This is a genomic window from Desulfosarcina cetonica JCM 12296, from assembly GCF_001311845.1.
In the GTDB taxonomy this organism is placed as follows: domain Bacteria; phylum Desulfobacterota; class Desulfobacteria; order Desulfobacterales; family Desulfosarcinaceae; genus Desulfosarcina; species Desulfosarcina cetonica.
In genome coordinates, this window is sequence record NZ_BBCC01000017.1 from 1 (window position 1) to 56,762 (window position 56,762).

Consider the following 56,762-nt stretch of genomic DNA (forward strand, 5'->3'; position numbering starts at 1 on the left):
GGGCTTTTTACGAATCCGTCGGAAATGCGACTTCTTACGAGTTCATCAAGAATAGAAGAATAGGGCAGCCAGGGCCGGATGGCGCTGTCTGCCCTGGCCGATTTCATGGGGGGCTTCCTTACTCTTCCAACAAGCGTTTGACATCCCGACACGCTCGCTCAAACGGATCTTCTTGGGCCGTTGCCGATGAGTCCCGGCGGCTGGATGGAACGATGAAAAAATAAAGCGCCTGCATCAGGAAGAACAACCAGATGGCGATGGCCCAGGAGATGGCCGTTGTCGGATGGAAAAAGACCGTCAGGGCGATGCCGCCACCAATGGCGATCGTTTCCGCCAATAATGCCCGCAAGGGGGTGGTGGTGAAGCAGATGCCGCTGCGAATCCAGGCCAGCATTCCCAGCCCCAGGCAAAAAAATCCGGTGTAGACGCCCGGCCACAATGCCGCTCCCAAAAGCAGGCCCATGGGAAAGAGGATCGTGGCCGGATGCCGCCTTCCCCAACGGGCCAGCAGCAGGGCATAGATGAGAAGATCCAGCCACAGGGTCAATTTGAAGGCCATGGACCCACCGATGGGACCGGCCAGCCAGCCGGCCACCGGCATCACGACCAGGGCACTGATCAGTCCATAGATCAGTGTCGTTCGAATCGATGGGGTCATAGCTGGTCTCCTTTCTGTAGTGCTTCCTTACGCTGTAAAAGCTCCAGTTCGACGGCCTCGTCGCCGTTTTCCAGGGGGTCGGTATTCATTGGAAACGCGTGTGCGGCCTGGCTGAAGCAGTCATCCGCTACCGGCTGGCAATACCGGTCGGCCCTGGCCTTGAGCGATTCGAATTGCAGCCGCTGTCGCGAGAGAACTTCCGCCAAACGCGCCTTGTCCGTCGACAGGGCGTCTTGTTGTTCCTTGAGATGGCGGATGGTGGCATCCAGGCTGCGACGACGGCGGATCAACATTCTGGCGATGTCATCCTTTTCTTTGGCAAGGGCCAGATTGAGATCCGGTTCCAACTGCTGCATTTCTTCACTACGATGCGCCACTTGGGCGGCAAGCCGGTCCAACCGTTCGGTCAGAGCGACCATCTGACGCGTTTTTTGATCCAGGCTTTCCTCCATTTCCCTTAAGTATTGCTTGAGCAGCAGCCCTCTGTCTTCAAGCTGGTCCATCACGCCGTGGGCATCGGCCTTGCAAAGTCTCAACAAACGGCTCATCAGTGACATATTTGGCTCCTTTATTATGGGGATTGGCAACAAGATATCTGCGGAAAGGCTGAGGGGTAAGCATCCGGTCCCGTCAGCCTTTCGCTGATCGTGTTATTTCTGGTGTTTGTCTCTTCTTTTCTGGTAGCTGTCATACTGCAGGGATTTGGCGGCCTGTTTCTTTTTCGCGGCCACGGCGGCCGGCGGGCCGGCGAACGTGTCGTCAACACTTTCCCGCAACGCCTGGACATCCGTGTCGAGGTTTTGGGTCACCTTGCTTGAGCCGACCACGGCATTGATGGCCGCCTGTTTGGTTTTGTAGGCTTCGATGCGCTGCTGGGCGCGCTCTTTTTCCCCGTCACGGATATCGGCGGCCACGGACTCCTTCAGTTGGCTGAACTCCTCCTGAACCACCTGATCGGCCCAGGTTTCCTTTTTAATGCTGGCCATGACCGCTGCCGGGTCGGGAACACAAGCCACTGTCAAAGGCTGGGCAAGGGCCGAAGTTTGCGGCTTGCCGTCCATGATAGAGTCGGCTTGCACCTGGCCCAGAAGGATTTCTCGTTCGGTTGCCGTGGGAACCTGGAAGGTCAGGTACAAAGTGCGCTGCTGGCCGGACAACAGGTTGCCGGGTGCGATGACGGCTGCTTCGCTCTCGTGATGAATGGGATAGCCGCCGGCACTGATCAGCCGAACCCCGGCTCCCAAGGGAATGCGGATTTTCACATCGGTGGCGGCCACCCGGCGGCTGGCGGACAGCTCGTCTTCGAAAACATGGGCAAAGGCCTGTGGGTTTTCCAGAAAGTGGTAGCTGCCGGCCCCATGATCGGCGATGGTGGTCATGAGCATTTCATTGAAATCCAGACCGACGCCCACCGTGCTGATGGAAAAGCGATGTTCCACCGCGGCCGTCGCCATGATACCCAGAGCCGCTGGATCCGTGATTCCCTGGTTGGCCAGGCCATCGGAAATGAGAATGACTTTGCGCTGCCGCTCGGCGCCGGGCGCTGGGTCATGAGGTCGATGCCTTGCTTGAGACCACCTCCCAGGTTGGTGCCGCCGCCCGAGGTCACCCGCTGGACCAGCGCGCTCAGCCGCCGATGGTTGTTTGCCGTGATGGGAACCAGGGCGGAAGGGGTTTGGACGCCGTCGGAATAGGTGACCAAGGCCAAACGATCATCCGGGCCGAGTTGATCCAAAAGCCGGATCACGGCCTGGCGGGCATCCTGGAGTTTTTGTCCCTCCATGGATCCGCTACGGTCCAGGACGATCACCAGATCGGCCGCCGGAATGGGCAGCGAAGCGTCCTCTATCAAGTGGGGGGCCGTCAGGCTCAGGGCCACGGTGACACGGCCGTCACCGTCCTTGAGCACTTTTTCCTGGACCACCTCACCGGAAATCGTGAGGCCGGTGTCGTTCACCGGAATAGAATCCGTCGGAACCGGTGTAGACGCTGCCGGGTTGCCCCGATCGGCCATGGCGGCCAGGGCCGCTGTGGTACCGATGATCAGGGCGATGATGGCGAACAAGCTTTTTCTGGATGGGGTCATTGGAATGCCTCCTTTGGGAATGAAGTGAAGATAAATGCTGTCAGCGATGGTTCATGATGGGATTGTACGTGGCCTGGCTTGAAATACAATTCAAACAAATGCAAAAGGTTAGCCTGCTTTTTTTTGCATAACTTTTACTTTGCCGAAGGCTTTGATCGTGTAATAGAAAGGAATCGTAGCGGACGTTTTTTTAAATTCAAGGAGACCGTATGGTTCAGCCCAAGGCCAGCATTCTGGTGGTGGAGGACGACCCGGCCATTTCAGGGGGACTCTGCGACGTATTGGTGTTCAACGGCTATGCGGCCCATGCCGTTGCCGATGGCAGCAAGGGGTGTGAGGCGATCCTGAGCGGACAGTATGACCTGGTCCTGCTCGATGTGATGCTGCCCGGTATGGACGGATTTACCATTTGCCGGGAAGTGCGCCGCAAGCGTCCCGCCCAACCGGTGGTCATGCTGACGGCCAAGGGTTCTGAAGATGACGTTGTCACGGGATTCAGCGCTGGGGCCGATGATTACGTGAGCAAACCCTTTTCCCTGCGTGAATTGATGGTGCGCGTGGAGGCGGTGCTGCGGCGCAGCGGCAGACCGGTGGGGGATGAGAAAATTCGTTTCGGCGGAATCCTCTTCGACGGCGCCAATCTTCAGGCAAGTGCCAATGATCGCGTGGAACCGTTGACCCGACGGGAGATGGACATCATGGGGTATCTTTTCCGGCACCAGGATCGCATCGTCTCCAAGGGCGAACTGCTCACTGAGGTCTGGCATTACACCGATCCCGGAGTGGAAACACGCACGGTCGATATTCACATGCTAAAGCTGAGAAAAAAGCTGACGGCCCTGACCGGCGGCCATGGACTGATCCGGACCGTGCGTGGTGAGGGCTATCGCTTGGAGACGGCGCGGTGAAACGCCTGCGCGTTTATATGATCCTTTTTGGCGTGCTGCTCAGCCTGCCATTGCTCTTCGTGGGGTGGCGTACCTACGGCGCCCTGGACCGCGAAGCCGAAGCTCAGGTACGCTTTTTTGCCGAACGGCTCTTCGACGATATGGAAACCGAAATGGCCGAACTGGTCCAGCGCGAGGAGCGGCGCGGTGTGGACGCGTATCGCCATACGCTGGTTCAGGATGGCCACCCGGTGGTGTCCCCCCTGGCCCATGGAAGCAGTGATGATTTCATCCTGGGCTATTTTCAGAACAACCCGGACGGTTCCTTTCAGACGCCGCTGGCTGCGGATGCGACCCGGGCTCCCGTTTCCGTTGCCGGCCAGGTACGCCAGCTCGAAGCGATCAACATGATCTTCAATCAGCGCAAGGCAGGGGCTACCGGGACGGTCAACGATGCCACCAAAGCCCCGATCAAGGCTGAAAAAACGCCGATCATGGCCCAAAATACCCAGGCGGCCTTTGCCGATCGTTACCTCAACACCTTTGACCGCAAAAAGAGTAAAAGCGTCCTTGGGCAGCAGAAAACGCGTGTCGAAGAGATTACCGCCGGTCAGGCCATGCAGTTGGCCCGATCGGAAGTCCCCGCGGCCGCGCCTAAAACGGCAGAGTCCATCATCGCGGGCGCTGTCCGCCCACGACCAAATGCCACGATCCCGGCATCCGAGCGAATGGCCGAGGACGCCTTGGAATCGGAGCCGTCCGTGTCGGCACCTCCAGCGATGCGCCGGTCACCAGCCGTACCGGCAGCGGTGAAGCCTGACGACGATCGCTTTCGCGTGGAAGTGGCGCCCTTGCAGGCAGTCACCATCGATTCGGGGCGCGTTTTTATTTTCCGACGCATCGGCATTGGCGGACAGATTTATCGCCAGGGATTCGTGTTGGAAGTTCAGCCATTTCTGGAGCATTTGCTCAAGGTCCATTATGATCCCCAACCCATCGCCCGCTATACCCGCTTGAGTCTGCAGGCCGCCGGGGTCAGGGCCGTCCGTTCATCCGGAAGCACGGGCGCGACACCGGGAACGGGTGATCGGCTGGCCGCAAGAACCTTTCCGGCACCCTTCGGGTTCGTGACGGCCGAAATGCGCGCCGTGGCCTTGCCGCCGTCTCCCGCCCGACAAACTCTCACCCTGGCCCTGGCCATTCTCGGGGTGGTCATGGTAGCCGGCCTGGTGAGCATATACCACGGTGCCCGTTCGGTCCTGGATCTTTCCGAGCGTCGTTCGCGTTTCGTTTCAGCCGTGACCCACGAACTCAAAACCCCGCTCACCAACATCCGTATGTATGTGGAGATGCTCGAGCAGGGAATTGCCGCCACGCCTGAACGGGAGCAGGCTTACCTGGGCATCCTGGCATCGGAAAGCGCGCGTCTGTCCGGATTGATCAACAATGTGCTGGAACTCTCCCGATTGGAGAAGCGCACACGTCAGTTCACCTTGACCAAAGGGGATCTCAGTGATGTCCTCACCGATGTCCAAGCTGTCATGGCCGAAAGCCTGGCTCGCGAAGGCTTTACCCTGACCGTCAAGGCCGATGATCTGCCGCACTTCGCCTATGACCGCGAGGTGCTGGTGCAGGTGCTGATCAACCTCATGGAAAACAGCATCAAATTCGGCCGCCACCTGACGGATAGGCACATTACCATCACGGTTCGGCCGAAGGATGGGTGGGTCGAACTGACGGTCGGCGATACCGGCCCGGGCATTCCCCGGCGAGCGCTGATGCGGGTATTTGAGGATTTCTATCGCGTGGATAACAACCTGACGCGCAGTACCGGCGGAACCGGGATCGGTCTGGCCTGGTGAAAAAATTCGTCCTGGCCATGGGCGGGCGGGTACGGGCGGACAACAACGCCGGCCCCGGTTGTGCGATCACCATCAGCCTGCCGACCAAACGGCAACCTTCTCCGCATAAGGTGTCATGAAAACCAAAATCGACCAACTGCAACCGATCTACGACAACTTCGAAGCCGCGGCGCAATCTTATAAGGCGGATGCCGCCTGCGCCAAGGGCTGCGCCTTCTGCTGCAGCGATGCCGGCAGCATCGATATCACCACGCTGGAGGGCCTGGCGATCCGGGATGTCATTGCCGCCATGCCCCGGCCCCGGCAGACAACGCTAAAAAAAATGCTGTCGGCCGACATGCGGCGACGGGAGCAAAAAAAAGTCTCGGCCTGCCCGTTTCTCATGAAAAACCGGTCCTGCATGATTTACGCGGTTCGCCCCTTTGCCTGTCGACGCATATACTCGCTCAAGATTTGCGGCCCGGATCAGCATCCCCTGCTCAGCCGCCAGGTGATGGACTTGGGCGATGCGGCCATCCGGGCGCTCCAGTCACTGGACGATACGGGGTATAGTGGCCACCTGTCCTACATTTTGCACATGCTCGACACCCCGGCTTTTCTCAATGTCTACCTGGCCGGTGAGCACAAGCCTGAAGCAGTGATGGTTTTCGGAAAAACCCACGGCATTGGAATCAATCGCATGCTGGCGGCTGGCGGACCACGGACCGGTGCATGACGCCCTGGCCGGCGCGGTTTCCATCTTTGGGCAAGCGGGCTTTGAAAAATGAGATTGCATCCGCAAAGAGTTTGGTGTAATCAACGAACCTTTTTGGGTTAATGGAAACGCGCCATTGGCCTAATCTGTATTTTTGATTCTTGTCCCATGCGACAATGTTATTTAAAAAGGTGGATCGAAGGTCCCATGACACTGAGCAAACTGGAAATTCAGCAAATGCTGCGGGAAATGAACGTCAAGTTCGATGCCGACGAAACTTATGACGAACTAAAGCAGCGATTGCAGAAGGAGAACCACAGTTTGTGGCTGAAATCCGTGTCGGGTGACCGCGGTGCCACCCGTCCGGAAAGCAAGGTCCGGTACGCAAGCGTAAAAAGGCCGATGTTTCACCCGTATCAACGGATAGCCAGGGCCTATCCCCTGGAAAAGCCGAGACGCCTGAAAAATACAAATCCCTACATGCCCATGCCCGGAAAGTCGGACCCGTTTTCCGCTCGCCGGTGATTGAAAAACCAGCTCCCGGCAAGCCATGGAAAGCCGTGGCCGACGGAACGGAACCGTTCAACCGAAAAAAGAACGTCTTCGACTCGGTGCTGCGTCGCTGCGGCATGTGCTGTGAGCACTGCGGCCAGCCGGCTGCCGCCGATGCCGATCCGGAAACCGCGCTCAAGCCGTTTTATATCCAGCCGCTATCCGATGGCGGCGAACACTCCATCAAAAACATGGTGGCGCTTTGCCCGGCCTGCTTTGAAGCCGTGCAAAGCGATCCTTCCCCCAAAGTCATCAAGGATCTCAAACGTAAGACCCGCTCCAAGCTTTACGATTCCCTCCAGGTGATCCGCAAAAAAACGGTCCGTAAACGGCGCCCCCTGTCAGGCCGACGACAATAGGATCCGCCTATTCCTGATGAATTCGTCAGAATTGGATGGGCACCAACTTTTATCGGGTGCGTTTGCGGATGGTCCGTTGTTATCGGTCGATCAGATTCTGGTAGCGGGCCAGAGTGGCCTCCCAAATCCGGATGGTTTCCTCGTCCTCGGATCCTTTGATTCCGATTTTGTTGAAAAAATTGGCTGCGTTGGCGTAGATCGCCTTGGAGACCGACTCCTGTAGACGAATTTCACCCTGGCGGAGCATCCGGTTGCCGATGGCCAGCATGCGTTTCAACATTTTGCCGTGATCATGGTGATTGCGCCGGTTTTTGGCAAAGTAGACCAGTGCCGTCTGGTAGGCGGCGATGAACGGCTCGACATATCCGGCGAAAAAAATCAGTTTGCGATATCCCTCGGAAGAGAGATAGTAGGTGTCCGGCATACTCGGGTGGGGAACCAGGATGGCCATGTCGATGAAGGCCTTGACGGTCTTGCGCACAATGAAGGCCGGTGGATGTTGGGGATCCGGGTTGAATTCTTCGGAAAAGAGTTCCTGCAATTGCCGATAGGTGTCGTGCAGATCCGTGGCCGAGAATTGAAAGGCATCCTTTTCCAGAATCGCAAGGGCTGTGAAGGCCGCCGGAATAAAATGACAAATACTGATATTCTTGTAATAATCCAGTGCGTTGCGTCTATTTTCGACAACTCGCCAATTCTCTCCGGAACTTCCTCCCTTGGCGGAATCGTCGATGCTTTGGATGAATTTACGGCCATGATAATGGGCCAGGGTATTTTCCATGGCACTCTTGAGATCCTGAGCCAGGGAGTCGGCCATGGGGGTTCCCTGGGCTTCGAGCAAATGCATGGCCGCCTCTGACCGAAATTCCAATTCCCTGCGGGAGAGCATCTCTCTTCCGCCCGAGAGAAGCACGCCGGCAATCATGGATTGGGGCGTCACCACGGTCTGCCGGTCGATGGCGTTCATGATTTGGGCCCCGATCTCCCGGCATATCATGTTCTGTTGTTTGGACGACAGGGGGGAGGCGTTCAGGGCCTGCTCGGCAAGGGCGTCGTTCAGGACACGGGGTTGCCGAAATTGAGGTAGACGCTGCCATAGCGGGTCTTCAACATGGACTTGGCCTTGAGCATCTGGCGGAAGTTTTCCGGTGGTTTTTTTCCGCCGCTGATCTCATTCAGGTACGATCCCTCATCGGGAATACGGTCGTAGGCGATGAAGACCGGAATAAAGATCAGATCCTTGCAAGCCCCTTCGAAATAAGCGTGCAACAGGATGGAGAGCATGCCCAACTGGGGTCGCAGGAGCTTTCCGCTACGGCTGCGAGTGCCTTCGATATAGACGGCGATGTTGAAGCCTTCCTTGAGCAATTCAAAAATGTAAGCCGAGAAAACCTTGGCGTAGAAGACCGCCCCCTTGAAGCTGCGGCGAACGAAAAAAGCGCCGACCCGTCTGAAGATCGACGCCATGGGCCAGAAGGCCAGATTTTTGCCGGCAAAGATGTGCGGGCAGGGCATGTGGTTGTCATAGAGCGTATAGGAGAGCAGGATCGAGTCCATATGGCTCTTGTGGGCGGGAACGAAAATCACCGGTCCCTTGCGTGAAACCCGTTTGATTTCAGCCAACGCATCGGGACTGGCTGTCACCGATTCGAAGACCACGCGGAGAAAGCGCCCGAGGAGGCGATGCGCCAGATTGATGAACGACGGGCTGTAATTGGCGGCGATCTCATCGATATAGCCCAGGGCTTCGTGGTGGGCTTCGAATATCGTGGTGTTTCGGCGCTTGGCATAGGCGACCATGAACTGACGCAGTTCCGCGCTGGTGAGAATTTCCTGTTTGATCTCTTCCGGCATCTTGATCGTCGGACCGGTGATGCTGCGTCGATGGGCATTGATCTGCCTGAGCAAATCCCGACGCAACTTCATGGCCAGGTAAGCGGGGCTGTGTCCCTGGTTTTCCGGCAGGTCGAGAAAATGCTGGAGATTGACGGGGTCGGAAACCTCGATGAAGATCCGCTCGGGTTTGTTGAAAAGGATGGCCAGGCGCCGCAGCTTGCGCGGTTTCTGGGGGGAACCGAAAACGATGTCGGTCAGCGTGGGGTAGGTCGATGCCGGTCGTTTGCTGAATAACATCAACTGGGGAACCAGGCAGATGGGGCGCTTCAGATTCTGTTGGATCTGGATCAAATGGCGGATGGGGTCGGTCTTGGACTTGATGAAACTGCGATAGAAGTCGCGTTTGCCCACCAGTGGCAGATAGGCGGTCGTCCCGCTTTCGATCTCCTCACGGATGAAACCCGCCTGGTAAGGATCGCGCAAGGCGAAGTGCCGAAAAAAGTGACGGATCTGAGCATACGTGATGAGCAACAGCCTTCCCACCGGCTGCAGAATACGAATTTTACCCTCGAAACAGAGTTGGGGGAAGGGCAGGCGGGCTTGCATATAACGCGTAAAATAACATAGGAATTCGAAATAACTTTTATTTTTGGACACATAAACAATGACCGCATTATTGGGCAGATCATCGATCGTGCGCTGGAGTTGCGGATTGATCGACACGCCGGAAAACAGCCGGCGTAGGATGAACAGGGTAAAAAAGCCGATTCTGGCGGGCAGCCAACAGGCAAACAACTTCTCTGCCGGCCCGGTCATGCGCAGAAGCAGGTCTTTGATCATGGATGCAGTTTTCTTCATGGCGCGGTTATACCAGATCTGTGCAAAAAGGCCACAGACGATCAATGTGTGGCCTATGGTTGTTGTTGTGAACGCAGATTATTCCGTGTGGATTTGAAAGATCACATTTAGCGCTCGGGATCGGTGGGTTCGGATTCGTTGGATGATGCCAGCGGCAGCCCCAAGGGAGCCTGGAGTGGCGCCTCGCTCTCCAGACGATCCACATTTTGAAAGCCACGGGGCAATTTTTTGCCGCGACGACCGCGTTCGCCCATATATTGGGCCAGATTGCCGGCGGTCAGTTTGAAAAACCGTTTGCCGGCGTGGATCGTCAGCGTTCCTTCTGATGGTACGAGGGTGAGATGGACCAGTCGGTCGGTGCCTTCGCGGGCCTGCTTGGCCGAGATTTGGATAATTTTGTTGCCTTTGCCTTTGGCGATGGCGGGCAGCCGGTCCAGGGGAAAGACCAGCATGCGCCCCTCGTTGGTCACCGCGGCCAGGAGGTGGCCGGTGATATTGTCGACCAAAAGGGGCGGCAGCGGCTGGGCCCCCTTGGGCAGACTCAATAGGGCCTTGCCCTTGGTGTTGCGGGTGATCAGTTCCTCGAAACTGGTGATGAACCCGTAACCGGCGTCACTGGCCATGAGGAGTTGCTGATCGGGCGGGGCCATGATCACGCTGGTGAAGATCGCCCCGGCCGGTAGAACGAAACGCCCGGTAAGCGGCTCACCATAGCCTCTAGCCGATGGCAGCGTATGCGCCGACAGGCTGTAGGAGCGACCCGTGGAGTCCAGAAAGACCACGGGCTGGTTGCTTCGGCCGCGTGCGGCGTCCAGGAAGCGATCCCCAGGCCGGTAGGTCGTTTCGCCAGGATCGATCTCATGGCCCTTGGCCGCCCGCACCCAGCCGTTGGCCGACAGGATCACGGTCACCGGCTCGACCGGCGCCAATTGCTCCTCGGTGATGGCCTGGGCCTCTCTACGCTCCACGATGGCCGTGCGTCGATCGTCGCCGTAGGCTTTGGCGTCTGCGCGCAACTCCTTTTTAATCAGGGTTTTGAGCCGCGCCGGCGAACCCAGGGTTTTCTCCAGAAACTGACGCTCCTTATCGAGGGCCTCTTGTTCGGCGCGAATTTTCATCTCCTCCAATCGGGCCAGATGGCGCAGGCGCAATTGCAGGATGGCCTCGGCTTGGATTTCCGATAAACCGAAACGTGCCATCAAGACCGGTTTGGGCTCGTCTTCACTACGAATGATGCGGATCACTTCGTCGATGTTCAGATAGGCGATCTGCAAGCCCTCCAGGATGTGCAGCCGCTCCAAGACCTTATCAAGGCGGTATTGCAAGCGATCCCGGACGGTTGTTTCGCGAAAGGCAATCCACTCGTTGAGAAGTTGGCAAAGGGTTTTGACACCTGGTTTGCGGTCCAGCCCGATGACGTTCAGGTTGGCCCGAAAAGTTTTTTCCAACTCGGTGGTGGCGAACAGGTGGGCCATGAGCGCCTCTTTGTCCACCCGATTGGACCGTGGCACGATGACCAGCCGAATGGGATCGTCATGATCGGACTCGTCCCGCAAGTCGGCCACCATGGGCAGCTTTTTTTTGTTCATCTGGGCCGCGATCTGCTCCAACACCTTGGCCGGTGAAACTTGGTGGGGCAGGGCGGTGATGATGATGTCGCCGTTTTCCTGCTCAAAGGTGGCGCGCATGCGGATCATCCCCCGACCGGTCCGGTACATCTCGACAATATCCGCTTTTGGGGTGATGATTTCGGCTCCGCAGGGATAGTCCGGTCCCAGGATGATTTCACACAGGCTTCGACGCTGGCGTCGGGATGGTCGATCAGATGGATGCAGGCTTCGACCACTTCGCCGATGTTATGGGGCGGGATGTCCGTGGCCATGCCCACGGCGATGCCGGTGGTGCCGTTGAGCAGAATATTGGGCAATCGCGCCGGCAGCACGCGGGGCTCTTTCAGCGTGCCGTCGAAATTGGGCACCCACTGAACCGTACCCATGGCGATTTCGGCAAGCAGCACCTCGGCGTAGGCCGAAAGGCGTGCTTCGGTATAGCGCATGGCGGCAAAGGACTTGGGATCGTCCGGAGCGCCCCAGTTTCCCTGACCATCGACCAGCGGATAGCGGTAGGAGAAGGGCTGCGCCATGAGCACCATGGCCTCGTAGCAAGCCGTGTCGCCATGGGGATGGAATTTGCCCAGAACGTCGCCCACGGTGCGGGCCGACTTCTTATATTTGGCGGCGGCTTTCAGCCCCAGCTCACTCATGGCGTAAACGATGCGCCGCTGGACCGGCTTGAGGCCGTCGCCGATATGGGGCAGGGCACGATCCATGATCACATACATGGCATAGTCGAGATAGGCCTGCCGGGTGAACTGCTGCAGGGGCATGCGTTCGGTATTGATGGATGTTGCGGTGGGCATAGAAAAGGGGTTCCTGCTTCTTTCTACTTTTTATAAATCCGTCTTATTCCACTTCGGCCAGGTCGCCGCTCTCCTCGATCCACTGGCGTCGATCGGCGGCCCGTTTTTTCCCCAGCAGCATATCCAGGGTGGCGAATGTCGCGTCGGTTTCATCCACGGTCAATTGGACCAACCGGCGCGTATCCGGAGCCATGGTGGTTTCACGCAACTGGAGCGGGTTCATTTCGCCCAGCCCCTTGAACCGTTGGACATTGATTTTAGCGTTGGACTTCTGGCGCTGGATACGCCGGACAATGGCGGTTTTTTCGGCCTCATCCAACGCATAATAAACCGCCTTGGCCACGTCGATGCGATAGAGGGGGGGCATGGCCACAAAAACATGGCCGGCTTTCACCAGCGGGGTAAAATGTTGCAGGAAAAGCGCGCAGAGCAGGGTGGCGATGTGCAGGCCATCGGAATCGGCATCGGCGAGAATGCAAATCCTGGCGTAGCGCAGACCGTTCAGCTGCTGGGCGCCGGGATCGACGCCAATGGCCACGGCAATGTCGTGAACCTCCTTGGAGCCGAGGATCTGGGTCGCATCCACCTCCCAGGTGTTGAGAATCTTGCCGCGCAAGGGCATCACCGCCTGGGTCTGGCGGTCCCGGGCCTGCTTGGCCGATCCGCCGGCCGAATCCCCCTCCACCAGAAAGAGTTCGGTTTGATCCGGGTTTTGGCTGATACAGTCGGCCAGTTTGCCGGGTAGGGCAGGTCCGGCGGTGACCTTTTTGCGCTCGATGCGTTTGCCGGCCCTGAGGCGATTGCGGGCACTCTCGATAGCCATCTCCGCCAAACGCTCGCCGGCCTCGGTGTGGTGGTTGAGCCACAGGCTAAAGGCATCCTTGACCACGCCGTTCACGAAAGCGGCACATTGCCGCGAGGAGAGCCGCTCCTTGGTTTGGCCGGAAAACTGCGGATCGGTCATTTTGGCCGACAACACGTAGGCGCAGCGCTCCCAGATATCGTCCGGCGCCAGTTTGATCCCGCGTGGAATCAGTTTGCGGAAGTCACAGAATTCGCGGATGGCGGCTAAAAGCCCGGACCGAAAGCCGTTGACATGGGTGCCGCCCTGGGGCGTGGGGATCAGGTTGACATAGCTTTCGGTGACTGTTTCGCCGCCTTCGGGCAGCCACACCACCGCCCAGGTCACGGCTTCGCCCTCCCCGTCCAGCCGTCCGACAAAGGGCTCCTCCGGAATCAATTCGCATTCTGCGAGGCTGCCGGCCAGGTATTCCTTGAGACCGTCTTCGTAGTACCAAGTCTCTTTTTCACCGGTGTTTTCGTCGCTGAAGGTGACGGTCAGCCCCGGGCAGAGCACGGCCTTGGCCCGCAGGGTGTGCCGCAGGCGGCGGGCGGAAAAGCGAACCGAATCAAAATAGGTGGCGTCGGGCCAGAAGCGGATAGAGGTGCCGGTGTTGCGCTGGCCCACCGTGCCGGTAACGACCAGGTCCTGCTGCTTGCGTCCGCCGGCAAACCAGATAAAGTGTTTTTTACCGTCGCGCTTGATCTCGACTTCCAGACGCGTGGAAAGGGCGTTGACCACGGATACGCCCACGCCGTGCAGACCGCCGGAAAACTGGTAGTCTTTGTTGGAAAATTTAGCTCCGGCATGCAGTTTCAAGAGGATCACCTCCACGCCGGTGATGCCTTCCTCGGGGTGAATGTCCGTGGGCATCCCACGGCCGTCATCGGCCACACTGAGGGAGCCGTCCGCATGCAGAATGACGTCGATGCGTTTGGCAAAGCCGGCAATGGCCTCGTCCACGCTGTTGTCAATCACCTCCTGGGCCAGGTGGTTGGGCCGTTGGGTATCGGTATACATGCCCGGCCGGCGGCGCACCGGGTCCAGCCCTTTGAGCACCTCCAAGGATGCGGCGTTGTAGTCGTGTTGGGTTGAACCGTTGGCGTTGAAAAGTTGATCGGATTTGATGGTACTACCTCCAAATAAATCATACCAAAGCGGGCTACACCCATGGAAGAGTTGCCGATCGGTTGTGTTGGTTTGATCTGCTTGCGGTCTCTTTATGATGGATATCGGTTAAAAAATCAATATGGTGTCAGGGCGATAGAAAAAAACACAGGCAGAACGGAATACCGTCCTGCCTGTGGGAAAAATTAGCTAATTGTGGGGGAGGGGATTGGCTATTTCCTAAACTTCTTTCGGCTAAATCCGGCCAAGCCGACCAAACCAGTTCCCAGTAAAAGCATGGTTGCGGGTTCAGGGACGGGTGTACCACCGTCTGAAAAAAAAGCACTGTCAATACCGTCAAATGGGCCGATATCGCCTACATGAACGGCCATTGTATAACCATCTGCGTTGGTTATATAAAAAGGTCAATAAGATCTTCTTCCGCATAACCTGTTAGCCTTGAAATTGTAAAGTATAAGGGGTCATACCTTTCACCACCAGTCCCTTCAGCATCTACATCAAACTCGCCAAAAATGGACACATTGTATTTTATGATATAGGGCTTGGCTTAGGACACCAGGATGGTGTCGAGACTGCGGCTTGGCTTATTCACTGGAGCCATGAAATCATACTATCGCGCCAAGCCGGAAAGCGCATTGTGAGCAACACCCTATAAAAATAAAAAAGGGGTGGCGGTTGACAAACCGCACACCCCTCAAAAAATCAGGTTGGTTTTTCGATTAATCTCGATTGCCACCAAAAATCATCAAAAGGTATTGAAACATCAGGATGAAATCCAGGTACAGGGTCAATGCACCGATGATGGCACCTTTCCGGACCACGGCGGCATCAAGCCCAGCCGGCTGGCCCATGGCCATGGCCTTTAGCTTCTGGGTATCGTAGGCGGTCAATCCGGTGAAAACGATCACGCCGATGTAGCTGATGATCATCTGCATGCCCGCACTTTTCAGAAAAATATTGACCACTGAGGCGATCAAAATGCCAATCAACCCCATGAACATGAAATTCCCCAAACCGGTCAAATCCCGTTTGGTGGCCCATCCGAAAACGCTACAGGCGGCGAATGTTCCGGCGCAGATAAAGAATGTCGAGGCAATCGACGACATCGTGTACACGAGAAAAATAAACGATAGGGTCGCCCCGTTCAGGGCCGCATAAAACATGAACATGCCCGTCGCCGTGGATGCCTTCATCTTGTGAACCCGGCCGGCCAGCATAAAAACCAACGCAATCTCACCGATGAAAAAAAGCCACCGCGCTTGGTAGACGAATCGCAGCAACGGCTCGTTGTTGGCGACAAACCAAGCCACGCCGCCGGTCAGGGCCAGGCCGATGGCCATCCAGTTGTAGACACTTTGAACGAAAGTATTGACTCTAACTTGTGCTTGCGTTCTTTCCATTGGAATCGACTGCATTAAATTCCTCCATATCATTTTTGATTTTAAAGGGTTCCGTTCTCATTCAAGGCATTCTGAATATAACACAGGCTTCTTTATTTTCAAGTTTAAAGCTGGTAAGAACAGATCCGCAGCAATGATATTATCCGTCGTAAGATTCGAGTGTTGCCATGCAGTCTGAACAGATTTATCAGGAGCTCAAGGACCTGGCTGAAAAACTGGGTGTACGGGTTTCGGAACAAAATTTCCGCAACAGCGGGATTTCCGTAAAAAGTGGGTTTTGCATCATCAAGGGAAAAATGAACTGCATCATCGATAAAAGTATCTCCACGCGCAAAAAGATAAAGGTGTTGGCCCAGGCAATTTCCCATCTGCCACACGAAGGGCTTTATGTGGTGCCGGCCGTTCGGGAAGTGCTTCGAAAATACACGAGACCGAACGTGACAGAAAGTAATGTCACGTCGGATCGTTAATTTGACATAATATATCTTATCAGACGTTAATGATGGAAATAAAATCCAGCTCGCATCTTCCTGCACAGTCCAGTCAACACATATTTGGTGTTTCCGAGCTCAATCAAAAAATTAAATCGATACTGGAGGAAAAGTTTCCTTTCATTTGGATATCCGGAGAAATATCGAATTTCCGCATTCCGTCCTCGGGTCACGCTTATTTCACCTTAAAGGATGCCCGCTCGCAAATCAGTGCGGTCATCTTCCGCAACCAGATCGCGAACCTGAAGTTCAAGCCCGAAGATGGCCTGTCCATTATCGGCATCGGTCGGGTCAGCGTCTATGAACCCCGGGGGGGCTATCAGATTATTTTTGAATACATAGAGCCCAAGGGAATCGGCGGTTTGCAGATTGCGTTTGAAAAATTAAAACAAAAGCTGGCGGATGAGGGGTTGTTCGATGCCAAACACAAGCAACCGCTACCCCTTCTACCTGAAAAGATCAGTATCGTAACCTCACCGACCGGTGCGGCGGTTCGTGATTTCATCCATGTTTCCCAGAGGCGATTCATTAATTTGCCGCTGGCGGTCGTCCCGGTAAGCGTCCAGGGCGCACATGCGCCAGGGGAACTGGTCCATGCCATCGAATGGCTCAACCGCTTGGGACGCACGGATATCATCGTTTTGGCTCGAGGCGGCGGTTCCATTGAAGATCTATGGGCATTTAATGATGAAAGCGTCGCGCGGGCGATATATGCCTCCCGTATTCCGGTGGTTTCCGCTGTGGGACATGAAACCGATTATACCATTGCCGATTTTGTTGCCGACCTGCGGGCGCCGACCCCATCAGCGGCCGCCGAAATGATTGTGCCTGCCAAAAACGAATTGACCCGTCAATTATCGACATTTAAATATAAACTTTACAAATCGATATCCAATGATTTGAAAATATATGAAAAACAATTTGATTCACTAAAAAACCGAATCGTCCATCCCAAACGCCATTTGCAAGATATGCGATTGCGACTCGACGATCACCTGTCACGACTTTTGGGATCCATGGCCGATGGAATCAAACACAGGAGAGAGCGGACACAGTACCGTCAAGAGCTGCTTTCATCCCTATCCCCATTGAAAACCGTCTCTGCCTTGCGCTCGCAAACCCATCGCGTGAAACAAACCCTGACTGACCGGATGGAAATGATTTTGACGGAATATCGGAACACCTTGTTGCTCAATACTGGCAAGCTGGACGCACTGAACCCCATGGCCATCCTTCAGCGGGGCTACAGTATCACACGCACCCTGCCCGGCAAATCCATTGTAAGCAATTCCCAATCGGTGGAAAAAGACCAGTTGCTGGAAATCCTCCTGGGCAGCGGAAGCCTGACGGCCCGTGTTGAAAAAACGACCCCCTCAAACATTCATCCAACCGCGTCACCTTCAACGACAAAGGATTGATCAAACCCATGGCAGCCAAAGCGAAACCGACTTTTGAAAAAGCCCTAAGTGAATTGGAGGCGATTGTTAAAGCCCTTGAAGCCGGCGATCTACCACTGGAAAAAGCTTTGGAAAAATTCGAGGCCGGCATCCGTCTCTCCCGTTATTGCGGTGAAAAGCTCGACGAAGCGGAACGGCGGGTGACCTTGTTGATGGCCAATGAAAAAGATGAAGTGACAGAAATGCCGTTTGATCCGGAAAGTTGATCGGGAATCCGTACATGTTCAATTTGAAACCCTATATGGCATCCGTCCGAGAACTGGTAGACGCGCGATTAGAGGGCTATTTAAGCGGAACATCGCGCATTGTCCAAGCCATGCGCTATTCCGTATTGGCGGGTGGCAAGCGTCTGCGCCCTATCCTTTGCATTGCTGCAGCGGAAAGTTTAGGCGGAGCGCGTAAAGCCGTGTTGCCCATGGCCTGTGCCCTGGAATGCGTGCATACCTATTCCTTGATCCATGATGATTTACCGGCAATGGACGATGATGACCTGCGGCGTGGCAAACCCACCTGCCATGTTCAATTTGGCGAAGCGACCGCCATTCTGGCGGGTGATGCCCTTTTGACACTGGCTTTCGAAATTTTATCCGATGCGGGCCGACAGTCCGATGCAACACAATCGCCACGATGGCTCATGGCCATTGGCCAATTGGCTGGGGCAGCCGGATGGAACGGCATGATTTTGGGTCAAATGCGCGATGTGGAAAACGAGGGCAACGTTCTCCCGCTAAACGATCTCGAAACCCTGCATCGTCTGAAAACCGGCCGGATGATCGAGGCGTCGGTCACTTCCGCGGGATTGTTGTGCGGCGCGGCACCAGAAGCGCAAGGCGCCCTTCTGGCTTACGGTCAGAACATCGGATTGGCCTTTCAGGTGGCCGATGACATCCTTAATATCAAGGGCGACCCAAAGAAGTTGGGCAAAGCCGTTGGAACCGACCAAATACGTGGCAAAAATACCTACCCAGCCCACATGGGGCTCCAAAATGCCGAGGCTTATGCCTGCCAATTGATCAACAATGCCTTGAAGGCACTCGACCTTTTTGATAAAAAGGCTGATTCCCTTCGTGCCATTGCACGCTACGTTATTGAACGTAAAAGATGAACAGCAAAGATTATTAGACAGGATAGATCAAACAAGGATAGACCAAACAAGGAGCCGCAACCTTGTCCCAATCCGCGTCACTGCTCGAAGCCATCAATTCGAGCGACGATCTGAAAAAGCTGAAACGCTCAGAGCTTGCCGACCTAGCGACGGAAATTCGCGAGGCGATCGTTCATGTTGTCTCCAATTCCGGAGGGCATCTGGCATCCAGTCTGGGTGCCGTCGAACTGGGGATTGCTCTTCACTATGTCTTCGACACCCCGCGTGATAAAATCATCTGGGATGTCGGCCATCAGGCATACGCTCATAAATTATTGACCGGTCGCCGGAACCAATTCGAAACCCTGCGCCGTCATGGCGGGCTTTCCGGATTCACCCGACGTAGCGAAAGCGACTATGATCCCTTTACCACCGGCCACAGCAGCACCTCGATTTCCGTCGGCCTGGGCATTGCCTGTGCGAAACGGCTGAAAAAGGACCCGTCCAAGGTGGTGGCGGTCATCGGTGATGGTTCCATGACAGCCGGTCTGGCCTATGAAGGGATGAACCAGACCGGTGATACGCACAAGGACAAGGATCTGATCGTCATCCTTAACGACAACGAGATGTCCATTTCCCCCAATGTGGGTGCGATCTCTTCCCTGCTCAGCCGGACCTTTTCCGCCGCCAAGCTTCAGATGATGCGCAAGGAATTCGGGGAGTTCCTGAAGTCCCTGCCCCGCATCGGTGAGAATGTGTACCAGTTTGCCAAACGTAGCGAAGAATCCTTCAAGACCTTTGTTACACCGGGCATGCTTTTTGAGGCCTTCAATTTTGAATATTTTGGTCCCATCGATGGCCACAATCTGGATCACCTGATCGATATCCTCAAAAACATCAAAACCATGGATGAGCCGGTACTCCTGCATGTGATCACCAAAAAAGGCAAAGGCTATCAACAGGCAGAAAAGAACCCGGTCTATTTCCATGGTGTAAGTTCCTTTGACATTGATACGGGCATCTGCCGGAAGAAGGCGACCAATGTGCCGACCTACACCGAGGTTTTTGGGAAAACCATGGTTGAGTTGGCCAAAACCGATCCTCGGATCATTGCCGTTACCGCAGCCATGCCGGAAGGGACCGGATTGGTGCCCTTTTCCCAAGCCTATCCGGAACGGTTTTTCGATGTCGGCATTGCCGAACAACATGGTGTCACCTTTGCGGCCGGTATGGCGACCGAAGGTTTTCGGCCGGTGGTGGCCATTTATTCCACTTTTTTACAGCGCGCCTACGATCAGATCCTGCACGACGTCTGCATCGAAAACCTCCCGGTCGTCTTTGCATTGGACCGTGGCGGCATCGTCGGCGAAGATGGCCCCACCCATCATGGACTATTCGACCTCTCTTTTTTGCGAAGCATTCCCAACATGGTCATGATGGCGCCCAAAGATGAAAACGAATTGCGCCATATGTTAGCCACGGCGGTTGCCCACGATGGCCCCATTGCGTTGCGTTATCCGCGTGGCCGGGGATCTGGCGTGGACTTGGACGACACGTTCGAAATGCTTCCCATCGGCAAGGGCGAAGTCCTTGAACGGGGCGAGGATTTGGTGATGATCGCCGTGGGCAGTGCTGTCAATGAGGCTATCTGCGCTGCGGCACTTTTAAAGGAAAACCACCATATCCGAGCAACGGTGGTGAATGCCCGGTTTGTCAAACCGCTCGATCATGAACTTATTCTCTCTCTGGTTCGATCCATCCCCACTGTGCTGACGATCGAAGAGAACACCCTTGCCGGGGGATTTGGCAGCGCGGTGCTCGAATTGCTCAGCGATAAGGGCATGGCCCATGTCAGTGTAAAAAGACTGGGGGTACCAGATTGTTTTGTCGAGCATGGTCCCCAGGACGTGCTGCGACGCAAATATAAGGTGGATGCCGCTGCCATTGTCCGTGCCGCCATCGAATTAAAGGAATCCACAACGACAATTTATCAAAATGGCCATCAAGAAGCGACTCGATACGCTACTGGTCGATAAAAAGCTTTGCCAAAGCCGGGAGCGGGCCAAAGCCTTGGTCATGGCCGGCCGGGTAATGGTGAATGGCCGTTTGTGCGATAAACCCGGAGCTCAATATCCCTCCGAGAGCGAGATTGTTCTCAAGGGAGAAGACCTGCCCTATGTGAGCCGGGGTGGCTTGAAGCTGGAAGCGGCTCTGCGGGCCACCGGCATGGATTGTAATGGATTGATCTGCCTTGATGTCGGGGCATCCACCGGCGGATTCACCGACTGCCTGCTGCAGCATGGCGCGGTCTGCGTTTTTGCCGTGGATGTGGGGTATGGGCAACTGGCCTGGACCATCAGGAATGACCCGCGGGTCGTTGTCATCGAAAGAACCAATATCCGTACCATCGACCCGTCGCGGATTACCTCACCGGTCGATCTGGTAACCATCGATACTTCTTTTATCTCACTCAAAATCGTTGTCCCAACGACGCTGCAGTTTCTAAAGCCAAACGGTATTGTTCTGGCTTTGATCAAACCGCAGTTTGAGGCCGGTCGCGGCAGGGTCGGCAAAGGCGGGGTTGTCCGGGATCCAGTTTTGCACCAAAAATCATCGACGATTTACGCCAATTCTTCACCGATCAGGGCTGGGTCTGCGGCCCGGTAATCCCCTCCCCCATTCTCGGTCCCAAGGGAAATCAAGAGTTCATCATCCTATTGAAACAACGGGTGGATTCTGATTTTAAGTCAGGTTTTTGAACTTGATTTTTTCGCCTCATCGATCTAATAATAACTGTTTTATAACGTCATTTCTGCCCGATGGGCAGAAAATTCCAAGCAGAGAGGAGCTTTAGTGGGTCATATGAATGAAACCTTAAGAAATGTCGCACTGGTTGCCCATGGAGGGGCGGGTAAAACCTCCCTCGCAGAAATTATGATCAATAAGGCCGGTATGACGACTCGCATTGGCCGTGTGGAAGATGGCAATACGGTGATGGATTTTGAGCCGGAAGAACTCAAGCGGCAGGCGAGCCTTTCCACCGGTTTTTTTCAATTGCCCTGGAAAAAGCATACCATCAGCTTGATCGACACCCCCGGCGATCAAAACTTCATCTCCGATGCCAAACTCTGCATGCAGGCGGCGGAGACCGCCATGATTGTCGTGGATGCGGTTGACGGGGTTAAGGTGCAGACAGAACAAGTGGCTGAGTTTGCGTCAGAATATGGACTCCCCTGTGCGATTTTCATCAATAAATTGGACCGTGAACGCGCCGACTTCACCCGCGCAGTCGATGATGCGGTTCAGTGTCTTTCTCCCAAACCGATTATTCTCCAGTTGCCCATCGGTGCCGAAGCCGATTTCAACGGCATCGTTGATCTGATCGGCATGAAAGCCTACCAGTATGATGATAGTGGGAATGCTTCGGAAATCGACATTCCCGCCGACATGCAGGACACTGTCGAGACCGAACGGGAAACCCTTATCGAGAATGTCGCCGAAGCGGACGACGCCCTCATCGAGCGCTATCTGGAAGGCGAAACCATCAGCAATCAGGAGCTTCGCGATACACTGAAAAAAGGCATCCTTTCCAGGACCTTTGCACCGGTTTTGTGCGGCTCGGCCACCCACGACATCGGCATTGATCTGCTTATGGATTTTATCAACACTTGCCTGCCCTCCCCGCTTGAGATGCCACCGAAACAAGGGGTGACGCCCAAAGATGAGCCTGCTGAACGAAAACCTGACCCCTCGGAGCCGTTTTCCGGATTTGTGTTTAAAACCGTGGCGGACCCCTATGCGGGAAGGCTGACCATTTTGAAGGTGGTTTCCGGAAAATTGGGTGGTGATGGCACCTTTTACAATGCGACCAAAGAGACCCGTGAACGATACAACCAGTTGCTGACCATTGCTGGCAAGGAACAAAAACCGGCCACCGAGGCAGGCCCCGGATCGATCGTCGCCATGGCCAAACTCAAAGAGACCAAGACCGGTGACACCCTGTGTGATGAAGGCAATAAAATTCTTTACACCTGCGCCACCCCCATGCCGATCCTGATCTCCTTTGCTCTGGAATCCAAGGCCACCGGTGATGAAGACAAGATTTATATTTCCTTGAGTAAACTGCTCGAAGAGGACACGTCGCTGAAGCTCGAGCGCAACGCCGAAACCAAGGAAATCCTGCTTTCAGGCCTGGGGCAGGTACACATCGAAAGCACCATCGAGAAACTCAAACGCAAATTCAATGTCGAGGTAATTCTCAAAACGCCCAAAATTCCCTATCGCGAAACCATCAAGAAAAAAGTCCGTGTGCAGGGCAAACACAAAAAACAATCCGGTGGCCATGGTCAATACGGAGACTGCTGGATCGTCATGGAACCCCTTCCCCGCGGCACCGGTTTTGAATTCGTGGACGCCATCGTTGGTGGCGTTATTCCCAAACAGTACATCCCGGCGGTTGAAAAGGGCATCGTGGAAGCCTGCCAAAAAGGCCCACTGATCGGCGCACCCTGCGTCGATTTCCGTGCACGGTGGATTTTGGCAGTTACCATGCGGTCGACTCATCGGAAATGGCGTTCAAGGTGGCGGGTTCACTGGCCTATAAAAAAGCCTGCGATGAAGCCAATCCCGTTTTGTTAGAGCCGATCATGAAGGTCACGGTAACCACGCCGGACGAATACATGGGAGATATCATGGGCGATCTCAACAGCCGGCGGGGTCGGGTGTTGGGCATGGATTCCGCCGGTAAAAACCAGGTGATCAACGCCGAGGTCCCACTGGCCGAGGTTCAAACCTATGCGCCGGATCTGCGGTCCATGACCGGTGGACGCGGCATGTATAGCATGGAATTTTTACGCTATGATGAAGTTCCCAACCAGATCTCGGGAAAGGTGATCGAACAAATCAAAGCCGAGCAGGAAGAGTAGATTCGACCTGCTGCCGGGACCGGCAGACGGATAGATAAAGGATCCAAAGGGGGCGCGGTCGTTACCGCCCCCTTTTTTGTTTACCTTCAAGGCATCGTGCGGAGTCGAACACACTCCCTGGCCGGAGCATACCCGGCCCAGAATGCGGACCATTCATTTTCAAACCAGATCAGGTTACCCTTTGAAATCTGTTTGCCTTTAGGGCAATAACGGGTATGAAACCGCCGCGAACGGCGATTGCCCCGAAAGGCTTGTTGTGTTCTTTGGGTTTTATCGATGATTTGCCAGACGCCGCGGTTCGCCTGCATGGCCTCCCGTTGGGCCGCTATCAGGGCATCTATCTTGTCGATATTCGGGGGATGATAAAGCACATGGGCATATCCCTGCCTGACAATCTCCGCATTGATGAACAATCCATCCCTCCGATAAACATAGGCCAATACACGGCCATAATGATCTTTTTTTTCCCAATCAAAAACCAGACGCAGGGTCCATCCTTCGACCAATTGTCGGTTGACGGTGCGGGCTTCATATCCGAAGGGTGCCGCTTTGTGATTCTGGTGGTCGATTTCGGGTGTGTCGATACCAATATAACGGACATGCCGCCCGTCCTGCAATATGATGGTGTCGCCGTCGGCAATCCATTTAACCCTCACCGAGGCGTTTTCCTCGGCAAAGCATGGCGGCATCCCCAGAATCAGGACGACCAGGATGCCGGCAACACAAACCAACGGGACCTTTCTATCCATCGGCTTCCATGGGGTCATGGACGTAACCCGCAGACGTTAATGGCACTTTTGTCCAATAGATGCCCCAGCCCCCCATTGGGCGGGGGGACAAAACCCATGGTCGTCTGCCATACCGCATCATCTTCCATGCAGAAATAGACGGTCACCGAAGGGGCGATATCCCGAATCCAGGTGACCATTTGGCGATACAAAGCGATTCGAAGAGGTTTGAAATATCGCATCTTGTTGTCCAACCCGGTAATGAATTCGCCATACGGAATTTTGGAACATGGAAACCGTTGAGCGATAATGGATTTCAACGCCGGCATGTAACGGAAGGTCCCCAGACTGATCCAGACAATATTCTCCGCCGCAATTCTTTGGAAAAGCTGTTCCACGACCTGCTTGTATGCAGCCTCGCAACCATCGTAGATAATCATGGGATCAAAATGAAACGCCAGGGGATACCCCCATTGCTGGCACTTTTCGGCAGCCGCAAGGCGCTTTTCCAATGACGTGGTACGACGTTCCTCGCTTTTTATTACCCAAGGCGTATTCAAGGACCAGGCAATGATGGTTTTCCGCTGGTGGTCCAGCCCCTTCAATCGTTCGATATTGACCGTCTTGGTCTTGATCTCGAGCACGGCGCGGTGTTGCTTGGAAAAACGACCGATCAAATGATCCGTCAAATCGCTCCAGTCCTCCCAAATCAGGCTGTCGGAAAACTCTCCTGTACCGATCCGGCCGATTTCCGCTTTTTCAAAGAATGCGTCCAGTTCGTCGTCCAAATCCTCGCGATTAACAAAGAATTGAAGCATCGGCGGATGGAAATAGCTCTGTAAAATGCAATAGGAACAGTCCATGGTACAAAATGAAGCCACATGCAGAATCTGATAATCGCAGCAGGTGTATTCCCGGGTGCCTGGGCATCCTTTGAGAAAACCACCCCGGTTACGGGTCAGATAAAGAACCGATTTCCCGGCAGCCACAGGGTCGTTGCTGTGGTTTATCCATTGGTAGATGGATGAGGGCGTGGCAACGTATTCAGGAGCAAGGGGCAGTCGTCGCAACATGCGGCGGGTTTCAGGATGGTCCCTGACATCCATATCGACAAACAGTTTTTTGATCATCACGGTCAGTATTTAAGTCTTGCATAGTAGGTCCGCTGGGAAGCGACCAATGCGTCTTTCAGGGTAAAGATGCCTCTTTCATTAAGCAACGGAATCATCTTGACAAATACTTCTCCGGTTGCAACGGCATCGCCAAGGGCATCGTGTCGTCGGGTCATGTTGACGCCCAATTGCCGGGCGATGGTATCCAGCGTGTGATCGCCATGCGAAGGATGAAGGATGGCAGAAAGATGCATGGTATCCAGGACCGGATTGATGAAACGGATACCGGTTCTTTTTTCTTTCATTTGCAGCATCCGCATATCAAAAGCGGCATTATGGGCTACGAGGACGGTATTCTGAACGAAGCGGTGAAAAAATGGAAGCACTATTTCAATCGTGGGTTTATTTTTCAGCAAATCGTCCGTAATACCGTGGATTTTTGTGGAATCCGGAGGGACCAGACGGTTTGGGTAAATCAGCTGATTAATCGTTTCGGCATGCAGCAGACGGCCGTTAACGACACGGATGGCCCCAATGGAAATGATTTCATCGCCACCCCGCGGGTCAAGCCCCGTGGTTTCCGTATCAAACACGGTATAAACCAGTTCACCCAATATTCTTTTTTCGATTTCAGGGGTTTGACCCGCTTGATGAAAAAGATCGAAATCGAAAAATTCCGGTCTTCCCTTGGGCAGTTGGGGAAGCGTGCGCACGTCCTCCGCCTCCGGTTTGCCGTCAGAATGCGCCATGGGGATAAAAAGGCGCAAGCAGGCTTCATCAGGATTATCCTTGTGGGTATGGGGCCATAATTCAGCATGATTATGTTCCAGCACCTCTTTTAAGGTCAGGGTATACCCCTTTCGGTCACCGGCGACAGGCAAGTCGTACCAACGACGCAATTGTTCGATTTTGACGGGGGGGCCCTGCCAAATAAAGTCAAGCTGAACTAAATTGCCGGGAACCGTCAGGCGGATACGCTTGCATTGGACATGGCATTCATCCCTGAGCTGCGCGAGCACAAAGGCAACCGCCAGCCGCATGGAATAATTTTCCACCCGAATGGTACAACGAGAATCGCATTCGGCAAGTTCAATGCGAAGGTCGGCAACATCGGCGGATTCGTCTTTAATGCCAGCCAAAAAATCGATTGCTTTTATGGAAGATAGGGAGTCGCGTGGGTAGACGGCACCGGATTCGCCGATACCGCCACTGCCGAGGAGCCTGTTCAAGACCTCGGTCTCGGCCGCAATAATGTCTAAAAATGTCTTTTTCCGGTCAGGCTCCATATCGGGAAACTGAATCATCAGGTCGACGGTGGAACGGATGGCGGCGATTGCGGAGCGCAGGTTTTAATCGATATTTTCAGGTGGTGATCCAGCCTTCGGGTGTGTTCGAACTGCTGGGTGGTGTCTGTCAAGATCAAGGCGAAACCGGCAAACTGCTCGTTTTCATCCAGGATCGGTAACATTTCCACCTCGACCTGACGACGGCTTCCGGTCACCCATACAAAACGAGCCGTCACGCTTTTGCTTTGTCGATCACGCTTATCTTGAATTTCCTTGAACGCATAATGGATCAGCGGTTCCTCGATAAGGTTGTAAATGGAACGATCCAATCCAATGAAGCCTTTGGGCACCGAAGGGGTTGCCTCCTCCGGGGCTTCCCCGGAATTTGACGGTCTGGCTTTGTCCAACAACCATTGTGCTTTTCGGTTGTATAACAATATCCGGCCGCTCAGATTACAGATCAGTACCCCTTGGGTCAATTCGGCCATGATCGTTGCAAGGAGGTTTCTTTCCGCTTCCGTTTTGGCCTTGGCAGCGGCAATACTCTGATCGATGATATGTTGCGCGGAAAGGTACTGATCGCCCAGCGTATTGATCAACGCTGAAATGATCCGGACCTCCCGGCTGCCATCGATATTCAGGCGGTGGGCCGGATTGACGGTATTCATGATTCGGGTCTCTTCGATCAGTTGGTTCAGGGGGATGATATAAAAACGGAAGAACCAGTCCAGCGTGAAACCGAACGCGGCAAAGAGAAACACACCCGTACTGAAGAAATACCAGAATTGTTCCTTGAGCAGACGAATGAGGAGTTCCTGGCCCGGAGGGTCAATTTGGTGCCAGAAAATAACTGCGAGGGTAACCGTGATGGCAGTAGTGAACGCCGTGCAAACAATAGCGAAGAGCCAAAATTTATTGTTCAGTCTCATCCGGCCAGAAGTTCTTTGACCTGTTTGACAACCTCGGCGTTTGAAAACGGCTTGGTAATATAGGCATCAGCGCCCAACGTGTTCCCCTTGGCAATGTCGATATCCCGCGTCATGGCGGAGAGAAAGACGATTTTGAGGTTCTTGTGCCGAGGATTTTCCTTAAAACGTTGACACAACTGGAACCCATCCACGGTGGGTAGCATCACATCCAACAACACCAGATCAGGGCTGAATGTGTCGATGATGGCTATCGCTTCTTCACCGGTGTGTGCCACCCGTACGTCAAATTGATTCTGTTCCATTAAAAATTTCAGTGGCACGGTGATACTGGGTTCATCATCAACAATCAGAATCTTTTTGGGCATCATGGACAGCCGTCTTTTTGGGCATGGAGCGGATCAGGCAGACAGCAGCGGAACGGCGATCATCTCCATGAAGATGTAAGTTAAAAAAGTAATTGCCGCCAGAATGACGCCAACGACATAAATGCTGTTGATACGATGCCGGTTTTTATCTTTTTCATGGTAATATACCGCTTCGCAGCACTTTTCACACCAGGTGCGATGGCGCGTAAGGGTCATCGTATGTCCACACCGGCAAATTGCCGTTTTAGGTTCCAATGCCATATTTTGCCCCCTTGCCTTCAAGAGATGGGGATGCATATGGACTGCCCGCCAGGCAATCCATATGCATCCAGGCAGATGATTCACACATCCATCGGTTTCCGGTGACGGCCGAATCGAGCCGCCCGATCACCGGTTTTGTCCACTTTTTACCCAAACAGCCCCCAGCCAAAGGATGCGGTCCAGAGGATGCTGAATACCACGATACCAATCATCCAAAGATCTTCCTTTTTCATTGGATTACCCTCCTTTATGCGCATTAGGCTTCTTTGATAACGATGTTGGTTTCCTTTTCGGCCCGATCAATCTGGACTTCATTGGTGGTTGCCATTTCCGCTTTGAAGCACAGTGCCCACATCATCACGATCCCCACGATCCACCAGGTGATTTGCCAGGACCAAAGTGGGGTAAATCCGGAAAAGGAAAACGCATTGTTGCCAAGGATACATGCCGGCCCAATGGCAAAGAAATACCACAACGGCGTGGCGATCTTCATAACGCTACGCCACTGCTTGCCCGATTCGCTGGGTTCATCAATGTCATCCAGGAAGGTGCGGACTTCGGCCTGCCGTTTCATGGTTTCTTCATCGTCCTTGATTCCGATGCCACGACAGATGTAGGCCACGACCAAACCGCTGAAAGTCCCCCAGAAGGCACAATGCATGGACAGGGGATTGGGCCAGATCGCGTAGGTCAGATAGACGGCGGCCATCCCCACCAAGACCCCCAACACCGCCCCGACACGCGGAAACTTGAAACCCCAGATGACACCGAGAAGCAGGACATACATCACGAAACCAAAGGCGGTTGCCAACGCGCCCAAGATGACCAGTGCCGCTGTGCTGGTCATGCCGACCACCAGCGCAAGGATGGTCAGTATCGTGGCAAAAACGCGGTTCATCCAGATTTGTTCCGCATGGCTGGCCTCTTGCTTGCGGATATACCGCCAGTATACGTCACGCAGCAGAATCGAACCGCCGGTTCCGATATAAGGCGCTGCCGTCGAGTGAATGGCGGCAATGGCACCCATGAAGACGATGCCCAACATAAACGGGGGGAGAAACTCTTTCATTAAGGTGGGAACGACGGTGGCGTTGCTAGATTCTGGAAAGCCGCATTTCCGGCCAGTTGGAGGACCTTGGCGCCCATGCCCTGAAAGGCGGTAAAGAAGAACAGGGCGAAACCGACGACAAACGTCGACATGAAGCTTGCTGCCACGCCAGGGGTTTGGGCGATTTGATGCCGAAGGTCCACATGGTGAAGGCCGGCGAGCTTTGGATTCCCATCAAGGCAAACATGTAGGTCAAGATCATGACACCGGTCCAGGCGACCTCCCCCTTGGCGCCTCCCAAACCGAAATTGATCACCCGGGGGACTTCGAGGAATTTTGTGTCAAGGTTATGGACTGCAGCCGAAAATCCTGACCAGCCACCGAATTGCGGCGCCGTGATAACATAGATGCCCAGAATTACAATGCCGCCAACCAGCAGGATGAACTGGATCACGCCAACCCAGGTGCTGGCCTTCAAGCCGCCCGTACAGACATAGAACCAAACGATGAATGCCATGAAGATGGCACCGAAAGTTACCGGCACACCGGCAATGATATGAAACAAGGCCGCTGACGCCATCAACTGAACTGCCGAGTAAAAGACGGAGTAAAGCACCGCGGTGAGTACAACCAGCCAGCGAAGGGCCTCGCTGTTGTAATAATAGGCGTACATGTCACCCGGGGTGATGAAACCGTAGCGCTTGCCCATCAGCCAGGTCCGTTTCGAAAAGAAGGTCCCGGTGATGGGGATGGTCAATACGTAAAAGGATGCAAATGCGTAGGCCAACCCATCCCGCCAAATAAGACCCGGGTGGCCGATGAAGGTCCACCCGGAAAAGGATGCCGCCGTTGCCGCCAACAGGAAGGCGAAAAAGGGAATCGACCGTCCGGCAATCGCATAACCGGAGGACGTCTTTTCAGTAAAGTACCCTTTCAGCCCCCAATAAAAACAATAGATGATGTAAAGCCCCAACATGATATAAACCCACGTGGTTCCGCCCATAACGTTTCCTCCTGTGCCATTTTGTCAATAAGATTGACCGGCCGCCAAAAGACTTCGTTATTCCTGCCGATTCAAATTGGGTTACCACCTCCTTCCCGCGCGCCTGGTTAAGGCCGATCGAACGCCCCCATTCGATCCGGCCGGTTTTCCAGTTTTTATTTTTGAACCATGGCCTTGATCTCCTCAACAATCTCGGGATTGGCCAAGGTCATGACGTTGCCCACATCGGTCCGGTTGGAGATGGCGCCCAACACCCGGCGCATGATTTTGCCCGAACGGGTCTTGGGCATATCCTTGACAATCCAGACTTTGCGGGGTTTGGCAATCTTTCCGATTTCATCGCAAATCGCATCTGAGATGCGTTTGGCCAACGCATCGCTGGTTTCAAATCCGGGTTTGAGAGAAACGTAGAGATCGGGCTCTTTCCCCTTAATGTCATGGGCCACCGGAACAACGGCGGCTTCAGCCACTTCGGAAACGACCAATGCGGCCGATTCGATCTCCTTGGTGCCCAGCCGATGGCCGGAAACGTTGATCACGTCGTCAATACGGCCAAGGATACGATAATACCCGTCCTCCGCTTCAACGGCAGCATCGCCGGTAAGATACGGCCAGTCGCGCCAATCCTTGCTGTTGGGGTCTTTGCAGTAGCGGGAGAAGTATGTATCCACAAACCGATCACGATCCCCCCAGATGGTTTGAAACATCCCCGGCCAAGGATTCTGGATGCAGATATTACCTGCCCTGCCGGATCCCCGGGGAACCACATTGCCTTCATCATCATAGATGACCGGGTGAATGCCAGGCATGCCAGGACCGGCGCTACCGGGTTTCATTGGCGTAATTGCCGGCAAGGTGCTGCAAAGGAAACCACCGGTCTCTGTCTGCCACCATGTATCAACGATAATGGCCTCTCCCTTCCCGACTTCCTTGTGGTACCATTTCCAGACTTCGGGTTCGATGGGTTCGCCAACCGTTGTCATATGTTTGAAATGATAGTTGTATTTGGCAGGTTCATCAGGCCGATTTTCCGCAAGGCCCGAATCGCGTGGGGGCGGTGTGAAAAATGTTGACATCCAGATCCTGGGCAATTCGCCAGGAACGCCCGGCGTCTGGGTAGGTGGGAACCCCCTCATACATTACCGTCGATGCGCAGTTGGCTAACGGACCATAGACAATATAGGAATGCCCCGTGATCCAGCCGATATCGGCCATGCACCAGTAAACATCCTCGGGATGAATGTCTTGAACAAATTTGGAAGTGCCGGTGACATAGGCGAGGTATCCGCCGGTACCATGCTGGCAACCTTTCGGCTTGCCGGTTGTTCCGCTGGTGTACATGAGGAACAGGGGATCCTCGGAGTTCATCCGTTCGGGTTCGACTCGGGCGCCATAATAATTCTTCAGCAAATCGTTAACAAAATAATCTCTGCCATCGACCATGGGAGTTTCGGCCGAATACTTGCCCGGATAGCGTTGCCAGACCAGAACCTTGTCGACCTTCTGGCCATCCTTGGCCGCATGCTCGATGGCGACATCCGCATTTTGCTTGTGATCCAGGAGGCTGCCGCTGCGGTAATAGGCATCCATGGTAATCAGCACGTTGCTCTCCGAGTCGACGATGCGGTCGGCGCAGGCGGTACCGCTGAAACCACCAAATACCTGGGAATGGATGACACCCAGGCGGGCACAGGCCAACATGGTGATGGGAAGCTCCGGAACCATGGGCATATGCAAGGTTACGCGATCACCGCGTTTGAGACCGGCGAAATCTCTAAGAAGGGCGGCAAATTCATTCACGCGCACGTAGAGTTCCTGATAGGTGATGTGCTCATACCCGGCATCAATCGGTTCGGGCACGAAGTGGATGGCGGTTTTATTTTTATTGTTTTTCAGATGGCGGTCGATGCAGTTGTAGCTGGCATTGATTTTGCCGCCTTTGAACCATTTGTAACAGGGGGCATCGCTGGTATCCAGAATCGTCTCCCAATATTCATACCAGTCCAACAGGTCGGCATATTCCTTGAAGCAGTTTGGAAAATTCTCAAGGCTGAAGCGCTCGTAAATACCTTTATCGGTCATGTTGGCCTGGGCGACAAATTCCGTGGACGGATAGTAATAGCCTTCTTCCTGCCAGTGAACGGCAATCTGGGCCTCCGAGGTTTCGACGACTTCTCTTTCTGCCATGGGTTACGTTCCTCCAATTTGATTGGGTTAACAGTTGGGTCGCATCGACGCTCCCTTGACCTACCGACGCTTCCTTCAGCCACTTCAAGCTGTCTTTGGGACGAAATAACGTCGCCGATAGACGTGACGGAAAGAAAACGCCCCCTCCTTTTCCCTCCTTTCCTATTTTTCTTTCACAACCTGATTTGCTAAGAAATTTAACATTGCGTCGCTATCTAGTGACGCATGATTCCCCTGGAAAATATTTCGAACGCTGTATCAAAGGTCTCTTTCAGAAAATTTTTTTGATTGTTGAGTGTCTTTTTACTGGTTTCCCAAAGGATGACACCTGAAAAAAGTGACCAAAGCGTGTCGGCGACCGCTGTGGGATGGTGATCGACGAATACCCGTTGACGGGTGCCATCTTCAAATATCTTGGCCATCATCTGCAAAGCGCCTCGACTCAGCGTTTCGATCTGATTGAGCAGGTCGGGAGATAGATTTTTGAGCGTTTCGCTGGATTGCATGTGGAACATGTTGATCAAGATGAGCGGATCGAACTCATAGACATCATACATGGCGTCTTTTAATGCGCTAAGACGCTGGGCGGCATCCGTAGGGGGGTCAACTTTGACATGTTCCAGACGGATCATCAGGTACTGTAGAATTCTAAGAGAGAGCGACGCATATAATTCATCTTTATTTTTAAAGTAAAGATAAAGGGTCCCGGGACTGAGTTCCGCTTCTCTGGCGATGTCGTCCATGGTTGCCTTGCTGAATCCTTTATCCGAAAAGACCCGCTTTGCGGCAACCAGGATCTGTTGTCTGCGTCGTTCGCGTTCTCTTTCTCTTCGTTCCTGAATCCCCATAATTAATGAATTCCATTTATTTCCTAAAAAAGACTAGACATCATACTTTTTATTTGTCAAGTTAAATCATCTATAAATGATTGATGACGAGCCATTTATTGTAAAAGTTTTTTTTGTTGTTTGGGACAGATGGTTGGAGGCGAAGTTAACAATATATAATAATTAAATATAATTGTCTTGATGGAGGCAAAAACGGGCGGGGAAAAAGTCGCTATTCGGGAAGGAGACCTGTGGCGGAACGGATTTTTTCGATTTCAGATAGCAGTGCCTTTAGCTGCCTACGGGTTTCAACCGTGACTGTCAGGCGAAAGGCTTTACCTTCGAATTCACGGGGTGGCTGGAGTTGAATCCGTGGATCGAGCTTCAATGCTTTCAATGTATCGTTGTATCGATCCTCTGCCCGGCTGAGCTCCGGGTAGCGGATCGTTCTAAGCAAGCGCCGGAGGCGTTGGACTTTTTGGGGCGCGGAGAGCGCGGGGGCCTGGATGATGGCAATGACATCAGACCGTTCGATCGTGCTTTGAAGGGGCACATCGTCCCGTATGGCAATTTCCTGGATCAATTCGAACAGTTCCCGTTGGAGATTCAAATTGGTGTTGATTTGCCGGAAAAAGTGGTGATCACATCCCGCTCATCGTCTTGCAAGGCATTGATCCGGAGCGCCACGGGCAGGGCAATGCTGCCCTCCAGGATGGAATATTGAAGTATTTCCGGCAATCGGCCGACCGACATGAGACGACGCATCGCCGTCTCACTGTCGGACAATCCAAGCATGCGCGCAACATCTTGCCAATCGTTTGAAGGATCCGAATAGTTTTGGATCAGGGCATAGGCCCTTGACTGCTCGACAATATTCAACGAACGCTGAAAACTGTTATCCCCGATAGCGATTCGAGCGCATCCCGACAGCGGAAAGTCAGCAGAAAGGATCCTGGCGGGAACATCATCCCAGCCAAGGGCTTTTATCGTTTGAATTCGCCGAAAGCCGCTGACGATGACATATCCCTTTTCACCCGCCATCAGAACCGGGGGGCATAGCAACCCCATGGTGCTGATGGATGCTCTCAGACCGGTTTTATCCACACACGTGCTGATTTTAAAACGCTCATCGGTATCGGCAATCTCCGCCAGCGATACTGACGTGATCCTAAAGTCCATGACGATTGCCGGTTAACAAGGCCAGTGCTTCCACGTATTTCGCACGCGTATTGTCAATTACGTCTTGCGGGAGTTTAGGGCCGGGGGGGGATTGATCCCAATCCAGGGAAAGCAGGTAATCTCGCAGGTACTGCTTGTCGAAGCTCTGCTGGGGGCCGCCTGGCACGTAGGTGGATTTCGGCCAGAAACGGGATGAATCCGGTGTCAGGACTTCATCGATGAGAATAATCTCGCCATCTAAGATGCCAAACTCAAATTTTGTATCGGCAATCAGGATGCCCTTTTCTTCAGCGATGTTAGCGCCCTTTTTATATATGGATAGAGAAAGATCCTTGACTTGTTGTGCCAGCGGCGCACCGATGCGACGCGTCATCTCGTCAAAGTCGATATTGATATCGTGTTTTCCCAACGCCTCTTTGGTTGACGGGGTGAAAATTGGCTCGGATAGTTGATCGGATTCAACCAGGCCTTCCGGCAGTTGGATTCCACACACAGACCCATCCTTGCAATAGGATTTCCAACCCGAACCGGTAATATAGCCCCGCACCACGCACTCAATGGGCAATGGCTCGGCTTTTTTTACCAGAATACTGCGACCTTCGAGCTCGGCGGCATAGGGTTGGCTTGCTTCCGGGTAATCGTTAATATTGGCGGTGATGACATGGTTGTTGACCAATGAAGCCATGATATCAAACCAATAGAGTGAAATCTGGGTCAGCACCTTGCCTTTGCCAGGAATGGGATCTGGCATGATCACATCGAAGGCGGACATGCGATCCGTTGCAACCATGAGGAAGGCATCTCCAAGATCATACATATCACGGACCTTGCCCCGTTGGCATAGCTTCAGCGTTGGAAAGTCGGTTTCGCGAACAACTCGGGTCATCTTGATATTCCTTCAATTAAAAAATCTTGTACGGGGTCCTTTTTTGGATGAATCTGTTCAGGTTGATTCTGAAAGATGATTGAACGCTTGAATATAATTGCGCAGGATATCGATGGCAAATGGCTCGATGGTCAAAAATTCGATACCGGACTGATACTGGCCATTGTCGATTCTACGGGTGAAGATGACTTTACCGCGAATCGGAACCATTTCTTCCTTGAGACCGACGACCACATCGACACAATTCTTTTCTTGGAAAGGCACGTGGGCCTCAAGCATAATGCCTGTTTCCGAGACGTTGATCGTGCGCCCCATTCCCTGCAGCAATTCTTTGCCGTCAGCGTCGAGATATACATAATTTAGCAAGTAGATGGAGTCTACTCTGGAATGCTTTCTCTTATCAGTCATTGTTGGTCACCTTTGTCCGGCGGGTAAAGGTTTTCAAAAATGGATTGGGTTCCCTTAAGTATCCTGGCGCAAGGTCGACTCATCAGCGGGCAGTGTTTTTATTGAACAGGCCCCGCAAACCACATCAGAGGTAACGGATATGCAAGTCGCCATATTGTCGACAATATTTTTAAACGTCGTCGAGAGATGAAAGTATTCTCGTTGAAGACCTTCGGTTTCAATCTTTACAATTTTGATACTTTCCGAAGCATAAACGGCAGCACCTTCCGGTTCTTGCCCTAAATGGAGGAAGGGAACCTCGCCAAAGTAATCGCCCTTGTAAAGGTGGCCAAGTACGATTGGACCGTTTGGCGTGTTCCTGACAACCACCGCCCTGCCCTGCTTTATCATGAAGAACTGTTTCGAATCGCTTTTTTCCTGACGGATCAGAATCTTCTTACCCTTCAAAATATCATCCACATTGTTTTTGCCCTTATGGCGCTCCAAAATTTGATCGGTGAGCTGTTTAAGACGCTTGTCCAGGCTACTCAGAAAAATCCTGAATTCCAGAGACATTCCTGCATATTCTTGGGCAAGGCGTTGTGAATCAAGAACGCCCAGTTGTACATTTCCGACGGCAACGGCCGTGGCAGTTCGAATATGCCCCTGCAGCAAAAAGGAAGCCATGCTGCCAATAAACGCGCCATCACCAATTCTGAGGATATGAACCGGCACGGGGCTGGCCTCTTTTACGATATCGACCACCCCTTCCAGGATAACCCACATCCAACTGCCGTGTTTTCCCTCCTCCACAATGTGTTCACCGTTGAAGAAATCCTCCTCATCAACCACATACATGTAATCGACGAGCGGTCCTTTAATGATGGTGCCCGACCCTCCGGATCGATTGGTTTCGGCAATCGTCTCCGCCGCTGTTACCGGACCGATTTTCTTTGTGACACCATCATCGAGCCGTTTCATTCCCTCGAGAATGATTCCCATACGGCTTTTTGTGATTTGCCGGTCAGCAAAAATCGCTTCCCGGGTGAATTCGAATGACCCCTCGAGCCAACCGAACAGCGAGTAAAGGGCTTCGAGTCCGTCAACGCTGCCGTTTTGGGCGTTAACCGGATTTCCCTCCATAAAGTAAATGAATCCAGGCTCGGGTGCATACCGGTTAATCAGGCGAAGTACCCCCGTACCGTTCGTAGCCCCTAAAAGCTGAAGGATATCACCCAGGGGCATGAAGCTTAAACTGCCCGATAGTACAACGCTTTCATTCATTATTGAAACCAATCCCTACTCGGCCCATTTGAATTCTCGTTGCAAGGATTTAAGCGTTTCCATCAGACAAGCCTTAAGTGTCACGCCCACACCGGCACCTTTCACAGCACTCGCCGCAAAGGAAGGCACTTTTAACTGACGGTTAAGGTCCTTTTCCATTTGTTCGGTACTCATCAATGGGATCCCCTCGTCCGCCAGATCCCTTTTGTTATACTGTAGGATAAGGGGAACCTTGAATATGCTTTTGCCGTACTCTTTAAGGTTTGCCTGAAGATCTTTCAGTGACAGCATGTTTTTCTCTCGGCGCACCTCAAGCGAGTCGGCGACAAAGACAATGCCATCAACACCACGCAGGACGAGTTTGCGGGTCGAGCTGTACTTAACCTGGCCAGGAACCGTATAGAGCTGCACCCTGACGTCGCAGCCCTTGATTTTGCCAAGCCCCATCGGCAGAAAATCGAAAAACAGGGTTCGGTCACCTTCGGTATTGATGGATACCATCTCGCCGGTGATCTGTTTTTTATAAGATTTGAAAATATATTCAAGGTTGGTGGTTTTGCCGCACCGGCCTGGCCCGTAAAAGACGACTTTGCATTCGATTTCCTTTTTCTTCAGGTTGAATATGGCCATACACCTATGTCCTTAGCTGATATAAAAATAAGATTCTGGAGGTATGGATATCCCCACCGAGCTGATATTTCCAACCCCTCTTCAGCCATCCACCTAAGCCGTTAAGATCTTCAAATCCAGGCAAAAGTCACCCTGCTTGGGTCCGGATTGAATTGCTGTTTTGGTGGCGACCACGGCAGTTCCCTTGAACATGGCGATGGGTGAATAGAACTGAACATCCTCGATATCGTCACCTTCGTTCAAATCCTCTATCATTCCTCGGTCATTTTTCGCCACAATCAAGCTCAACATGTCGCCAGATTGAAAATTGACATCAAATTCGACCATTTTACCTTTATGCGTGCCATTGGTAAAAGTTATGCCAATGGAGGTGATATCGAGCATTTCCTCTTCAGGTTCGGGCATGCTGAATTCAATGCCGTCAGCATCGTCTTTCTCTCCAACAGGAACCGGCAGTGGCGTACCAAACCCTTTTTTATCCAAAATGGGTTGCAGATACACACGGATGGATTCCAATTGAACGGCAGAAAACAGATCCTGCGAAAACCACTGCTGGTACTGGGCCACGGCATCATCCAGAGACGCCGTGGCCAATTTGCAGCGGATGATGTTTTTTCCGGCTTCGAGTCGGTACGCCTCATTTTTTAAAAGCGCCTGAAACTCAGCCAACGCCCGCTCGAATTGGCCAAATTTGGCCAAGGCCACGGCCTTTTCCAAATCATTTTCGCCGAACAGATTTTTAATCAGGTCTTGTCCTTTCTCCGACAATTCCGGCGAAGAAGGCGCTGTTCCCGTTTTAGCAGATTTTTTATCGATGAACTGGATTTTTTCCGCGATGGCCCGGAGTAGGCTATCCTTGTTTTTCAGCTTATCGATTTTGGTGATCAGGCCTGATGCCGCTTGATATTTTTCCCTGGCTTCATTTAACAACCCCTGGGAACGATAGACTTCGGCTTCATTCAGCAGGGATTTGATTTTCAAGCTGATATTCATTCACAATCCTATTTTTCACAACCCATCTTAATTAATATATTTCCCGGTCGGCATCCGATCAAGGACGGGTATCGGTGGTTAACGGGCTAGAACGGCTTCAGGGCTTGACGGATTCGTAAAGAACCCAATATTTTGTCATAGTTGGTGTTTTATCCTGTTTGCCCTTTTATTGTCAATAATTGAGAACTGATCTCTGCTAAAACTTGGTGTAACAAACATATTGACATTGTCCCGGGGTATGTTATCAAGAAGTCTTTTACTCTTTCAGCCATTTCCAATAATCGTTTTAGGGGGCCGGCAAGAAAGAATTACACCGATCGTGCCGGATTTGGATTCGTCTACCAGGCAGCTTCAACGGTGGCTACCCGGGAGTAGGTGCCGGTGAAGGCAATGCCATGGACGGACACAACAGTAGGCAGGAGGGTGTAATTATTTCTTGCCGGCTTTCTTACTAACCCTTCCCCCAAAAGGAGCATGTTATGGACAAAAAAGTAACGGTTGTCGGCGCTGGTAACGTAGGGGCCACTGCAGCCCAGCGGTTGGCTGAAAAGGAACTTTGCGATGTGGTGCTCGTCGATATCGTCGAAGGTGTGCCTCAAGGAAAATCCCTTGATCTGATGGAAGCCGCACCCATCGAAAAACACGATGCCAAGCTCACCGGAAGCAACTCCTATGAGGCAACCGCCAACTCCGACATCGTTATCATTACCGCCGGCATCCCCAGAAAACCGGGCATGAGCGGGATGATTTGATCAGCACCAATGCCGGGATCATCAAAAGTGTCACTCAGCAGATCGTGAAATATTCCCCGAATGCCATTTTGATCATTGTCAGCAATCCGCTGGATGCCATGTGTCATGTGGCCCTTGAGGCTTCCGGATTTCCCAAAAACCGCGTCATCGGAATGGCCGGCGTCTTGGATTCAGCCCGTTTCCGGGCGTTTATCGCCATGGAGCTGAATGTTTCGGTCGAAAACACCCATGCCTTTGTTTTGGGCGGTCATGGCGACACCATGGTTCCCCTGCCCCGTTTCTCCACGGTGGCCGGTATCCCGATCACCGAATTGATGCCCAAGGAGCGCATTGACGCGCTGGTGGATCGGACGGCCAACGGTGGCGCTGAAATCGTCGGATTGTTGAAAACCGGTAGTGCCTATTATGCGCCGGCTTCGGCTGCGGTGGAGATGGCGGAATCCATTTTGAAAGACAAGAAGAAGATTCTCCCTGTGCGGCCTACCTGCAAGGCGAGTATGGCATCAACGACCTTTTCATCGGCGTGCCGGTCAAACTGGGCAAAGATGGTGTCGAACAAGTCATTGAAATTACCCTGACCAACGACGAGAAAACAGCGCTCGATAAATCCGCCGCTGCCGTCCAGGGGCTCAAGGATGTGCTTGCAAAGCTGGCTTAGACGGACCTTCCGATATCGGGCCTTTTACGAATCCGCCAGGGTCTGTTTGATGGCCTTGGCGATTGTAGGATTAATTCCGGGCAGTTCACTGAGTTCCGTTTCGGTGGCTGCCCGGATTTTTTTGATGCTGCCAAAGTGTTTCAGCAACATCATCTTTCGTTTCTGGCCGATACCGGGAATCGGGTCCAAGGCGGAGGAGACCATTGACCGGTTGCGGCGCTTGCGCTGGAACGTAATGGCAAAACGATGGGCCTCGTCCCGGATCTGCTGGAGCAACAGCAACAAGCGACCATCCTTTCCCCAATTTACCGGATTGCTGCGATTGGGCAGATAGATTTTATCCGCATCCTCACCTTTCAGGTCATCCTTTTTGGCAATGCCGGCAACGGCAAATTGTCCGTCGAGGCCCAACTGGTCCAGGATATTTAGCGCGATGTTCAGCTGTCCTTTGCCGCCATCGACCAGCAACAAATCCGGTACGGGGTTCGTCTCGTCGATCTTTGCATAGCGCCGCCCCAATACCTCGGCCATGCTGGCATAATCATCGGGGATGGTGACCTGGCGAAGGCCGTAGCGACGATAGCCCGCTTTATGGGGGCGTCCGTCGACAAACACCACCATGGCCGCGACCGGGTTGGTACCGCCCAGGTGCGAATTGTCAAAGCACTCGATGCGGGATGGTCGACGATCCATGTTCAGATGCCGCTTGAGCCCGTCGAGAACCGTCGTTTCGGCCGAGGCGCGCTGAAGCCGCTCGCGAAGCGTGTTTTCGGCATTGGTTGCGGCCATTTTCAGCAGCCGGTACATCTCACCCCGGATAGGCTGACGCACCCTTACACGACGGGCCTTCCATTCCGACAGCGCCTCTTCAACCAAGGCGGTGTTTTCGGGCAGCACCGGAACCAGCACCTCAACAGGAATCTCCCGGGTATGTTGGTAAAACTGACCCAAAAACTGAGCGACCAATTCGCCCGCTTCCGGTGCGGCGTTGAGGAGTTCAAAATATCGAATGCCCTGTAGGTATCCGCGCCGCAAGGTCATCACGCATATCAATTTAAAATCCGGGTTGCCGCTGATGCCGATGACATCCCGATCGAGGAAGTCGGTCGTCACACTGACCTGCCGTTCAAGTGTTTTTTCCAGGGCAAACATACGGTCACGCAAAGCGGCCGCGACCTCGAACTGTTCATTGGCGGCCGCCTTGAGCATATGTCGGCGAATCCGTTTGATCAACTCGGGGGTCCGGCCTTTCAAAAAAAGGATCACTTCCTTGACGATTCCCTTGTAAACCTGGGGATCGACCGTCAGGCAGCAGGGCGCCAGACATCGCCCCATTTGATGATGCAGGCAGGGACGCGTGCGCTGGCCCATGGTACGGTCGCTGCATTTGCGCAAGGGAAAAGTTTTATTGATCAGTTTGAGCGTCTGGCGGACGGCCAGAGCCGAGGAAAAAGGACCGAAATAGACCGCTCCGTCTTTTGGGGTCTTACGCACAAGCTCGACTTTGGGGTAGTCGCTGGCAACATTGATACGGATGGAAAGGTAGCGTTTGTCATCCTTGAGAACCACATTAAATCGGGGACGGTGCCGTTTGATAAGGTTCGACTCGAGGATCAGGGCTTCTTTCTCCGATGTTGTCACAACGGTTTCGATATCCGCCACCCGGCTGACCATCAGTGCGGTTTTGGGGCTGTGCGCATCCTGGCGCTGGAAATAGGAGGTCACCCGCTTCTTCAGATTGATGGCTTTGCCGACGTAGATGATGATGCCGTCTGCATCGCGCATCAGGTAAACCCCGGGCTTCTCGGGAAGCCCCTTAACAACGGCCATCAAAGGGTTTGGCGAATCAGACGTCTGTGGGGTATCCATCATATTACTAGTCGGTTTGGGAGGGGTTGGCAGCAAATCTTTCAGGCTTCAAAAAGCAGGCGTTTTTTCAGTGCCCTGATCTGATCACGAAGCTGGGCGGCCTTTTCAAAAGCCAGTTCTTTGGCTGCGGCCTGCATCTGTGCTTCAAGGCTTTCGACGGTTGCCTCGACCGTATCCATGGTTTCGTAATCCGCCTTTTTCTCGGCAACCTGAGCAGATTCACGGTCATCCGGCTTCCCATAGGCCAGGTCAAAAATATCGCTCACCGTCTTGTGGATGGTCCGCGGGGTAATATGATGTTCTTGGTTATAGGCGGCCTGAATGGCCCGCCGTCGATCGGTCTCCTCGATGGCCTTCTGCATGGATGGGGTCAATCGGTCGGCGTAGAGCACCACGGTGCCGTTGACATTGCGGGCGGCCCGACCAAAGGTCTGAATCAACGATCGCGTCGAGCGCAGGAACCCCTCTTTGTCGGCATCCAGGATGGCCACCAAGGAAACTTCGGGAATATCCAGACCCTCACGTAAAAGGTTGATGCCGATCAACGCATCGAATTTACCGACCCGCAGATCCCGGATGATGTCCATCCGTTCCATCGTTGAAATATCGGAATGCAGGTAGCGGACGGAAAGGCCAAGATCCGTGTAGTATTCGGTGAGATCCTCGGCCATGCGCTTGGTCAGGGTGGTCACCAGGATGCGTTCCCCGCGTTGCTGCCGCTCACGGATTTCCTGATAAAGGTCATCCACCTGGTTGCGCGCGCCGCGCACATGAATCACGGGGTCGATCAATCCCGTCGGCCGAACGATTTGTTCGACGATCGCACCGGCAGCGGCGGTTTGTTCGTAATCGGCCGGCGTTGCCGAGACATAAACGATTTGATGGATCCGTTGGGACCACTCGTCGAATTTCAGCGGCCGATTGTCCAACGCCGATGGCAAGCGGAAACCGTAACCGACCAAAGTCTCCTTGCGGGAACGGTCGCCCTTGTACATGGCTTGAATTTGCGGAATGGCGATGTGGCTCTCATCAACAAAAATCAGGAAATCTTTTGGAAAATAATCCAGCAGGGTCGGCGGTGGCTGCCCGGCCAGCCGCCCGGTCAGGTGCCGGGAATAATTTTCGATGCCGTTGCAATAACCGATTTCCTGAATCATCTCCAAGTCGAAAAGAGTTCGTTCCTCGATACGCTGGGCTTCGATGAGTCGGTTTTCGCGACGGAAAAATTCGACCCGTTCCTTCATTTCCTGGACGATGGTGTGGGTGGCCCGCTCGAGGGTGGCCTTGCGGGTGACATAATGACTGGCCGGGAAAATGGCTACGCGGTCAAGCGTTGCCAGGGGCGTTCCTTTAAGCGGATCGAATTCCTGAATCGACTCGATTTCGTCACCGAAAAAATCGACACGAATCCCCCTATCCTCTTCATAAGCCGGAAAGATCTCCACGCGATCACCGCGAACCCGGAACACTCCACGATGGAAATCCATGTCATTGCGCTGGTAATGGATGGAAACCAGCTGGTAAAGCAATCGCTCACGGGGGAGCTCCATCCCGGCGGACAGATCGATGCGCATGGAAAGATAATCTTCCGGTGCGCCCAGACCATAAATACAGGAAACACTGGCCACAACCACCACATCGGTCCGCGACAGGACATTCCGCGTGGCGGAATGGCGCATTTTGTCGATCATCTCGTTGATCGACGAGTCTTTCTGAATGTACGTATCCGTCGTGGGGATATAGGCTTCCGGCTGGTAGTAATCATAGTAGCTGACGAAGTATTCGACGGCGTTTTGCGGGAAGATTTGCCGGAACTCGTTGAACAACTGGGCGGCCAGGGTTTTGTTGGGGGCCAGCACCAGGGCCGGCCGGTTGACGCGGGCGATGATGTTGGCCATCGTAAATGTCTTACCCGATCCGGTAACCCCCAAAAGGACCTGACTCTGGGTGCCTGAGAGGATATTCCGGGAAAGGGTATCAATGGCCTGGGGCTGGTCGCCGCAAGGCGTGAAATCCGAAACAAGCTTAAACGCTGGCATTGATATGCTTCGCCAATCAAGAAGGATAAAAGTTCAAATAACGCCGATCAGGTTGCCAATTTCCAGTGCGTGCCGTCGGCCTTGTCCTCTAACAGGACGCCAAGCGCTTGTAGTTGATCCCGGATCTCATCCGCTCGCTTCCAATCCTTGTTTTTCCGGGCAGCGGTTCTTTCCGTCACCAAGGCGTCAATTTCCGTGGCTGAAACCGTTATTTCCTGGAGTTGGTTCTGGGTGCGGTTTTCAAAGAAAGCCTGCCAGGGCTGCTGCAGGATACCGAGAATATTGCCCATGCGCCTCAGGTCACTGAAAAGCTGCTTCCGTGATTCATCCGTCCCGGCATCCTTGTCATCCAGCAGGCGATTGCCCTCTTTGAGCAGATTGAAAAGGATTCCGATCCCCTTGGCGGTATTGAAATCATCATCCATGGCCGCGCAGAAGGCCTGCCAATAAGATCCACCGGCCTCATCTCGATCGCCACCCCGAATATCCGCCTCCTCGTCGAACCGTCGAACAAGACCATAGATCTTATCCAAGGCTTTTTCGGATTCCTTCAGGTTTTGATCCGAAAAATCGATGGGGCTGCGGTAGTGGCTGGAAAGCAGGAAAAGCCGTACGGTCTCCGGATGGTACGACGTCAAGATATCCTTGATCATCAAAAAATTGTTGAGGGATTTGGACATCTTTTCATTGTCGATATTAACAAATCCGTTATGCATCCAATAGCGGGCAAAGGTTTTGCCGTGGGCCGCCTCGGATTGGGCGATTTCGTTTTCGTGATGGGGGAAGATCAGGTCCTTGCCGCCACCGTGAATGTCAAAGGTTTCCCCAAGAAAGCGGCGACTCATGGCCGAGCACTCAATATGCCAACCGGGACGGCCTTCCCCCCAGGGGCTCGGCCAGGACGGCTCACCCGGCTTGGCCGCCTTCCAAAGCACGAAATCATAGGGATTGCGTTTGCTGGCATTCACCTCGATCCGGCTGCCGGCGACCATATCATCGAGTTTGCGACCGGAAAGCTTGCCATAGTCGGCGAAAGCCTCCACCGAATAAAAGACATCTCCACCTGAAACGTAGGCGACTTTTTTATCAACCAGGGTTTGAACGATATCGATGATATCATCGATATGCGCGGTGACCCGGGGCTCCACGTCCGCATGGATGACGTTCAGGGCATCCATGTCGTGATAGAACGCATCGATGAATTTATCCGCGAGCTGGATTGCCGGCATTCCGACCTCATTGGCCCGCTTGATGATTTTGTCATCCACATCGGTGAAATTACGCACATAGGTCACCTGATAATTCAAGGCGCGAAAATAGCGGACCACCACATCAAAAACCACGACCGATCGGGCGTGGCCGACATGGCAGAAATCATAAACCGTGGGGCCGCAAACGTAAATTTTAACCTGGCCGGGGAGAATAGGTTCAAAGGATTCTTTAGATTTGGTCAGGGTGTTATAGATCCGCATAGCCATAAATTAAAATCGCTCGCTCGATGGTTAGTCGCTGCCGGATGGCGGCAGGATTTGGGGTTATTGGAGGAAAACAATACACATGGCAGCAATGCCCTCGCCCCGGCCGATCGCACCAAGCCCTTCGGTGGTGGTGGCCTTGATATTGATCTGCCCTTGGTCGACAGCCATGCTTTGGGCCATATGTCTGGCCATCTGCGACTTATAGGGGGAAAGTTTGGGTGCTTCGGCAAAAATCGTCGCATCCATATTCACCAGCATCAAACCCATGGACCGGACCCGGCGGTATACCCGCGTCAACAGTTCAATGCTGTAAATACCGCGATAGGCTGGATCCGTATCGGGAAAATGTTCGCCAATATCCCCCATGCCGGCGGCACCCAAAAGGGCATCACAGGCCGCATGCACCAGGACATCGGCATCGGAATGCCCCAATAAACCTTTTTCATACGGAATGACCTCACCGCCCAGGACCAGTTTTCTTCCCGGTACCAACCGATGTACATCATAACCTAATCCCACCCGCGCCATAAGCAAGACTCCGCTGTCCTGTTGACCGAAACTTTTTTTATTAACATACTTCCGCATTTGGCGTAAAGGAACAGATTGTCCTCGAAAGATGGCTATCTGGCCCGCCAAGCCACGAAGCAAGTGCTGGTAACGGGATTCGATTTTAGCGCTTGACCCGATCGCCCGGCCTCAAGTAGATAGAGGCCTGCCCCTCTCATTTTTATGAATGAATTCGGTGTACCGGACGATAACGATTCGTTTCATCAGGAGATACAACGTGGATAACCATCCGTCGATACAAACCGCATGGGCATCGGGCAGACGCTTTTTAACAGAGGCCGAAGCCAAAACCATCTTGCGGCAATATGGCGTTCCGGTCGTTAAGGAAACCGTGGTCTCAACGCCTGACGAAGCGGTTGCGGCCGCCAAACAGCTGGGATTTCCCGTGGTGCTCAAGGGAATCGGTGAGAACCTGCTGCACAAAACCGAAAGCGGTGTGGTTCACCTATGCCTCAATGATGACACATCCGTCCTTCAAGCGGCCGATCAAATCCTGGCCACTGCTGCGGGCATCCGAATTCTCGTGCAGCCGCTGATCCGCGGCAAACGTGAATGGGTTGTCGGCCTTTTCCGGGATGCCCACTTCGGGCCGGCGATTTTATTCGGCTTGGGGGGTGTTTTTACCGAAGCGCTCTCCGATGTTGTTTTCCGCCTCGCGCCGTTGACCCGTGAAGAGGCATCGAACATGATCGACGCGATCCGGTCACGTTGCCTGTTGGAGGCCTTTCGCGGTGAAGCCGCCGTCGATCGCGAGGCACTGGTCAAAACCATCATGGGACTATCGGCCATTGCCACGGAGGTTCCGGAAATCGCCGAAGTGGACATCAATCCGCTGATCGCCGGTCCCGATGGGTCGCTCACCGCCGTGGATGCCCTGATCACCCTGGTTGATACCAGCCAAACACCGACGCGTCCTTTGCCGACGCCCCCGCCAGCCATTCATGCCCTATTCCATCCCCGGTCGGTGGCCTTTGTCGGCGCCTCCTCGCAAGTCGGCAAATGGGGGCATACGCTGATCTGCAACACCGTCAGCGGTGGTTATGCGGGCGACGTCTACGCCGTCAATCCCAAGGGCGGAAAGATTGCCGGCCGATCGGCCTACAAGACGATTACCGATATTCCCGGCCCCGTCGATCTGGCGGTGGTTACCGTTCCCGCCGCCGGTATCCCCGACCTGATTCCCCAGATGAAGGCCAAGGGGATAGAAAACATGCTCTTGGTTACCTCGGGGTTTGGCGAAACCGGCGCCGATGGCAAACGGCTGGAAAAAGAGCTGGTCGATGAATGCCGTAAAGCGGGCATTTTTTTGCTCGGACCCAACACCATGGGGATCTGCAACCCACATATCCGGTTTTACTGCATGGGCGCTGCGGTCCGCCCGATTCCCGGATCCACGGCGGTCGTGGCCCAATCCGGGAATATGGGCACCCAACTTCTGGCCTATGCCGCGGAGCAGGGGATTGGCATCCGTGCCTTTTCCGGTTCCGGCAATGAAGCCATGATCACCATCGAAGATTACATGGAAGGCTTCGAGGTGGACAGCCTGACGGGCACGGTGATGCTGTATATCGAGAGCGTCAAAAACGGGCGTCGCTTTTTCGAAAGCGCCCGCCGGGTCAGTCGGAAAAAACCCATCGTACTGCTCAAAGGCGGGCAAACCCAGGCGGGTAGTCGGGCTGCGGCCAGCCACACCGGCGCCATGGCTTCGGACGCGCGCCTGTTTGACGCCGTTTGCCAGCAGGCAGGAATTGTCAAGGTCGACCAGCCCATGGAGCTATTGGACCTGGCGGCGGCTTTTTCGTCCCTGCCCCTCCCCCAGGGCAATCGGGTGGCCATCATGACCCTGGGTGGCGGTTGGGGCGTCGTCACCGCTGACCTATGCAATCAACTCGGTCTTGACGTTCCGGAACTCTCGGCCGACCTGATTCGCCAAATGGACGAGATTCTGCCGCCGTACTGGAGTCGCTCCAACCCTGTCGACATCGTCGGTGAAAACGACACGAAAATTCCCCTGTCGGTATTGGAAGCCTTGTTGGCCTGGAATGGCTGCGACGCCGTCATCAGCCTGGGCATTCTGGGACGCCGGATTTTAATCAAGGACCTCGCTGAATCCATCGGCCAGGCCGATCCCGGGTATTCCTCCGATCAATTAAATGACGTCGTGAAACGCTACAAAGATTATGAAAAGCATTTCATCGATCAGACGGTTCGTTTGATGGAACGCTATCACAAACCGGTTTTCGGGGTAAGCCTGCTGACCGATGAAAAAGATGCCACCGTGCATCCTGTCCAAGGCAGTTCGTTCAAAGGCGTTTTTTATGAGACACCGGAACAGGCGGTGAAGGCCGCGGCCCGCATGGCGGAATACCAACGCTGGCGGTCACGCGTCTCCCGTTGAAAGGCGCATGGGGATGATTTCCATCGATTCATCATTGCTTATCGCCGCAGGTGCCAGTTTTGTGGCCGGCAGTTTAGGGTATGTCATTGCCAGGCTGTGGGTCAGACCCATCGTACGCTACAATATCACCAAGCGTAAGCTGGATCATGCCTTGAAGGAATATGGTTCCGCCCTGGACGAGGCTGCCGCCATCGGTTCCAAACAGCCTGCGGCAACCGACAATTCACTGCGTACGGCCCGTCAACATGGCATGGAACTCGTGTCCTGTTACACCGCAGATCTTCCCCACTGGTACCGCCTACTGCTGGAAAGCCGCAAGGAATCGCCCGCCGACGCCTCGGGGCTGCTCACCAATCTTTCCAAGATTCGGGACCGCGGGCAGCTTGACCATCGCATCGCGGAAGTCCGTAACCGACTGGGCCTGAAATAAGCACATGGAAAAAAAACAACCGGAAACGACCCCCTTTGCGAATTTTGAAACGCATACAGATGGGCTGCACACCTTTCTGATGGCTGACGACACCATCCGGGGCGCGGTTCTCGACGGCAGCCGGATGATCAACCAGATGCGCTGGAATCATGAGCTGGGCATCCTGGAAACCCTTGTCCTCGGCCACGCCTACCTGGGCGCCGCGCTAATCAGCGCCAGCCTCAAGGGACGGGATCGGATGCGCCTGCAAATCGATTGTTCCGGCCCCATCAAGGGGCTGTTGGTGGAAGCCCATGCGGCTGGTGAAGTCCGCGGATTCCTGAAAAATGTGCCGATCCCCATTGAAAAACCCCTAACGGATTTTAATCTTTCACCGTTTTTTGGTGCCGGTTTTCTTTCGATCACCCGGATTCTGGAAGACGCCAAACAACCGTTCACCGGTCAGGTCATGATGGCCCATGGCAACCTCGCCAAAGACCTGGCGAATTATTATCTCACCTCCGAGCAAATTCCGACGGTTTTCAACCTGAGCGTCAAGTTCGATCAACATGGCCGCGTCGTCGGCGCAGGCGGTCTGTACCTGCAGGCCATGCCCGATGCCGAGGATGGTGTGGTCCGCCAGATTGAGGACCAGGTCGTGGCGCTGCCCTCCATCGGCACCGCTTTGGCCGATGGCGCAACCCCCCAGGATCTGGTGGCCACGCAGATGAAGGCATTCTCACCCCGTTTTATTGACCGGCGCCAGATCGGCTTTATCTGCCATTGCAACCGGGATCAGATACGCAACCTACTGACCCTGATGCCAATTGAGGAGCTTAAGGATATCCAGGAAAAAGGGCCTTTTCCGCTGGAGATCCGCTGTCATCACTGCAATACTGCCTATTCCTTCGATCGGGAACAGATCGATCGCCTTGTGGCTACCCGGTTTTCCGATTGACCGGGATACCATAGAGAACCCGCATACCCTCAAAATCGAAAATCACCTGAATGACTGACGACGCGCCATCAGCTCTTACTTCGTCTATCGGCGGAATCACGTTTTCAAAATGGCTGTTCAACATGGCCCGCCGGTTCCCCTATCCCTTTGCACCGGCATTGAGCCGGGGGTTGGGTGTCTCGCTGACGGCGGTCACGTCGTTGATCGCCATCAACCAGGTAACCTCCCTGCTGGGAATTTTGATCGGTCCCCTCTCCGACCAATGGGGGTATCGTCGGATGATGTTGGTGGGAATAGGGATGCTCGCTTTCGGGATGCTGGCCGCCGGTCTGTTTCCTTTCTACATCGTCGTTCTGGTGGCCCTGCTGTTGGCCGGTCTTGGTAAAAGTATCTTCGATCCGGCCGCCCAGGCTTGGGCGGGTAGCCGGGTTACCTACCGGCGGCGGGCTTGGTGATCGGTGTTATGGAAATCTCATGGTCAGCCAGCACCCTGATCGGGATCCCTTTGACGGCCGTGATGATGGACCGCTATGGATGGCGATCGCCGTTTATTGGGATCGGCGCGCTTGCCATTATCGCCACGTTTGCCCTTCTTTGCACCATCCCTTCGGAGCCCCATGGCCGGCCCCGAGATATCGTGTTTAAGATCACGGCTGGACATTATCTCGGAATATATGGCAGGCGTCTATGCAGTCGCCCGGCACTGGGGGCGTTGGGCTATGCCTTTTTCGTCAGTATGGCAAATGACAACCTGTTCGTTGTTTATGGTGCCTGGCTGGAGCAACGATTTGGGCTGGGCTTGGTCGCCTTGGGACTTGGAACCAGCCTCATCGGCGTTGCTGAATTGGCAGGAGAAGGCTTGACCGCAGCCGTTGCCGATCGCTTGGGGGTGAAGCGTGCGGTCTTTTTCGGCGCCGGCTTATCCGTAATTTGCTATGGCATGCTTCCCTGGCTGGACAGATCTCTGCCGGTTGCCATAGCCGGGCTGGCAATCCTCTTTTTCAGTTTTGAGTTCACCCTAGTGTCCAGTTTCTCCTTATGCACCGAGCTTTTGCCGGACGCTCGCGCGACCATGCTGGCCGGCTTTTATGCCCTGGCCGGACTGGGTCGTGCCGTTGGTGCGCTAATCGGCGGAATGATCTGGCAAAAGGGCGGCATCCTGGCAACGGGCATGCTTTCCGGCAGCCTGAGCCTATTGGGTATTTTCTGCCTGGTGGCCGGGCTTAACGCATGGCATCCCAAACGCCATGATGGGTCGATGGATCGGCGTCCCTAAGAGGCTTTCAAGCGAGCGGCAGCCAAGTAAAGTGCGGTAATGGTTTTGGCATCCTGGATGGTGCCATCGGCAATCATCTCGATGGCACGGGGCAGCGCGATCTTATGTACCGACAACAGTTCGTCCGGATCCAAATTCTGTGCGGACGGACGCAGGCCGGTGGCCAGGTAAAGATAGATACGTTCATCCGAATAAGCCGGGAGCGGGGTGATTTCGCCCATTTTTTCCAGTTTTTGGGCGGCAAAACCGGTTTCCTCGATCAGTTCGCGGGATGCACAGGTATCGGCATTTTCGTTGGGATCCAGCGTGCCGGCCGGAATTTCCCAGATAAAACCGCCTGCGGCATGGCGATATTGGTTGAGCAACAGCACCCGTCCATCATCCATGATCGGTACGATGGCGGCCGCTCCGGGATGGCGGATGATCTCCATGTCCAGGGTGATACCATTGGGCAGGGTGACATTCTCTGAATAAAATTCGAACACACGCCCCTTTCGGATCAGGGCCACGTGGTTAACCGTCGCTTTTTCCATTATTTTTCCTGATGATTGTTTTTGATGTGGTCGACCAGTTCCCGAACGGTTTGGCCTCCCGGCGAAGCGGCCTGGGGGTTGATGGCCAATAGCGCTTCCCAGGTCTCCAGGGCGCCCTTTTCATCCTTGAGATCGTGAAGCAGGACGATCCCTTTGTTAAAGCGTGAAATCTCGTGTTTGGGATCGATCGCTATGGCTCGGTCAAAGGCCTTCACCGCTTTTTGCAGCTCACCATTGCGGCGGTACATCACCCCAAGGTCGGTCCAGACATTGGCATTGCGATCATCGAGGGCAAGGGCTTTTTGATAGGCGTCAATGGCCGCTGCCATTTGGTTGGTGTCAAAATACTGATGCCCCAATTGAATCCAACCATCCAGATCCTTGGGATCTTTTTTCACGCGCGTTTTAAGTTCGTTGACGGTTTGCTGGCGGGCCGCATCCATTCCAGGAGCCTCTGCAGAAAAGCGCGCATCGGCGGTCATCCCGACCTTATAAATACCAAACGCCACGCCACTGACAAATCCGACCAGCAGTGCGGCCACCACGAGCCATATCACATTTTCCGATTTGACGTATCCGGCAATTTTCTTTGAAGTCATATATCCCTCCCGGGCCATCAAATACCGACTGGCGATTGAATTCGCATAAATCCGATGGATGAATTATCACGGCCCCCAAAACATGTCCATATGGATCATCAAGCGCAACCCCAACCCGGCAACCCGTGGCGGATCGGGAAAGGTTGAGAGCATATGAGAGATAGGATATACTCCGGACAAAGCTGGCTCCGGATTTTCAATCAACGGCGATATCGCCATCAGACACCAAAACAGGGGTAAGCCATGGCATTGTATGTGGTCCAGCACGGAAAAAGCCTGACCAAAGACCAGGACCCGCAAAAGGGTTTATCGACCGAAGGGGTTGCCGACACCGAGCGGATTGCCGATGTGGCCGCAGGGTATCGGGTGCCTGTCCAGCGGATCTTACATAGCGGTAAAAAGCGGGCCCGCCAAACCGCTGAAATTTTATTCCAAAAGCTGTCGCCACCGGACGGAATGGATCTCTGTGAGGGAATGAATCCGTTGGACGATGTGCGTGCATTTGCCCAACAGATCGATTTGAATCAAAATTCGATGCTGGTCGGGCATCTGCCATTTATGGAACGAATGCTCGGATTCTTGATTTGTGGAAATCCGGACCAGATCGTGTTTAAGCTGCAGAACAGCGGCATCGTGTGCGTCGATCGGGTTGACGGCGTGGAAAACCCGGTGATCCGCTGGGCACTGATGCCGATGATCGGGGGTGGGCCACCAAGATAGTGCATCACAGGGATTAGCGGGCCGGATTCAGGCGCGTCCAGATTTGTTCCAGCGGAACGATAGACAGGGTTTCCGGTTTGATGACCAGGGTCTGCGCATCGGTCAGGTAGCCATCCAGCACCTTGCCGACCTGGTTGATCAAGGCTTCGATTTTAAGGTCCGAAAGGGTGTGGATGATTTTGAGATCATCATCGGCTTGCTGGTAGAGGTATCCCAACCGATCGCAGGCCACGCGATAATATCTGATTCGCTGGGTATAACGGTCCACATATGCCTGGATTTCCGCCATCAGCCGCATGTCATAAAAAATCCTTGAATTTTCCAGCGCTTGTGCCTGAGTTTCAATTTTCTTGTCTTGGATCTCTTGTTTGGCCTCTTCCGAAATGGCTTTCAGTTGGGCAATCAGCTGATCGCGGGTTTCAATTGCATCCTCTTTGCGTTGGGACATCTGGCTGCTAAGCAGGGAGATATCCGCCATGGTCCGATACAACTGGTCACCTTTATCGTTGGCCATCACGGTCATGGCCGAAAACAGGATCAGCCCCCCAATGGCAAGGCTGAGCAGCGGTATGGCTTTGTTCACGATCTATTTCTCCATCGCTTTTTGCTTGCGTTGCAGTTCTTCCGAAAAAAGATTCGGATGCGTGGGTTGTCCCAATCCAACGAATGTTTGACGTTGATCAACTCGATCTGTTCACCCGACCACTCCGAAAGGATTGCCACCACCTGGGGCGAGAGCCGTGAAAGACCGTTTAGGGAAAGCGTCTTCCCCTTCCACCGGGCCAGGTAGCTGGCGACTTCAGGTGTCAGCTCCGTGAGGCCGTTCAACCCCAACCAGTCCCCTTTCCAATTGATCAACGCACGCGCGGCCTCCGGATCAAGGTCATTGAGTCCGTTGAGGAACAGATCCTTGCCTTTCCAGGCCGAAAGGCAACGCGCCGCTTCGGCGGAGAGTGCCGTCAGGTGGTCTTTTCGTGAATAATCACCCGCGCAGATCGCCTTCCAGATGGCGGAATTGTCTACTTGTGGGGCTGAAGCGGACGGCGCCGACGTCGCTGGTTTGACCGGCAGACGTTGGGCAATCTCCTGCCAAAGGGACTTCAGGGAAATTGGAATGACGTCAACAGCATCAATATTCAATTGGGATAGCCGTCGGCGATGGGCATCCATGACATCCGTGGCGTGTTTGACAAATCCCTCCACATCAATATCGCTGGATTTGTCTGCCATTATCGCAAAAATATTTGCTTTTCTGGATAGATAGAGTAACTCCTCGCTGTCCCGATCAAGGGCCTTGAGAGGTGTTTTCAGACGTCGAATGTATGTATTCCGGCGTTGAATGGCGGACAGCCCAAGGCTGATATGGGCATCCGCCATTGCCGCTTTGAAGGAAATCGTGCTGTTGCCGGATTTTCTCACCGTATCGAGAATACGCTTCATTTCGGCGTCGATACCGGACTGGTAGTAAGCTCTCAGTTCGTCGATTTCGCCCTGTTTGGCGACCAGTTTTCCCCGTAGCCGGTCAAGGGCGCCAGCAACTTGCTTGAGCCGAGCCACATCCGTGGCTTCCGTATTCTCAGGCCTTTCGGGCTCAGGTGGCGCCACTGCGGGAAGCGCCGGTTCCGTAGAGGTAGAGGCCGTTGCCATAGGTTGCTGTGCCACCGGTGGTTGGGCATCATGGTGATCGCTGCGCTGACCACGCCAGATGAAAATTCCCCCAATACCAACGCCTAAAAAAGCACAGATGACCGCGACAGATAACAACCATTTTTTCTTCTTTGGGGTTATGCCGGATTTGCCGATGACCGTCGAATCATCGGCCATGAGGGTTTCTTTATCCGGTTGCGGCACATCATCTTTTTTCGCCGGAGCTGCTTTGGGTTCCCTTTTGGAAGGGGTGGTAATGCCTGTTTTTTTTGTCTCATCCGTTAGTTTGGCGTTGACTGCTTGATGCGCATCATTCGAAGAAGGTTCCGCTTCTGCATCGGCGCTCAGAACATCTTTTGCGATAGGTGCTTGTTCTTCGGCTTCAGCCGATAAATCCGTTTTTGCTTTATCGATATTGGCCTCGCCCGAACCATCACCATCATCGCCGCTCTCGATCTGTGCCAAAATACTCTCGAAGGCTTTCTGCTGGTCCTCGTTCAGATCATCATCGTCATCATCGGCATCACCGGCATCGGCTGCATCCTCGGAAGCGCCGCTATCGGCAAGCTTGGCAACCTTTTCCAGTTCGGCGGCAAAATCGGTCTCGTCATCTGCTTCTTCCGCCGGATCGCTTTCCGCTTTTACGGGTTCGGCCGGCGGTTCTTCCTCTGCGCCCCCTTCGATTTGGGCCATGATACTCTCGAAGGCTTTTTGTTGATCTGCATCCAGATCATCATCGTCATCATCGGCATCACCGGCAGTGTTCGCACCTTCTTTTACATCTTCGGTCGATTCGAGTATGGATTGCAGTCGTTCCTGCTCTTCGGCATTCAAATCGGCGTTGTCCGCCGGTTTGTCGTCCCCATCTTCCTGACCCTCGATTTCACCCATGATTTTTCGAAACACGGCAAGCTCATCGTCACTTAATGCATCGGTTTCGTTTTCGGCAGCCGAATCCTCTCCAGCGGGAGTACCGAGGCCGGCGTTTTGCTCGGATGAAGTTGGATGGCGTTTAGACGATTTGTCCGCTTTTTCCTGCATTGCCCATAGCCCACTGTGATTTTATGGTTCCCCAAGTAACGGCATTGCCCGGTTAATGAAGCATCCCCGGTTTTAGGATGCCGATGGTGCTTTGTGATTAGTTTCAAATATCGACGGATGGGCAGCAAACTTAAGGGGTTCATAGAACTTGGCATGCGGGATAAGACCGGCGCGCACAGCAATCTTCCCTGGATTCGGTGTGGGCGTGGCATGGAAAACGGCACGACGCCGTTCTTTTACCGGATCCGTTGGTTTTTATTGGAATTGGCGTTGCTGAAACAGGGCAGGATTAAGGATGAAGCGTAACGCCGATATCGGGCTTTTTACGGATCCGTCAATCTTTTTCACCGGTATCCTGAAAGATAGCGTGGGATTCCAGAGACGAGGTGGATTTTGAACAGGAAATACTGTTGGTCAACGCCGTGTGAATCCGGTCAAGCGGCAGGCAGGCGTCCATGCAACCCGGGAAAAGATCCCGGTCGAGACACTCCCGGCACGGGCTCTTGACAAGGTAGCCGATATCGAAGTCAAAACGATGTCTGTACTTGTTGGCCATGGGCATCGGCAAAGGGTTTGAGGTCATCTGTTGGTGGCGTCCCATTTTGATTGGGCTTGATCAGGTTTGATCACGTCAATCCGGATCGCTTCCTTGAACAGTTTTTTTTGTTTAGCACAACCTTGCGGTCACACACAAGGCAAAACAGGCGCCTTCATCCCCTTGACAGAGCCATTGATTTACCCTTAGATTGCTTTGCGTTTCGCCTTCAACACCAACCGACAGGGAAAAACAAGATGAACCTTTTTTCGATGCTGAAGTCTTTCTATCGCCGTTCATTCTTTCAATTCATTCTTTTTTCGTTGCTTTTATCGGCTGTTGTGACTTGTTTTTTATGGCGTTTCCAAGAACTGGGCCTACCGCTCAGAATGAATGACTATCTTTTTGCCGCTATATTCATCATCGGTTTTGGCCTTCTCCAGTGGCTGTTTCTGAAAAACAGTCTTTCCCGCTTATCCACTAAATTGGATGAATCTAAAGGGAAAAAGACACCTGCGCCGACAAGCCCGGATCGCCAGGCGCTTGAATCTGATCGGATCAAACGCAAGAACCAAGAAAAACGCCTATTTGTCCATCTTTTTGCGGTCCTTCAGCGTGAAGGGCGTCTGATGGATTTTCTT

At 53.8% G+C, this 56,762-nt stretch carries 56 protein-coding genes and 4 pseudogenes (1 of these 60 running past the window's edge); 23 read left to right on the forward strand and 37 right to left on the reverse strand.

The window, feature by feature from the left end:
* Positions 1-118: 118 nt before the first annotated feature.
* The 4 genes from JCM12296_RS05875 to JCM12296_RS05890 all read right to left on the reverse strand — a co-directional run bounded on the left by JCM12296_RS05875 (position 119) and on the right by JCM12296_RS05890 (position 2,744).
* Positions 119-658, reverse strand: coding sequence for a hypothetical protein (locus JCM12296_RS05875; protein ID WP_054690931.1), 540 nt, complete (start codon positions 656-658; stop codon positions 119-121).
* Positions 655-1,215, reverse strand: a complete 561-nt coding sequence (locus JCM12296_RS05880; RefSeq protein WP_054690933.1) for a PspA/IM30 family protein — start codon at positions 1,213-1,215, stop codon at positions 655-657. The genes JCM12296_RS05875 and JCM12296_RS05880 overlap by 4 nt, the downstream gene beginning before the upstream one ends.
* Before the next feature lie 93 nt (positions 1,216-1,308).
* Positions 1,309-2,112 carry a vWA domain-containing protein gene (locus JCM12296_RS05885; RefSeq protein WP_157067401.1) on the reverse strand — a complete coding sequence of 268 codons (804 nt, stop codon included), beginning with the start codon at positions 2,110-2,112 and terminating at the stop codon, positions 1,309-1,311.
* The gene (locus JCM12296_RS05890) at positions 2,034-2,744 is read right to left on the reverse strand and encodes a VWA domain-containing protein (RefSeq protein ID WP_054690938.1); all 711 of its coding nucleotides are present in this window, start codon (positions 2,742-2,744) and stop codon (positions 2,034-2,036) included. The genes JCM12296_RS05885 and JCM12296_RS05890 overlap by 79 nt, the downstream gene beginning before the upstream one ends.
* A 209-nt stretch (positions 2,745-2,953) precedes the next feature.
* Here JCM12296_RS05890 and JCM12296_RS05895 point away from each other — a divergent pair, with 209 nt between their 5' ends.
* The 6 genes from JCM12296_RS05895 to JCM12296_RS05915 all read left to right on the forward strand — a co-directional run bounded on the left by JCM12296_RS05895 (position 2,954) and on the right by JCM12296_RS05915 (position 7,098).
* Entirely contained in the window at positions 2,954-3,652 is a 699-nt protein-coding gene (locus JCM12296_RS05895) for a response regulator transcription factor (protein WP_054690940.1), read from the forward strand.
* Complete coding sequence (locus tag JCM12296_RS05900) at positions 3,649-5,493, forward strand: sensor histidine kinase (protein ID WP_054690942.1); 1,845 nt, start codon at positions 3,649-3,651, stop codon at positions 5,491-5,493. Before JCM12296_RS05895 ends, JCM12296_RS05900 begins: the two co-directional genes overlap by 4 nt.
* Positions 5,490-5,612, forward strand: coding sequence for a hypothetical protein (locus JCM12296_RS47105; protein WP_281491934.1), 123 nt, complete (start codon positions 5,490-5,492; stop codon positions 5,610-5,612). Before JCM12296_RS05900 ends, JCM12296_RS47105 begins: the two co-directional genes overlap by 4 nt.
* Complete coding sequence (locus tag JCM12296_RS05905; protein WP_054690944.1) at positions 5,609-6,208, forward strand: YkgJ family cysteine cluster protein; 600 nt, start codon at positions 5,609-5,611, stop codon at positions 6,206-6,208. Before JCM12296_RS47105 ends, JCM12296_RS05905 begins: the two co-directional genes overlap by 4 nt.
* Positions 6,209-6,394: 186 nt before the next feature.
* Positions 6,395-6,712 carry a hypothetical protein gene (locus tag JCM12296_RS05910; RefSeq protein ID WP_054690946.1) on the forward strand — a complete coding sequence of 106 codons (318 nt, stop codon included), beginning with the start codon at positions 6,395-6,397 and terminating at the stop codon, positions 6,710-6,712.
* 35 nt (positions 6,713-6,747) lie between these two features.
* The gene (locus tag JCM12296_RS05915; protein ID WP_157067402.1) at positions 6,748-7,098 is read left to right on the forward strand and encodes an HNH endonuclease; all 351 of its coding nucleotides are present in this window, start codon (positions 6,748-6,750) and stop codon (positions 7,096-7,098) included.
* A 79-nt stretch (positions 7,099-7,177) separates the two neighbouring features.
* Here JCM12296_RS05915 and JCM12296_RS50225 read toward each other — a convergent pair.
* The 6 genes and pseudogenes from JCM12296_RS50225 to JCM12296_RS05940 all read right to left on the reverse strand — a co-directional run bounded on the left by JCM12296_RS50225 (position 7,178) and on the right by JCM12296_RS05940 (position 15,595).
* A pseudogene (locus JCM12296_RS50225) lies at positions 7,178-9,792 on the reverse strand (1-acyl-sn-glycerol-3-phosphate acyltransferase).
* 107 nt (positions 9,793-9,899) lie between these two features.
* Positions 9,900-11,585 (reverse strand): DNA topoisomerase IV subunit A, encoded by a 1,686-nt coding sequence (gene parC, locus JCM12296_RS05930; RefSeq protein WP_306303971.1) that lies wholly within the window; start codon positions 11,583-11,585, stop codon positions 9,900-9,902.
* A complete protein-coding gene (locus JCM12296_RS51310; protein ID WP_246804018.1) occupies positions 11,486-12,211 on the reverse strand; it encodes a DNA gyrase subunit A in 726 nt (241 codons plus the stop codon). Before JCM12296_RS51310 ends, parC begins: the two co-directional genes overlap by 100 nt.
* 43 nt (positions 12,212-12,254) lie before the next feature.
* A complete protein-coding gene (gene parE, locus JCM12296_RS05935; protein ID WP_054690953.1) occupies positions 12,255-14,180 on the reverse strand; it encodes a DNA topoisomerase IV subunit B in 1,926 nt (641 codons plus the stop codon).
* A gap of 212 nt (positions 14,181-14,392) precedes the next feature.
* Positions 14,393-14,551, reverse strand: coding sequence for a PEP-CTERM sorting domain-containing protein (locus JCM12296_RS50230; protein ID WP_083455884.1), 159 nt, complete (start codon positions 14,549-14,551; stop codon positions 14,393-14,395).
* 348 nt (positions 14,552-14,899) lie between these two features.
* On the reverse strand, positions 14,900-15,595 hold the full coding sequence (locus tag JCM12296_RS05940) for a Bax inhibitor-1/YccA family protein (RefSeq protein ID WP_054690955.1): 696 nt from the start codon (positions 15,593-15,595) through the stop codon (positions 14,900-14,902).
* Positions 15,596-15,747: 152 nt separating this feature from the next.
* On the opposite strand from JCM12296_RS05940, the gene JCM12296_RS05945 reads away from it, so the two are divergent.
* The 8 genes and pseudogenes from JCM12296_RS05945 to JCM12296_RS48915 all read left to right on the forward strand — a co-directional run bounded on the left by JCM12296_RS05945 (position 15,748) and on the right by JCM12296_RS48915 (position 23,537).
* Complete coding sequence (locus tag JCM12296_RS05945) at positions 15,748-16,050, forward strand: hypothetical protein (protein WP_054690958.1); 303 nt, start codon at positions 15,748-15,750, stop codon at positions 16,048-16,050.
* Between the two features lie 29 nt (positions 16,051-16,079).
* Positions 16,080-17,489: an exodeoxyribonuclease VII large subunit gene (xseA, locus tag JCM12296_RS05950; protein WP_246804019.1), complete on the forward strand. Its 1,410-nt coding sequence runs from the start codon at positions 16,080-16,082 to the stop codon at positions 17,487-17,489.
* 8 nt (positions 17,490-17,497) lie between these two features.
* The gene (locus JCM12296_RS05955; protein WP_054690963.1) at positions 17,498-17,734 is read left to right on the forward strand and encodes an exodeoxyribonuclease VII small subunit; all 237 of its coding nucleotides are present in this window, start codon (positions 17,498-17,500) and stop codon (positions 17,732-17,734) included.
* 14 nt (positions 17,735-17,748) lie between these two features.
* Complete coding sequence (locus tag JCM12296_RS05960; RefSeq protein WP_054691031.1) at positions 17,749-18,633, forward strand: polyprenyl synthetase family protein; 885 nt, start codon at positions 17,749-17,751, stop codon at positions 18,631-18,633.
* 62 nt (positions 18,634-18,695) lie between these two features.
* Positions 18,696-20,648 carry a 1-deoxy-D-xylulose-5-phosphate synthase gene (gene dxs, locus JCM12296_RS05965; RefSeq protein WP_083455885.1) on the forward strand — a complete coding sequence of 651 codons (1,953 nt, stop codon included), beginning with the start codon at positions 18,696-18,698 and terminating at the stop codon, positions 20,646-20,648.
* Complete coding sequence (locus JCM12296_RS05970; RefSeq protein WP_306303967.1) at positions 20,608-21,279, forward strand: TlyA family RNA methyltransferase; 672 nt, start codon at positions 20,608-20,610, stop codon at positions 21,277-21,279. The genes dxs and JCM12296_RS05970 overlap by 41 nt, the downstream gene beginning before the upstream one ends.
* Positions 21,280-21,474: 195 nt before the next feature.
* Positions 21,475-23,177: pseudogene (locus JCM12296_RS05975) on the forward strand (elongation factor G); the annotation flags it as partial.
* Between the two features lie 81 nt (positions 23,178-23,258).
* Positions 23,259-23,537 (forward strand): hypothetical protein, encoded by a 279-nt coding sequence (locus tag JCM12296_RS48915; RefSeq protein ID WP_306303972.1) that lies wholly within the window; start codon positions 23,259-23,261, stop codon positions 23,535-23,537.
* A gap of 86 nt (positions 23,538-23,623) precedes the next feature.
* On the opposite strand, the gene JCM12296_RS05980 is transcribed toward JCM12296_RS48915, so the two are convergent.
* The 18 genes and pseudogenes from JCM12296_RS05980 to JCM12296_RS06055 all read right to left on the reverse strand — a co-directional run bounded on the left by JCM12296_RS05980 (position 23,624) and on the right by JCM12296_RS06055 (position 38,642).
* Positions 23,624-24,286 carry a thermonuclease family protein gene (locus JCM12296_RS05980; RefSeq protein ID WP_054690965.1) on the reverse strand — a complete coding sequence of 221 codons (663 nt, stop codon included), beginning with the start codon at positions 24,284-24,286 and terminating at the stop codon, positions 23,624-23,626.
* A gap of 14 nt (positions 24,287-24,300) precedes the next feature.
* Positions 24,301-25,395 carry an SPL family radical SAM protein gene (locus tag JCM12296_RS05985; protein WP_054691033.1) on the reverse strand — a complete coding sequence of 365 codons (1,095 nt, stop codon included), beginning with the start codon at positions 25,393-25,395 and terminating at the stop codon, positions 24,301-24,303.
* A 5-nt stretch (positions 25,396-25,400) separates the two neighbouring features.
* A complete protein-coding gene (locus JCM12296_RS05990; RefSeq protein ID WP_172683784.1) occupies positions 25,401-26,606 on the reverse strand; it encodes a 3'-5' exonuclease in 1,206 nt (401 codons plus the stop codon).
* 74 nt (positions 26,607-26,680) lie between these two features.
* Positions 26,681-27,592: a hypothetical protein gene (locus JCM12296_RS05995; protein ID WP_054690968.1), complete on the reverse strand. Its 912-nt coding sequence runs from the start codon at positions 27,590-27,592 to the stop codon at positions 26,681-26,683.
* Entirely contained in the window at positions 27,589-27,960 is a 372-nt protein-coding gene (locus JCM12296_RS06000) for a response regulator transcription factor (RefSeq protein ID WP_246804020.1), read from the reverse strand. The genes JCM12296_RS05995 and JCM12296_RS06000 overlap by 4 nt, the downstream gene beginning before the upstream one ends.
* 30 nt (positions 27,961-27,990) lie before the next feature.
* Positions 27,991-28,254 (reverse strand): hypothetical protein, encoded by a 264-nt coding sequence (locus JCM12296_RS06005; protein ID WP_157067405.1) that lies wholly within the window; start codon positions 28,252-28,254, stop codon positions 27,991-27,993.
* Positions 28,255-28,474: 220 nt separating this feature from the next.
* Positions 28,475-29,287 (reverse strand): sodium:solute symporter family transporter, encoded by an 813-nt coding sequence (locus JCM12296_RS43620; protein ID WP_246804021.1) that lies wholly within the window; start codon positions 29,285-29,287, stop codon positions 28,475-28,477.
* Between the two features lie 25 nt (positions 29,288-29,312).
* Entirely contained in the window at positions 29,313-30,269 is a 957-nt protein-coding gene (locus JCM12296_RS43625; protein ID WP_246804022.1) for a sodium:solute symporter family protein, read from the reverse strand.
* Positions 30,270-30,424: 155 nt separating this feature from the next.
* Complete coding sequence (locus tag JCM12296_RS47110) at positions 30,425-30,976, reverse strand: AMP-binding enzyme (protein ID WP_422698573.1); 552 nt, start codon at positions 30,974-30,976, stop codon at positions 30,425-30,427.
* A gap of 51 nt (positions 30,977-31,027) precedes the next feature.
* Positions 31,028-32,456 (reverse strand): annotated as a pseudogene (locus tag JCM12296_RS06015) (AMP-binding protein); the annotation flags it as partial.
* Between the two features lie 215 nt (positions 32,457-32,671).
* Positions 32,672-33,304 carry a TetR/AcrR family transcriptional regulator gene (locus JCM12296_RS06020; RefSeq protein WP_054690971.1) on the reverse strand — a complete coding sequence of 211 codons (633 nt, stop codon included), beginning with the start codon at positions 33,302-33,304 and terminating at the stop codon, positions 32,672-32,674.
* Positions 33,305-33,515: 211 nt separating this feature from the next.
* The gene (locus JCM12296_RS06025) at positions 33,516-33,893 is read right to left on the reverse strand and encodes a hypothetical protein (RefSeq protein ID WP_054690973.1); all 378 of its coding nucleotides are present in this window, start codon (positions 33,891-33,893) and stop codon (positions 33,516-33,518) included.
* On the reverse strand, positions 33,890-34,462 hold the full coding sequence (locus tag JCM12296_RS06030; RefSeq protein WP_054690975.1) for a ParB/RepB/Spo0J family partition protein: 573 nt from the start codon (positions 34,460-34,462) through the stop codon (positions 33,890-33,892). The genes JCM12296_RS06025 and JCM12296_RS06030 overlap by 4 nt, the downstream gene beginning before the upstream one ends.
* Positions 34,452-35,348, reverse strand: a complete 897-nt coding sequence (locus JCM12296_RS06035; RefSeq protein ID WP_054690978.1) for a phosphoribosylaminoimidazolesuccinocarboxamide synthase — start codon at positions 35,346-35,348, stop codon at positions 34,452-34,454. Before JCM12296_RS06035 ends, JCM12296_RS06030 begins: the two co-directional genes overlap by 11 nt.
* A gap of 57 nt (positions 35,349-35,405) precedes the next feature.
* Entirely contained in the window at positions 35,406-35,756 is a 351-nt protein-coding gene (locus JCM12296_RS06040) for a PilZ domain-containing protein (protein WP_083455887.1), read from the reverse strand.
* Between the two features lie 54 nt (positions 35,757-35,810).
* Positions 35,811-37,019 carry a cyclic nucleotide-binding domain-containing protein gene (locus JCM12296_RS06045; protein WP_083455888.1) on the reverse strand — a complete coding sequence of 403 codons (1,209 nt, stop codon included), beginning with the start codon at positions 37,017-37,019 and terminating at the stop codon, positions 35,811-35,813.
* 15 nt (positions 37,020-37,034) lie between these two features.
* Positions 37,035-37,649, reverse strand: a complete 615-nt coding sequence (locus tag JCM12296_RS06050; RefSeq protein ID WP_054690983.1) for a GTP-binding protein — start codon at positions 37,647-37,649, stop codon at positions 37,035-37,037.
* Positions 37,650-37,742: 93 nt separating this feature from the next.
* On the reverse strand, positions 37,743-38,642 hold the full coding sequence (locus JCM12296_RS06055) for a hypothetical protein (RefSeq protein WP_054690985.1): 900 nt from the start codon (positions 38,640-38,642) through the stop codon (positions 37,743-37,745).
* A 545-nt stretch (positions 38,643-39,187) separates the two neighbouring features.
* On the opposite strand from JCM12296_RS06055, the pseudogene mdh reads away from it, so the two are divergent.
* Together mdh and JCM12296_RS47115 are read left to right on the forward strand one after the other, a co-directional pair.
* Positions 39,188-39,972 (forward strand): annotated as a pseudogene (gene mdh, locus JCM12296_RS50235) (malate dehydrogenase); the annotation flags it as partial.
* Entirely contained in the window at positions 39,918-40,052 is a 135-nt protein-coding gene (locus JCM12296_RS47115; RefSeq protein WP_281491937.1) for a hypothetical protein, read from the forward strand. The pseudogene mdh and the gene JCM12296_RS47115, both read left to right, overlap by 55 nt.
* A 24-nt stretch (positions 40,053-40,076) precedes the next feature.
* On the opposite strand, the gene uvrC is transcribed toward JCM12296_RS47115, so the two are convergent.
* From uvrC to ispF, 4 genes are read right to left on the reverse strand one after another with little or no spacing between them, the layout of a single operon-like run.
* Entirely contained in the window at positions 40,077-41,924 is a 1,848-nt protein-coding gene (gene uvrC, locus JCM12296_RS06065) for an excinuclease ABC subunit UvrC (protein ID WP_306303968.1), read from the reverse strand.
* Positions 41,925-41,962: 38 nt separating this feature from the next.
* On the reverse strand, positions 41,963-43,960 hold the full coding sequence (gene uvrB / locus JCM12296_RS06070; protein WP_054690990.1) for an excinuclease ABC subunit UvrB: 1,998 nt from the start codon (positions 43,958-43,960) through the stop codon (positions 41,963-41,965).
* Between the two features lie 47 nt (positions 43,961-44,007).
* On the reverse strand, positions 44,008-45,438 hold the full coding sequence (gene cysS, locus JCM12296_RS06075; protein WP_054690991.1) for a cysteine--tRNA ligase: 1,431 nt from the start codon (positions 45,436-45,438) through the stop codon (positions 44,008-44,010).
* A 57-nt stretch (positions 45,439-45,495) separates the two neighbouring features.
* The gene (gene ispF / locus JCM12296_RS06080) at positions 45,496-46,086 is read right to left on the reverse strand and encodes a 2-C-methyl-D-erythritol 2,4-cyclodiphosphate synthase (protein WP_306303969.1); all 591 of its coding nucleotides are present in this window, start codon (positions 46,084-46,086) and stop codon (positions 45,496-45,498) included.
* A gap of 136 nt (positions 46,087-46,222) precedes the next feature.
* On the opposite strand from ispF, the gene JCM12296_RS06085 reads away from it, so the two are divergent.
* The 5 genes from JCM12296_RS06085 to JCM12296_RS06105 are packed head-to-tail and all read left to right on the forward strand — an operon-like array spanning position 46,223 to position 51,046.
* Positions 46,223-48,403, forward strand: a complete 2,181-nt coding sequence (locus JCM12296_RS06085) for an acetate--CoA ligase family protein (protein ID WP_054690995.1) — start codon at positions 46,223-46,225, stop codon at positions 48,401-48,403.
* Positions 48,404-48,416: 13 nt separating this feature from the next.
* Entirely contained in the window at positions 48,417-48,833 is a 417-nt protein-coding gene (locus JCM12296_RS06090) for a hypothetical protein (protein ID WP_054690997.1), read from the forward strand.
* A 4-nt stretch (positions 48,834-48,837) separates the two neighbouring features.
* The gene (locus tag JCM12296_RS06095; RefSeq protein ID WP_054690999.1) at positions 48,838-49,770 is read left to right on the forward strand and encodes an Hsp33 family molecular chaperone HslO; all 933 of its coding nucleotides are present in this window, start codon (positions 48,838-48,840) and stop codon (positions 49,768-49,770) included.
* A gap of 50 nt (positions 49,771-49,820) precedes the next feature.
* Positions 49,821-50,225 (forward strand): MFS transporter, encoded by a 405-nt coding sequence (locus tag JCM12296_RS47120; protein WP_083455890.1) that lies wholly within the window; start codon positions 49,821-49,823, stop codon positions 50,223-50,225.
* Positions 50,222-51,046 carry an MFS transporter gene (locus JCM12296_RS06105; protein WP_281491940.1) on the forward strand — a complete coding sequence of 275 codons (825 nt, stop codon included), beginning with the start codon at positions 50,222-50,224 and terminating at the stop codon, positions 51,044-51,046. The genes JCM12296_RS47120 and JCM12296_RS06105 overlap by 4 nt, the downstream gene beginning before the upstream one ends.
* Here the strand turns inward: JCM12296_RS06105 and JCM12296_RS06110 are convergent.
* Together JCM12296_RS06110 and JCM12296_RS06115 are read right to left on the reverse strand one after the other, a co-directional pair.
* Positions 51,043-51,579: an NUDIX hydrolase gene (locus JCM12296_RS06110; RefSeq protein WP_054691006.1), complete on the reverse strand. Its 537-nt coding sequence runs from the start codon at positions 51,577-51,579 to the stop codon at positions 51,043-51,045. The genes JCM12296_RS06105 and JCM12296_RS06110 overlap by 4 nt on opposite strands.
* Positions 51,579-52,178 carry a tetratricopeptide repeat protein gene (locus JCM12296_RS06115; RefSeq protein WP_054691009.1) on the reverse strand — a complete coding sequence of 200 codons (600 nt, stop codon included), beginning with the start codon at positions 52,176-52,178 and terminating at the stop codon, positions 51,579-51,581. Before JCM12296_RS06115 ends, JCM12296_RS06110 begins: the two co-directional genes overlap by 1 nt.
* Before the next feature lie 243 nt (positions 52,179-52,421).
* On the opposite strand from JCM12296_RS06115, the gene sixA reads away from it, so the two are divergent.
* Complete coding sequence (sixA, locus tag JCM12296_RS06120) at positions 52,422-52,898, forward strand: phosphohistidine phosphatase SixA (protein WP_054691011.1); 477 nt, start codon at positions 52,422-52,424, stop codon at positions 52,896-52,898.
* A 13-nt stretch (positions 52,899-52,911) separates the two neighbouring features.
* Here the strand turns inward: sixA and JCM12296_RS06125 are convergent, their stop codons facing one another.
* The 3 genes from JCM12296_RS06125 to JCM12296_RS06135 all read right to left on the reverse strand — a co-directional run bounded on the left by JCM12296_RS06125 (position 52,912) and on the right by JCM12296_RS06135 (position 56,169).
* Entirely contained in the window at positions 52,912-53,481 is a 570-nt protein-coding gene (locus JCM12296_RS06125; RefSeq protein ID WP_054691013.1) for a ribosome-recycling factor, read from the reverse strand.
* Complete coding sequence (locus JCM12296_RS06130) at positions 53,478-55,586, reverse strand: prolipoprotein diacylglyceryl transferase (protein ID WP_054691015.1); 2,109 nt, start codon at positions 55,584-55,586, stop codon at positions 53,478-53,480. The genes JCM12296_RS06125 and JCM12296_RS06130 overlap by 4 nt, the downstream gene beginning before the upstream one ends.
* Positions 55,587-55,920: 334 nt before the next feature.
* On the reverse strand, positions 55,921-56,169 hold the full coding sequence (locus JCM12296_RS06135; RefSeq protein ID WP_157067406.1) for a hypothetical protein: 249 nt from the start codon (positions 56,167-56,169) through the stop codon (positions 55,921-55,923).
* A 29-nt stretch (positions 56,170-56,198) separates the two neighbouring features.
* Between JCM12296_RS06135 and JCM12296_RS06140 the strand changes: the two genes are divergently transcribed.
* Positions 56,199-56,762 carry the 5' portion of a DUF2760 domain-containing protein gene (locus JCM12296_RS06140; protein WP_157067407.1) on the forward strand. Its footprint extends 315 nt past the window's final position, so the window shows 564 of its 879 coding nt (coding positions 1-564); it begins with the start codon at positions 56,199-56,201; its stop codon lies off the right edge, out of view.

Bases quoted from the DNA above. Each gene is read 5' to 3' on its own strand.
- JCM12296_RS05875 (WP_054690931.1), bottom strand. From the start codon at position 658: ATGACCCCATCGATTCGAACGACACTGATCTATGGACTGATCAGTGCC.
- JCM12296_RS05880 (WP_054690933.1), bottom strand. From the start codon at position 1,215: ATGTCACTGATGAGCCGTTTGTTGAGACTTTGCAAGGCCGATGCCCAC.
- JCM12296_RS05885 (WP_157067401.1), bottom strand. From the start codon at position 2,112: ATGGCGACGGCCGCGGTGGAACATCGCTTTTCCATCAGCACGGTGGGC.
- JCM12296_RS05890 (WP_054690938.1), bottom strand. From the start codon at position 2,744: ATGACCCCATCCAGAAAAAGCTTGTTCGCCATCATCGCCCTGATCATC.
- JCM12296_RS05895 (WP_054690940.1), top strand. From the start codon at position 2,954: ATGGTTCAGCCCAAGGCCAGCATTCTGGTGGTGGAGGACGACCCGGCC.
- JCM12296_RS05905 (WP_054690944.1), top strand. From the start codon at position 5,609: ATGAAAACCAAAATCGACCAACTGCAACCGATCTACGACAACTTCGAA.
- JCM12296_RS05910 (WP_054690946.1), top strand. From the start codon at position 6,395: ATGACACTGAGCAAACTGGAAATTCAGCAAATGCTGCGGGAAATGAAC.
- JCM12296_RS51310 (WP_246804018.1), bottom strand. From the start codon at position 12,211: ATGCCCACCGCAACATCCATCAATACCGAACGCATGCCCCTGCAGCAG.
- JCM12296_RS50230 (WP_083455884.1), bottom strand. From the start codon at position 14,551: ATGGCCGTTCATGTAGGCGATATCGGCCCATTTGACGGTATTGACAGT.
- JCM12296_RS05940 (WP_054690955.1), bottom strand. From the start codon at position 15,595: ATGCAGTCGATTCCAATGGAAAGAACGCAAGCACAAGTTAGAGTCAAT.
- JCM12296_RS05945 (WP_054690958.1), top strand. From the start codon at position 15,748: ATGCAGTCTGAACAGATTTATCAGGAGCTCAAGGACCTGGCTGAAAAA.
- xseA (WP_246804019.1), top strand. From the start codon at position 16,080: ATGATGGAAATAAAATCCAGCTCGCATCTTCCTGCACAGTCCAGTCAA.
- JCM12296_RS05955 (WP_054690963.1), top strand. From the start codon at position 17,498: ATGGCAGCCAAAGCGAAACCGACTTTTGAAAAAGCCCTAAGTGAATTG.
- JCM12296_RS05960 (WP_054691031.1), top strand. From the start codon at position 17,749: ATGTTCAATTTGAAACCCTATATGGCATCCGTCCGAGAACTGGTAGAC.
- JCM12296_RS05970 (WP_306303967.1), top strand. From the start codon at position 20,608: ATGGCCATCAAGAAGCGACTCGATACGCTACTGGTCGATAAAAAGCTT.
- JCM12296_RS48915 (WP_306303972.1), top strand. From the start codon at position 23,259: ATGAAGGTCACGGTAACCACGCCGGACGAATACATGGGAGATATCATG.
- JCM12296_RS05980 (WP_054690965.1), bottom strand. From the start codon at position 24,286: ATGGATAGAAAGGTCCCGTTGGTTTGTGTTGCCGGCATCCTGGTCGTC.
- JCM12296_RS05985 (WP_054691033.1), bottom strand. From the start codon at position 25,395: ATGATCAAAAAACTGTTTGTCGATATGGATGTCAGGGACCATCCTGAA.
- JCM12296_RS05995 (WP_054690968.1), bottom strand. From the start codon at position 27,592: ATGAGACTGAACAATAAATTTTGGCTCTTCGCTATTGTTTGCACGGCG.
- JCM12296_RS06000 (WP_246804020.1), bottom strand. From the start codon at position 27,960: ATGATGCCCAAAAAGATTCTGATTGTTGATGATGAACCCAGTATCACC.
- JCM12296_RS06005 (WP_157067405.1), bottom strand. From the start codon at position 28,254: ATGCATCCCCATCTCTTGAAGGCAAGGGGGCAAAATATGGCATTGGAA.
- JCM12296_RS43620 (WP_246804021.1), bottom strand. From the start codon at position 29,287: ATGAAAGAGTTTCTCCCCCCGTTTATGTTGGGCATCGTCTTCATGGGT.
- JCM12296_RS43625 (WP_246804022.1), bottom strand. From the start codon at position 30,269: ATGGGCGGAACCACGTGGGTTTATATCATGTTGGGGCTTTACATCATC.
- JCM12296_RS47110 (WP_422698573.1), bottom strand. From the start codon at position 30,976: ATGTTTCAAACCATCTGGGGGGATCGTGATCGGTTTGTGGATACATAC.
- JCM12296_RS06020 (WP_054690971.1), bottom strand. From the start codon at position 33,304: ATGGGGATTCAGGAACGAAGAGAAAGAGAACGCGAACGACGCAGACAA.
- JCM12296_RS06030 (WP_054690975.1), bottom strand. From the start codon at position 34,462: ATGGACTTTAGGATCACGTCAGTATCGCTGGCGGAGATTGCCGATACC.
- JCM12296_RS06035 (WP_054690978.1), bottom strand. From the start codon at position 35,348: ATGACCCGAGTTGTTCGCGAAACCGACTTTCCAACGCTGAAGCTATGC.
- JCM12296_RS06040 (WP_083455887.1), bottom strand. From the start codon at position 35,756: ATGACTGATAAGAGAAAGCATTCCAGAGTAGACTCCATCTACTTGCTA.
- JCM12296_RS06045 (WP_083455888.1), bottom strand. From the start codon at position 37,019: ATGAATGAAAGCGTTGTACTATCGGGCAGTTTAAGCTTCATGCCCCTG.
- JCM12296_RS06050 (WP_054690983.1), bottom strand. From the start codon at position 37,649: ATGGCCATATTCAACCTGAAGAAAAAGGAAATCGAATGCAAAGTCGTC.
- JCM12296_RS06055 (WP_054690985.1), bottom strand. From the start codon at position 38,642: ATGAATATCAGCTTGAAAATCAAATCCCTGCTGAATGAAGCCGAAGTC.
- uvrC (WP_306303968.1), bottom strand. From the start codon at position 41,924: ATGATGGATACCCCACAGACGTCTGATTCGCCAAACCCTTTGATGGCC.
- uvrB (WP_054690990.1), bottom strand. From the start codon at position 43,960: ATGCCAGCGTTTAAGCTTGTTTCGGATTTCACGCCTTGCGGCGACCAG.
- cysS (WP_054690991.1), bottom strand. From the start codon at position 45,438: ATGGCTATGCGGATCTATAACACCCTGACCAAATCTAAAGAATCCTTT.
- JCM12296_RS06090 (WP_054690997.1), top strand. From the start codon at position 48,417: ATGATTTCCATCGATTCATCATTGCTTATCGCCGCAGGTGCCAGTTTT.
- JCM12296_RS06095 (WP_054690999.1), top strand. From the start codon at position 48,838: ATGGAAAAAAAACAACCGGAAACGACCCCCTTTGCGAATTTTGAAACG.
- JCM12296_RS47120 (WP_083455890.1), top strand. From the start codon at position 49,821: ATGACTGACGACGCGCCATCAGCTCTTACTTCGTCTATCGGCGGAATC.
- JCM12296_RS06110 (WP_054691006.1), bottom strand. From the start codon at position 51,579: ATGGAAAAAGCGACGGTTAACCACGTGGCCCTGATCCGAAAGGGGCGT.
- JCM12296_RS06115 (WP_054691009.1), bottom strand. From the start codon at position 52,178: ATGACTTCAAAGAAAATTGCCGGATACGTCAAATCGGAAAATGTGATA.
- sixA (WP_054691011.1), top strand. From the start codon at position 52,422: ATGGCATTGTATGTGGTCCAGCACGGAAAAAGCCTGACCAAAGACCAG.
- JCM12296_RS06130 (WP_054691015.1), bottom strand. From the start codon at position 55,586: ATGCAGGAAAAAGCGGACAAATCGTCTAAACGCCATCCAACTTCATCC.
- JCM12296_RS06135 (WP_157067406.1), bottom strand. From the start codon at position 56,169: ATGACCTCAAACCCTTTGCCGATGCCCATGGCCAACAAGTACAGACAT.